Raw genomic sequence first — 57,671 nt, forward strand, 5'->3', positions numbered from 1 at the left:
CCCTGAGTAGTGGCGAGCGAAAGGGGACCAGGCCAGTGGCCTGTCATTAACAACTGGAACACTCTGGAAAGTGTGGCCATAGTGGGTGATAGCCCCGTACAGGTACAGTTGATGACAGGTCCTTGAGTAGGGCGGAACACGTGAAATTTTGCCTGAATATGGGGAGACCATTCTCCAAGCCTAAGTATTACCATGCGACCGATAGTGCACAAGTACCGTGAGGGAAAGGTGAAAAGTACCCCTATAAGGGGAGTGAAAGAGACCCTGAAACCGGATGCCTACAAACAGTCGGAGGGACATGAGTCCTGACGGCGTACCTTTTGTATAATGGGTCAACGACTTAATCTAGCGAGCGAGCTTAAGCCGATAGGTGTAGGCGCAGCGAAAGCGAGTGTTAATAGCGCGTATAGTTCGTTGGATTAGACCCGAAACCGAGTGATCTAGCCATGGGCAGGTTGAAGATGCAGTAACATGCATTGGAGGACCGAACCAGATAATGTTGAAAAATTACTGGATGACCTGTGGCTAGGGGTGAAAGGCCAATCAAACTCGGAAATAGCTGGTTCTCCGCGAAATCTATTTAGGTAGAGCGTCGAGTGAATACCCACGGGGGTAGAGCACTGGATGGGCTAGGGGGGCGCGAGCCTTACCAAACCTAACCAAACTCCGAATACCGTGAAGTACTACTCGGCAGACAGACTATGGGTGCTAAGGTCCATAGTCGAGAGGGAAACAGCCCTGACCACCAGCTAAGGTCCCTAAATCGTGGCTAAGTGGGAAAGGATGTGAGAAGGCCAAGACAACCAGGACGTTGGCTTAGAAGCAGCCATCGTTTAAAGAAAGCGTAATAGCTCACTGGTCTAGTTAAGCCGTCTTGCGCCGAAGATGTACCGGGGCTAAAGCCACGTACCGAAGCTGTGGACTTACATTTATGTAAGTGGTAGCGGAGCGTTCCGTAAGCCGCTGAAGCGGGCACCGTGAGGGTCCGTGGAGGTATCGGAAGTGCGAATGTTGACATGAGTAGCGATAAAGAGTGTGAGAAACACTCTCGCCGAAATCCCAAGGGTTCCTGCGCAAGGCTAATCCGCGCAGGGTGAGCCGGCCCCTAAGCCGAGAGCGAGAGCTGTAGGCGATGGGAACCAGGTTAATATTCCTGGGCCTGTGGATGAGTGACGGATGGCGTAAGTTGTATTTGCTTATCGGATTGTGAATGCAGCGAAGCTGTTCCAGGAAATAGCCTCCACATGTAGACCGTACCCTAAACCGACACAGGTGGGATGGTAGAGCATACCAAGGCGCTTGAGAGAACTGCGTTGAAGGAACTCGGCAAAATACTCCCGTAAGTTCGCGAGAAGGGAGACCTGTACTTGGGCAACCAGGTATGGGTGGCACAGAAATGGGGGTGGCGACTGTTTACTAAAAACATAGGGCTCTGCGAAGTCGAAAGACGACGTATAGGGTCTGACGCCTGCCCGGTGCCGGAAGGTTAAAAGGAGTAGTGAGAGCTGCGAATTGAAGCCCCGGTAAACGGCGGCCGTAACTATAACGGTCCTAAGGTAGCGAAATTCCTTGTCGGGTAAGTTCCGACCTGCACGAATGGCGTAACGACTGCCCCACTGTCTCCAACGCAGACTCAGCGAAATTGAATTCCCCGTGAAGATGCGGGGTTCCCGCGGTTAGACGGAAAGACCCCGTGCACCTTTACTACAGCTTCGCAGTGGCATCAGGATCTATATGTGTAGGATAGGCGGGAGGCTTTGAAGCGGGTACGCCAGTATTCGTGGAGCCAACCTTGAAATACCGCCCTTGTATATTTTGATGTCTAACCGCGGTCCGTTATCCGGATCCGGGACCCTGCGTGGTGGGTAGTTTGACTGGGGCGGTCGCCTCCCAAAGAGTAACGGAGGCGCGCGATGGTGAGCTCAAGACGGTCGGAAATCGTCTGATGAGTGCAATGGCAAAAGCTCGCCTGACTGTGACACCGACAGGTGGAACAGAGACGAAAGTCGGTCATAGTGATCCGGTGGTCCCGCATGGAAGGGCCATCGCTCAACGGATAAAAGGTACGCCGGGGATAACAGGCTGATACCCCCCAAGAGTCCACATCGACGGGGGTGTTTGGCACCTCGATGTCGGCTCATCACATCCTGGGGCTGGAGCAGGTCCCAAGGGTATGGCTGTTCGCCATTTAAAGTGGTACGTGAGCTGGGTTTAGAACGTCGTGAGACAGTTCGGTCCCTATCTGCCGTGGGTGTACGAGACTTGAGAGGAGCTGTCCCTAGTACGAGAGGACCGGGATGGACATACCTCTGGTGGACCTGTTGTTACGCCAGTAGCACAGCAGGGTAGCTATGTATGGACGGGATAACCGCTGAAGGCATCTAAGCGGGAAGCCCCCCTCAAAACTAGGTCTCGCTGAGAACCGTGGAAGACTACCACGTTGATAGGCTGGGTGTGGAAGCGTAGTAATACGTGTAGCTTACCAGTACTAATTGTTCGATAGGCTTCAATCCTTAATCGTCGCTTACAGTGACATTGATCTTTGAAGTATACATTCGCTGAACGAAATATAGATATCTGATGAAAATCAGAAACTCGTATCAAGCAAATACAACTTATAATCTTATTAAGTGGCACTTAGTGTCCTTCATTAACTTACCTTGTCTATCGATGGCTTGGTGGTTATGGCGGGGGAAGATCCACCCGATCCCATCCCGAACTCGGCAGTGAAAGCCCCCAGCGCCAATGGTACTTCGTCTTAAGACGCGGGAGAGTAGGTCGCTGCCAAGCCTTCCATAGACAAGATCACAATGATCAAATTACATAAACCCATTCAGTTAACGCTGAATGGGTTTAATCTTTAAAGATTATCGCGGGCCCTTCCCGAAGCAGCGTGAGCTGCGTGGGAAATCAATACCCTCCCCGCGATAATAAATATATTATCGCGGGGTGGAGCAGCCCGGTAGCTCGTCAGGCTCATAACCTGAAGGTCGTCAGTTCAAATCTGGCCCCCGCAACCAATATGTAAGAAGGTCGTCCTATAGGGCGGCCTTTTTACATTTTAGATTACTGAGATTAGGATTTGAATTGACGAATAAAGTCAGGGCAAACGCAGGGATAAGGAGGGCGGTAGAACGCCGCTTCGCGATAGCGAATAGACCAAGTACAAGGAGCATTGACGAAGTCAAGCGCACTAAAATCTGGCCCCCGCAACCAACGAAATAAGCCTCAGCAGGAATGTGGAGGCTTTTTTATCTTAATTCTTCTATATTATTGATGAAATCAGTAGCCTAGCGATAGACATGCTATTATTGATAAAGTTAACTGCAGCGGCGAAGTTGTCACTGAAGATATTAAGAAATGTTGCTAGCATAATTAAAATAGAGATTGTCCTAGCGTGCTCAGCAAGCTTGGTTTGTTTTGCGTGTAAATTCTCATTATTAAGATGTTTTGCGTAAATGGTATAAGCAGCAGGTAGTATTTCATATTGTACACCATTATCCATCTTTTGAACTAGTTTTTCAGACACATATGAATTTAAAAGTTTTTGAAAATATATCGCTGCTTCAGGCCGCTCTGGATGATAAAACCAGTCATCTTTATGGCTGAACATTTTTAAAATGCTACTTTTGTAAAAAAGTGAGCATACATCGTGTTTAGTAAATAATTTATCTGCTTCATATTTATCTGCTTCAATTAACTGGCCGAGCACCTTGTAGTAATCATTCTCTATTAATTTTCGGCGGCCGTGTAATGAAATATGAAGCTCTCTTAAAAAATGAGTTAATCTTGGAAGGAATAAAATAGTCGCGCGTAAAAATGCAATAGGAGTATCATATCTAAAACGCCAACTCTTATAGTAACGTACAATAGTTATTTTGTGTTCTAATGCTTCTTCAAAGTTGAGTGTTTGGTTCTCAGTTCTTTCATATGAGTTTAGATTTAGTATAGTGCCGCCAAGAACATCTTCCTGAAAATGACTAACAATAAAATTGTTATGTTCATCTTGTTTAATGATTATCTCATTGTAATTTCTGTCTTGGACTGATGGACCAGATAAAGGTATTGAAACAGGTGCAATTTTTTTTAAGCTCAAGAGAAAAGATTTCTCCTCTAGATATTTTCTTAATACACTGAAGATAAACATTAATTTCCCCCCCCTTTATTTGTATGGGCGAACATTATATTGATTCCGTCTCTTAGTAATATATTTGCTTAAAAATTAAGAATTAATTTCTTTGAATTTATTGTTAACGACGGATGCAGGCCCCCGCAACCAATATGAAACCTCGCAGCACTCCGCGGTTTTTTAAATGCCCTGCGCGCAGAGCGTCCTTCAATATACCGCTCACCAAATACCGCTTTAGCAGAAATGCGTAAGCAAGCTGTCAGGCGAAAAGAAACCAGCTATAAAGATAACAATTTAAAAGCTTCTAAAGCATTTATGCGAGATTGTTTTAGATCGACGATCGGTAAGGGATATGTTTTTCCCAGATTGATGTGGGCTTCTTGCAAGATATGTTCTGGGGCTTCCCAAGGCGCGAAGAGGTATTTATCAGGCAATGCTGAAATTTCAGGTATAAAGCGGCGAATATAGTGCCCCTTGGGGTCAAATTTCTGACCTTGCGTTACAGGATTAAAGATCCGGAAGTAGGGGGCGGCATCAGCACCACATCCGGCAATCCATTGCCAACTTGCTGCATTATTCGCCATATCTGCATCAAATAAGGTATCCCAAAACCATCTTTCGCCATGTTTCCAATGGAGGCGCAAATTCTTAACAAGGAAAGAGCCTACAATCATGCGAACACGATTATGCATATATCCCGTCTGCCAGAGCTCTCGCATGCCTGCATCGACCATGGGAATGCCAGTTTGACCTTTTTGCCAAGCTGTAAGCAATGTTAAATCACTATTCCATGGGAAAGTATCGAATTTGCTTTGCAGGTTCTGATATGTGATATCCGGATTGAAATATAACAGGCTATGAGAAAATTCCCGCCATCCTAACTCGCTACAGAAATGGTCCATATGATCCGTCATTTCACGGCCCATACAAGCGGACCAAATTTGATTGGGGGAGATTTCTCCAAAATGTAAGTAAGGCGAAAGGCGAGACACAGATTGTTGTGCTGGGAAGTTCCGACCTTCTTTATAATTTTCTATGCCATGCTCCAGGAAAGTCGTCAGGCATTTTTGGGCGCCAGCCTCGCCAATTTCCCAACTCTTGATGACCTCAGCGTCCCATGGGATTTGAGGTAACAGATCTAATTTTTTGATATTCGCATCCAGATTTGAGATATCACAGAGATTTAACTTCTCTGGGAGATTGTATGGTAATCTGGGAGCTGGCGCATTGAGGCACCCTTTTCGATAAAAAGGTGTGAAAACTGTATATGGCGTTCCATCTTTTTTCTGAACTTGCCATGGTTCCCATAATAGGGATCCATTAAAACTTTTAACTTCAATCCCGATTGAGAATAATTGTTCTTTGATTTGGATATCGCGTTTAATCCGCCAAGGCTCATAACATCGGTTCCAATAGATGGCTTCTATCTCATATTCCTGTGTAAGGTTTTGGAAAACCTCAATGGGGTTACCGTTCGCAATAAATAATTTTCCGTTTAAGGAATTAGAAAGAGAAGATAGGGAATGAAAAAGCCATAGCTTACTTGCTGCACCCATTTGGTTTTCACCGGCATTGAGATCGTCCAAGATATAAACGGGTAAAACATTTTGATGTTGGCTTGCATGATAAAGGGCTGGATTATCCTGAAGACGTAAATCTTGCCTGAACCAATGAATTGCAATTTTTTTCTTCATAGGTCGATCTTTCTAATTATTTAAACCGATGTGATGAATAAAGAAGAGGTGAGCAAATTCGTGACAACAGCTAAGGTGACAATTGTGCGATGCAGGTAATAGCGTCGTGTAATTATGTTATTGAGTATTAAGAAGAAATCTATAACTAATAAAAGCATAAATAAGAATGCAGAGATGATTAAAAATATCTTGAGCGTGCTTGTTAGAAGGGCAAACCAGAAGGTTAATGTGACTAAGTTACTCACGATCGCTAATGTTATGGGGCGATAGGCATCATCTGATAAATGTTGTCCCCAATGGACACCAGCCATAAATGATCCGATGAGTAAAGTATATGTGGTTAAAATTTGCTCGGTCGAAAGAGGATTCCAAGAGAAACTGCTCTCTAATACAATACTGTAAGTACATAAAATAAATGGAATTATACCTGCATACATTAATATGTAGCTAGATGTTTGAACATTTCTCATAAGGTTAACTGATCCGATCGTATGTCTTTATTTTTATACGTTTTATAGTTAACGATCAGATCAGTTATATCTTTGGGGAACCTAATTCTGGACAAGCAGTTTTGCATTATCCTTTTCAAGTTCAATAGGGGAGCGCCAGTCAGGATAATCTATGCAGCTATGGGTAAAGACATTTTGGCGTTTCATCTTAGTGCAAATATTCTCGTTATTCACTTGATTCCAAGACGTAGATGGATCAAAGAATCTGTATCCCTTGCGCCAATACACATTTAACAAATAGATGTCATGGCCACGTCGTATAATGGATGCACTTGGGTCAAATGCGATTAACTCAATCGCTCTTTCTCTATTCACATCATAGTAGTTACGCCAGATGCGATAGGTGCTGCTGACTCTGGACCATTCTTTCGCCATCTCGGTCCGGGATTTATTTTTCTGCCAGAACTCAACTGCGGCATCGTAATCAAAAAATTGTTTTTTGATATCTTCAAGAGAAGCAGCGTGTGACGCCCCGTTGTAGGATAAAATGCCGAAACCAATAGCAAAACAAATTGAAGCAAATCTAAATTGAATCATATCCTTCCCCTATAAATTATGAGGATATTATATAAGCAGAATAAGATGCGTCAAATATAGGTTCAAAAAATTCCCGTAATTAATAACTTGTCGATTTTTATGGGATAAAATAGGTTTTGTAATTATTTGAATGAAGTAAGGGGGGCAGGATGACACTAGGTATTATTGGTGTTGGACATTTAGCAAGTTATTTAATTGCTGGAATTCGGAAATCAGGGGACCAGCGACGTATCGTTTTATCACCGCGCAACAAAGATGTCGCAGCAAAATTAGCTGCAGAATTTAACTGCGAAATTATGACCGATAATCAATCGGTTGTGGATCAGGCCGATATTGTATTATTGGCGACACGCCCTGCACAGTCCCTTCTAGCACTACAAGATGTTTCCTTTAGAGACGGTCAAATCATGTTATCTGCAGTTGCTGGTGTTAGTGTGAACGAATTGAAACTATATGCTGAACCAGCGGAAGTTGTCCGTTGTTTACCTTTGGCGCCGGCAGAGGTATGTGCAGGTGCTACCCCAATATTTCCTGATAATGAGGCTGTGCAAGAATTATTGGACCCTGTTGTGACTGTAATTCCTGTTGCAGATGAAGAGCAATTTGAGCTAGGCAGCGTATTCGGTTGTATTGGTGGCTGGGTTTATACTTTATTTGGACAGTTACAAAATTGGTTAGAAAAACAAGGTATGCCAAATGAGCAAGCGCGTGCACTTGCGATTGAAACTTTTCATGGAGCCACGAGCCTTGCGAAAGACCAACCGGAGATGGATCTTTTGGAACAGGCTAAGCTCATTGCAACAGAGGGTACCTATACAAAATTCTTCCAAGATGCATTCGAAGATAAAGGTGGCATGGCAGCATTAATTGAAAGCAGCGACGCTTTATCGAAAAAATTAAAATCTTAAAGAGTTTAATGTAGCGGTGCAAATTCATGACGTCTGGTAGAGATTCTCTCCGCCAGATAATCTACAAATAAACGAATACGCGCTGTTTTTCGCATGTCTTTATGTAGAAGTAACCAAAGGGATCTGTTATGCGGAGTTACCTTTTGGTAAGGCGCACGGACTAATTGAGGATGGCGATCCCCCAGACAACAGGCAATTTTGGTGAGGCCAAGACCTGCAGCAGCCAGGTTTATTTGAGGCACTAACTCTGAAACTCGATGTCGTAGAGTTGCTTTCGGGTAATAAGATTGGGAAATCCAATCTGCTACTAAATCACCTTCAGGTTCTTTCCAACCAATAAAATGCAGACCTTCTCCACCATTATCATTTATTTGTTCTGCATAATCGGAACTACAATATACGGCCGCATTTAAGTCGGTTAACTTGCGTCCTGCAACGTCATCATGCACTTCTTGCGAGACACGCAAGCTAACATCAGCTTCACGTTTATTAAGATCAGAGATGTCATTTGTGAATTTTATATCCAGATCTATTTTGGGGAATTTGTGTGAAAAACTCACAATATCTTCCATGATTGATGTTAGGGAAAGCGCATGGGGCATGCTTAAACGTACTGTACCTGAAGGAAGAGAATCTTGCCCTAAGATACGTCTGGAAGCTGCAAATATTTCTTCCTCAACTTTCTCTGCATAGGGGAGCAATTCTTCTCCCATCTGTGTCAGAAGGAGGCCGTTTTGTGTACGATCAAATAGACGCGCATCCAATTTTTCTTCAAGAATGGACAAGCGCCTAGAGATTGTTGTGTGATTTGCATTAATGCTGTTGGCACCTCCGCGCAAAGATTTGCTACGGGTGAGAGCAAGGAAATATTTTAAATCATCCCAATCAAACAAATACTTATCCATTATATATCTCATATATGTTTCAAAAATGAACCGAAATGTTTCAAAAATACCATCTTACGGTCTAAAATATTCCATCTTATATCATGGTCAAGGTGAAAGTCTTTAGTGCTTTTACCAAGATAATGAATTGAAATAAGGATTTTCGAGATGGTTGAAATTGTAGTACAGCGAATTATTCGTGCACCGATCGCAGAAGTTTGGGCAAGTTGGGATGATTATGCCAATATTCACCTGTTTCATCCAGGTGTAAGATCTTCGTATTTACTAGGTGAGAAGCAGAAAACAGGTAAAGGGGCATTACGCCAATGTGATTTTACTGATGGTAAAACTTTCCTTAAAGAGCGCATTATTCATTATGAAGATCAAAGAAGAATCACGGTTGAGATTTATGATACCAACGCCCCAATCAAAAACCCTCAAGCGGATTTTGAATTCCAAGAGCTTGATAGTTTTAAAACCCGCGTTGTGATGACAATGCAGTTCACACCGAAGTTAGGTATAATCGGTAAACTTTTAACACCGATTATGAAGATGCAGTTTACTAAAGGTTTACAAGGGTTACTTGATGGCAATGCTTCTTATGTTGAAACAAAATTACTTAAGAAACATGCTGCATAACTTACGTTGTTGACGATAAAAAGCGGTTCAATACGTTTCTGGTAACTTGTTCGATTTGCTGATCTTTACGGGTGAGTCCCATAATCCATTCACAGGTGGCGGCGTTGAAAATTTCACCCGCCCCTTTTTTCCAATGGATCATTACGCCATTCCCTCGGATCGCTTTCTTCCGTAATTCTTCAGGTATGATCGCAAGATCATGATTTGAAATATAATATTCTTCACCCCAAATTTTGTGATCGGCTTCTGTCATAGTTGCGAAACCCATTCCGAGTATTTCTATATCCTGATGAGCACCGTCTTCACCTGTTGGATAAGGGAGGTCATCGCGAATTTCATATTCCAATCCATCAACTTCATACCCAAAAATCCGGGATTTCCCACCTAAAATATCGCCAAAGCCGATGTTGCAATTCTCAAAGGCCCAATGCTCTGGTCGATAGATTGTATAACCGCCTGATCCGCGACCAATGCAATTCCCTAAGCCTGTATATACTCCCTTTAGGGCATTGGCGCCAAAGGTTTCGGGACTTGGGCGGTTAACTGGTGATAAGTCCCAAAGGCCTGTCATTAAATGAGGCTGGTCTGTTGACATAATTGGATCTTCTTTTTGAGCTCGATGCTTATAACAAATCTGCTTTTTCCCTTCGTCCTCAAGACGGATTTGCCACAGAAAGTTTCCTGCGAAACGCGCAACTTTACCACCCTGGTCTACCCACTGATCAAGGTGATCTCGCATACGGTTACTCCAATATTCGTCATGACCGACAAAAGCCACGCATTTGTAATTTGTCAAAATTTCAGAAGACAAATCCAGATCATGTAATGTTGCTATATCTAACTCATATCCTTGTTCTTCTGCCCAGATGGCAAAATGCCGTTCATAACTTGCCCATCCGGCTGAGGCATATTTCTTTGAATAACCATAGGCATATGCCCATTCCATATATGGGTATCGTACCATTGCATCAGGGACTGAAGGGACTTCCAAAAGGGGACGAGGCGCGCCTTTGGGGAGTTTACAAAAACCTCTGGTCCATGGACGTTGAGTTGACAGACATGGTGAAAATTGATTTTTCTCCGGACCAGTAATGCCTTCATAAGCGTTGGAGCCGCCCCAACAATTATAGGATATCCAGGTGCCTGTCGCACAGAGTAATAAAAGTTTTGATTTTGGTGAGTTTTTTGATGCTTTGATGATGACTAAATGATGCTCTTCAACCGTTTCACCATCACGGTGGCCTTTTAATGTAAAAAGATAGCCACCACTTTTCCAGTTTTCCTCGATTTTTATTTCCAAACTGACAGGCCAATCACATCCATTTACGGAACAGTCTTGTGGTGTCTTATAGTGTTTTCCTGTTAAGCCTTCAGCCGTATAAACGATCTCATAAGTTGCGCCATCTCGGGCAATTTCTATATCCCAAAATTCAGCTGTTGTATTGCTATGTAGCTTAATAGTTTCACCAGGGAAGTAGCTTATTTTATCGGTATAAGCCCATATTTCTAATATGTTTTGATCGCGGGCTGGGCCAATATAATAGTTGTCATAAATATGACGTGCGCGACGTCGTGTACGTGGTGTGGTTTCCGGTGTTGTTGATGAAGCCAATCCTGTATACCTCGTGAAGCTTTTTTATATTTAACGAGACTATGGATGATTTTCTATTTAAAGGGAAATTCAAAATGCCTTTCCTTTATCAACAAGAAAATCAATCAAAACTCTAACTCGTTTCGCTTTTTGGCTGTTTTGTGGGAAGTAAACATATAATGCAGGGTAAGGACACCAGTTATTTTCAAGGATAGGAATAAGACGCCCATCATTTATATGCCGTCGTACCATAGGTTCAACGATACGTCCTAAGCCTAATCCCTTCAAAGAGGCATCCGTCATTGCATCTGTGTCATTGACGATCAAAGCGGTCGGCATTGAAAAAGTTTTCTGTTGTCCATTGTCTTCCATAATCAGCGGTGCAACTTGATTAGATGCAATAAACCGATATTGAATCAGTTTATGTTCTTTCAGGTCATCAAGACTTTGAGGTTTTCCATATCGCTTTATATATTCTGGGGACGCAAAGATAGCTTCCTTCATGGTGGATGTTAATTTTCTTGCGATCATACCGTCTTCAATACGGTCGCCGAAACGAATACCCAGATCAAAGTTTTCCTTTAAGATATTGATGCTCTCATCGGAAACGGAAATTTCCAACTGGATATCTGGATAGGCTTTACAGAATTCCGCATAAATTGGTTTTACAAAAAAATCGAAAACGAAGCGAGGGAGGGTAAGTTTAACAGGTCCTTTTGGGTGATTTGTTAGTTCTTTCACATTCCCAAACGCATCATCTAACGTATCTATGGCTTCAGATGTGCCTTCATATAATAGTTTTCCGGCTTCGGTAAGCTCGATACGCCTTGTACTGCGATTAAATAATGGTAGCCCCATTTCGGATTCTAATTTTTTTAACGCTTCACTCACAGAGGGCGGGGCAATTTCTAACTTTCGGGCAGCTCCACGTATACTGCCTTCTTGAACAATATGCTTAAAAATAGATAAGCGATTGAAAGTTGAACCGTGCATTACAAAAATATTGTTAGTTATTGCCTAATAATTATTTAGATAAACATAGACTATTGTTAGGTAAATTCAATTGATATTTTGTTATCAGATTTAATGAGATAACAAGATTGATAGGTGAAGTCATGGCAAAGACGGTCGTCATTTCAGGGCATCCTGATTTAGAACAATCCAATACTAACAAGGTGATTTTAGACGAATTGCGCAAGGAATTAGACGATTTAGTCATTCGTCGATTAGATATTTTATATCCGGATTATAAAATTGATGTGGAGGCAGAGCAAAAAGCCCTTTTGGAGGCTGATATCATTATACTTCAGTTTCCATTCTATTGGTATTCCATACCGGCATTGTTAAAGAAATGGATTGATGATGTTTTCTCTTATAATTTTGCTTATGGAGCTCAGGGTGATAAATTAAAAGGCAAACAGTTTATTTTGTCATTTACTGTGGGTGGGCCAGAAGAGTCTTATGATCCACTAGGATATAATCATTTCTCAATTGAACAATTTATGTATCCATTGCAACAAACCGCTTATCTAGCTGGGATGCAATATAATAAGCCGATTTTTACGCATCGTATGGTTTATATACCTGGTGTTTACAATAAGCTTGAAGATGTTCAGTTCCGTGCAAAAAAACATGCAGAGCAACTAATTTCAAGAGTTCACGAGTTAAACAATTCTATGGAAATTACGATCAAACAGTTCGTTGCTGATTGGTTTGAGATGTTTGATCAACTACCAACAGAAGACCATAAATTTATCTCGCATCTTTCTAATGATGTGAATTGGGAAATGCCGGAAGGGCAGTTTAAAGGCCATCAAGGTTTTCGTGATTGGTATGAAGGGGCGAAGAAAACCTTCAAGCCGGATTGCCTACATGATGTTGAACAAGTCGAAGTGCAAGAAAATGGCGACGGTTATAAGGCTTTGATCCGCGTGAGATTAAAAGCAGATACCTATGAAGATTCCCCATTTAAAGGTGAGGCAGTGAATATCTTAGTAAATGAAAATTGGTCTCTTAAATCCGATGAAAAAGGTCATATTCTGATCGACAATTACCAAGTAACACCAGTTACAGCATAAGTATAGGAGTAAGCAGATGTTTAATAGATTAATGTATATTACTTTGTTTGGTTTTCTCTTGTTTTCCTCAGCGCCTATGGCGTTTGCAGGTAATATGCAGGCGAAACAAGATGCTGTTGGAATTAATGATCCAGCCCTTTGGCCAAAACCCGCAAATCCTATTGCGACCGGATCCGAAACTAGTTCAGCCCTGAAGGTTGTGCAAAATTTTTTCGCAGCATATGGGGAAGGTGATTTGGACGCTTTACGGCAATATGTAGCGGAAGATATTGAGTGGTATATCCCCGGCCGGCACCCCGGTGCAGGCACTAAGCGCGGAGTTGAAGAGTTTACTTCTTTTTTTGCTTCCCTTGGAAAAGCTGGGTTTAAAGCAGAAGTGATGATTCTTGCCGCAAATGATACTTATGTTATTGATGCCCATAGGGGATGGAGTAATGTAGATGGTGAGAATATCGATTTGAATTGGATATTATTGTATCAAATTGAGGGCGGAAAGATTAAGCGCGTCCAGAATTTCTCCGGTGATTTATACGCGTCAGACGCTTTTTTTGAGGCATTGCTTACAAAATAAAAAAGAATGCGCCGGGTTGATATACTCGGCGCATGATAATTTATGATCCAAGCATACGGCTGATCGTGCGATCTTTATTGATAAATTGATGCTTTAACGCAGCTAGAATATGTAAGCCTAAACTGGCAAATAGGATCGGTACGGCACCTTCGTGGATGCTTTCGCCAATTTCATTTAACCATCCAATTTTCTCACCAGCAGAAATGATAACTTTACCAAAGACAGCGACATCATGACCGCCACCGATACTCATGATGATACCGGAAACCGGCATGGCGATAGTGGCACCCAGCAAAGTCCAATGTACGAGTTTTGCAATCTTTTCCTGCCAATGCGGCATGGGAGCTGTTGCCTTAATTTGACCTTCATGCATGCGCCAGAAAATACGCGTTAGGGCGATGATTATAATGATGACGCCTAGTGATTTATGAAGTTTGATTAATTCGAATTTATCTGCTCCACCAGCCATTTCATCCATATAGAGGCCGATCCCCATAATGGATAGGAAAAGTAAGCCTGTGGCCCAATGAAATAATATTGTTGGTCTTGATAATCTATCAGACATGTCTACATACCTCTTTAATTGCTCCTAAAACCTTGTAAAGAGCATATCCCAATCTGATATAAGGGGTACGTGATCTAACTTATTGTTTCAAAACATTAAGTGTATAAAAGTGTATCAAGATGTAACAGGTGGTTTAGGCCGCGTCTTTTTGCGCTTCTGGTGATGCTTCGTAAAAAGCGTCTAAAGTCAGACAGTTTTCATTTATACTATTGATGATGGGATAGTTGTTCATATCCACATGAAAGCGTTTGGCGTTGTATACTTGGGGGATTAGGCAAATATCTGCCAAGCTTGCTTGATTTCCAAAGCAAAATTTACCGTTAGAATTTTGTGTGAGCATGGCTTCAATAGTTTCAAAACCTTTATGTACCCAGTGTTTGTACCATTGGATTTTCTCGTCTTCCTCAACGTCAAATTCATGAGAGAGATACTGTAGGATACGTATATTATTTACAGGGTGAATATCACAGGCAACAATTTGTGCGACCGCCTGAATATTCGCACGTATCATTAAATCATCTGATAAAAACTGACTGGAGCCAAAATTGTGATCGATGTAATCAATAATTGCTAAGGATTGATTAAGTATTTGACCATCATCCAACTCAAGAGCTGGAACTAAACCTTGTGGGTTTTTTGATGTATAGGAAGATTTTTTATGTTCTCCGCCATCTTTAACGAGATTAACATATTTATACTCACAGGTGATGTTTTTAAGATTTAGAGCAATACGTACGCGATAAGCGGCAGAGGATCGCCAATAAGTATAAAGCTTCATAAACCTTTTCCCATAACCTCTTTGGAAGAAGCTTCAACTTTACTCATAAGTTGGAGAAGTGTTTCGTATTCTGTATCGCTTAAACCTGATAGGATTTCCTTTTCTCTCTTGCGTAAGAGCGGCAAAAGTTCATTCATCATCTTTTTACCTTTATTAGTCAGGCATAGGAGCACACGACGTCGATCCGTTGGATCAATATGCCGTTCTAGTAAATCCTTTTCCTGTAAGGAAGTAATCGCACGGGATACATCAACTTTACCGATGCTTGATCGTTCAACAATTTCTTTGGCGGAAAGTGGGCGGAAATCATGAAGGTTTGCCATGGTACGCCATTCATTCATGCTTAACCCAAACTCCTTGGCGTAAACATCTTTTATCGCTTGGCTCGCTGCCCAATAAAACATGCGCGCACGGTAAGGAAAAAAAGATTGTAAATCAAAGCTTGGTGTATCTGTCATTTTCGCCTCTTAAATGGTTACATCAGTAACCTATTAAATCTAACTTTGTTCTCTAGATTACAAAACCAGATTCTTTAACTTAAGAACATATCAATAAATAAATATATTTTTCAAGAATTAGTTTCAAATGAAACTTTTTCTTGAAATTTGTTTCAAATGAAACTAAGTATGGAATATTCAGATTTGAACATGAAGGAATGCAAGATGGCTATCCAGAAAATCCACCATGTGGCGTATCGTTGTATGGATGCGAAAGAAACTGTTGAATGGTATGGGAAATATTTGGATATGGATTTTGTATTGGCGATCGCAGAAAATGAAGTGCCGTCTACGAAAGCACCTGATCCTTATATGCATGTGTTTCTAGATGCAGGTGCCGGGAATATTCTGGCTTTTTTTGAATTACCCAATTCCCCAGAGATGGGACGGGATGAGAATACGCCAAGCTGGGTTCAACATATTGCTTTCCAGATAGAGACGATGGATGAATTACTCAGCATTAAGTCTAAGCTAGAAGCAGATGATATTCATGTTGTTGGGCCGACAAATCATACGATCTTTCAATCAATCTATTTCTTTGATCCTAATGGGCATCGTTTAGAACTGGCGGTGAATACCAACACGCCAGAAATGGATCGCAAGCTAGACGATGTTAAATGGGATATGCTGAATGAATGGGCTGAGACCAAACGCGCACCAGATCATGCCAAATGGATGCATGAACAAGAACTTTCCTAAATAAAACGCAAGTCACGAAGGCATAAATTCATGAAGTTAGCGACTTTAAAAAACGACACAAGAGATGGCGAATTAGTTGTCGTGTCAAAAGATCTATCCAAATATGTATCCGTAGGTGCCGTTGCAGCGACATTACAAGCGGCGCTGGATGACTGGGATGATCTTGCACCTAAATTACAAAATGTATCTGATGCTTTAAATGAAGGGCAATTGGATGCAGCGAAAGAATTTGATCAAACGGCGTGTGAATCCCCTTTGCCGCGTGCCTATCAATGGGCAGATGGTTCCGCATATGTAAACCATGTGGAATTGGTGCGTAAAGCCCGTAATGCTGAACTTCCTGAAAGTTTCTGGACGGATCCGTTAATGTATCAAGGTGGTTCAGATTCTTTTATTGGCCCACGTGATGATATTCCCCTTGGTTCTGAAAGTTGGGGAATAGATTTTGAAGGGGAAGTTGCTGTGATTACCGATGATTTAGTCATGGGAGCAACTGAAAAACAAGCCGCTGATGCCATTAAACTGATTATGTTGGTAAATGATGTAAGCTTGCGTGGTTTAATTCCGGGTGAATTAGCAAAAGGCTTTGGTTTCTTTCAATCAAAACCATCCAGTGCATTTTCGCCTGTCTGTGTGACACCTGATGAATTGGGAGATGCATGGAAAGACGGTAAGGTAAATCTGCCTTTATTGGTTGATTATAATGGTGAGGTATTTGGCTGTGCTGAAGCAGGTGAAGATATGACGTTCAACTTCCCTCAGATTGTGGCGCATGCGGCAAAAACACGCCCGCTTAGCGCTGGTGCAATTGTGGGGTCAGGTACCGTGTCGAATAAGCTGAATGATGGTCCGGGTAAGCCGGTTGCAGATGGCGGGAGAGGTTATTCCTGTATCGCAGAAATTCGTATGATTGAAACCATCTATGAGGGGGAGGCATCAACATCTTTCATGAAATTTGGAGATCAGGTTCGCATTGAGATGAAAGACAGGGATGGTCATAGTATCTTCGGTGCAATTGACCAAAAAGTCGTTGAATATAAATGAAGAAAGGCCGCCTGTTGAAGGCGGCTTTTTTAATAATTCGGCGTTAGATAGATATCACCAGGTGCCAACTGATTATCCGTCCCATCTATCACGTAATCTGGAACTTTTACCTTATTTGCATCGATAACACCGCAATTTTTTAAGGCTTTCCTTAGATCAATATCTGAGCCCAAGAAATCCCAGACGGTTCGAACACATTGGATTTCCTGACTGCCCACAGTCAGGATGCCCATCTGTAATCCGGTTAAGAAGTTCGGGCGACCTTCTTCAGATGAATATAGAAAACTTGTATGCAAACTATGCCCATGAGTGATTTGTTTTTCATGGATTGCAATGCGTTTGCTGCTTTCAACGATCACCCCGGAATATTTTACAGTTGCGGGCAGCATAAATTTTTCATCCATGCCCCGTTCAATGGTTTTCACCATCCATTTATCTTCTTGACGATAGATGCGAGATAGCGCACGCAGATAAAGTTGTTCTTTTGGATCAAGAACCGTGTAGCTAAAATAGAACCCTTCATGCCGGGAGAGCATATCTTTATCAGATTTCTCCAAATTCAACAGGTTATTGACCGTTTTGCTGTAGGGTGTTTCCTCTGTGCCAAATTGCGGTGGGCGAATGATAAGCAGTTGTTTGAATTCTTCTGCAGGCATCAAGATTTCGTGTTCATCTACCCCGAAGAAATCACATAATTTCCGCAACGTTGAAAGGGATGGCATCGCATGCCCATTCACATATTTATTGAATTGTTGTCGGTTCATTTTTAAACGACGACAAATTTCAGATGTGGATTGGCCGTAACTGGCGAGTAAACGTAAATTTTGGCAGAAGTCAGTATCAGTCATGCGTATTTTATACTATTTTATGCTATATATATGCAACTGGTATAAAATATTTATGTTGTTTATAATTTACTCCTTAAGGCTTCCCTCGTATCCTTTGATCACATTAAATGAACTTAAAGAGTTAAGAAAATGAGTGAAGCTGATTTTGAGTGGCTGGAAGGCCGTGATGATATTTCCCATGTAACTGTTGGTGTGGTTGATCTACAAGGTATTTTGCGTGGAAAGCGCCTACCAAAAGATCAGGCAAAGAAAGTACTGACAGGTGGATTAAAGCTTCCTCTATCCGGTGGTACGACCGATATTTGGGGTGAAGACCTTCATGAAAATGAATTGGCAATGGAAAATGGCGATGCAGATGGCATTTGCCAATATACAGGCCGTGGTGTTTTACCTGTAAACTGGAATTCAAGCCCGGGCGCCTTTGTACCTGTGCAAATGATGGGTGAAGATGGCAAACCTTTCTTAGGGTGTTCCCGTTATGCATTGATCCGTTTGATGGAACGTTTCCATGCGAAAGGTTGGCGCCCTGTTGTTGCGACAGAATTGGAATTTTTCCTATACGATCTGGAAGATGGGCGTCCAACTTCAATTTCTTCACCTGTAACGGGGAAAAAATATAGTAAGGCCGATTTGCTTTCTATTGAGCAATTGGATCATCTGGATGATTTTCTAAGTGACCTTCATAAAGAATGTGAGATACAGGGCATTAATGCGGATACGATGGTATCTGAAAATGCCGCGTCTCAGTATGAAGTTAATCTATTACATGTAGATGACCCTGTGCGTGCGGCAGATGATACAGTTTTATTCAAACGTTTGATCAAAGGTATTGCGCGTAAACACGGGATGGGCGCGACCTTTATGGCGAAACCATATGGGGATCAGGCAGGAAATAGTATGCATGTACATTTCAGCTTGATCGACGAAAATGATGTGAATCTGTTCGATAATGGTGGTGAAGAAGGAACCGAAATGTTGCGTCATGCAGCTGGCGGCTTATTGAAATATATGCGTGAAAGCATGTTGATGTTTGCACCACATTATAACTCATACAAGCGTTTACGCCCTTACTCCTTAGCGCCGACCGATGTGAATTGGGGCTATGAAAATCGTTCGGGTGCTGTGCGTATTCCGGCAAGTGATGCAAAGGCAAGACGTATTGAGCACCGCGTCGCTGGGGCTGATGCTAATCCTTATCTCGTATTAACTGCGATGTTGGCAGCTGCGCTGGAAGGGATTGAAAATAAAATTGATCCGGGCGCACCAATTGAAGGATTGGCATATGAAGGGCGAACCCATGAATCCTTGCCCGCAAGTTGGTATGAGGCGATTGAACTTTATGCGAACAGTGATTTCTGTAAGGAGATTTTTTCGGAAACACTGCATAAAACCTATTTAGGTGTGAAGAAATATGAATTTGGTGTTTTCACTTCCAAAATTACCGAATTTGAACATGAAACCTATTTGGATAATGTCTAATGCTATCTGATGTCCTGACCATTAAACATCCTCAACCCTATCCAGAAAGTTATTATGCAGCATCCCGGGTAGAAACACCTGATCGTCCAGTGTTATCTGATACGGTCGAGGTGGATGTATGCGTGGTCGGAGCAGGCTTTTCCGGTATGTCCACCGCCTTGTTCCTTGCGGAAAAAGGCTATCAGGTGGCTTTGCTTGAAGCTTGTCATGTGGGGTGGGGCGCAGCAGGTCGTAATGGTGGACATCTCATCAATGGTTTTAATGGGGGTGTTAGTTTTCTGGAGAAACATCTAGGTGTTAAAGACCGCGATGTTATCAAGGCCTATCATCTTGAAGGGGCAGAGATCATTAAGGATTGGGTCGGTAAGTATGATATCCAATGCGATCTGAAATTTGGCCATATGATCACAGCTTATACGGATAAGCAGGTTAAGGAGCTGGAAGAAGAGATCGACCAACTTCATGCATATGGCTTATCTGACATGCATATGGTGGATCGCGAAGTTGCTCAAAAAGAAACTGGATCTTCTGTTTATGCGGGTGGATATAAAGATCCATATTCCGGTCACCTACATCCGTTAAATTTGGTATTGGGCGAAGCGGCTGCCTTTGAAAAGCTTGGGGGGCAAATCTTTGAACAATCCCCAATGATTGGATATGCGTCGGCGTCTTATGGCGTATTGGTAAAAACAGCTAAGGGACAGGTTAAGGCAAAGAAATTAGTGCTTTGCGGTGAAGCATATATGGGGGATACAGAAAAACGTATCTCTAAACGTATGATGCCTGTATCTACACAAGTGATTGCCACGGAACCTTTATCTGAAACACAGCAAAAAGAAATTTTACCGAATGATTTGGCAGTCGCGGATTGCCGCTATATTTTGGATTATTTCCGACTTTCTGCGGATAAGCGTCTTATTTTTGGGGGCGGGTCTACTTATGGGGGATCAACTCCAGCACAGGCCGAACAAAAATTACGCGGTAATCTTGAGAAAGTTTATCCGCAATTAAAAGGCATTAAAGCGGATTATGTTTGGACCGGGAATATGGCCTTTTGCTATACTCGCCACCCTGACTTGGGAACTTTGGCAGATAATGTATATTACTTACACGGGTTCTGTGGGCATGGGGTTAACGTGACTCATATTTATGGTCGTACAATGGCGGAGGCGATTGACGAAAAATTTGATCGTTACAACATGTTCACCAAAGCGCCTCAAAGGCCCTTCCCGGGTGGACAACGTTTCCGCGTGCCTTATTCTATCGCAGGGTCATGGTGGTATGGTTTACGTGACAGGTTAGGTGTCTGACTGATTAATCAGTACCCCGTCCAGATAGTTGTTAAGCATGGAAATACCGTAAGCTTTTATATCTATTGGTCTATGTGGTTCATGATATTGATGAAGCATGCCAAAAAACATACAGTAGTAGCCTAAGCCTGCTTCTTCATATTTATCATTGTCTTTTAAAAGTTTCGCATCTGCCAAAGCTTTAAATGCTTGGATCATATCCTGTTGGAAACTGTATCTTTCTTCATTCAGGATATGTTGTAATTCAGATTCCGTATCCGTGGATTCCAGATTGTGAAATAATAGACGCGTTGTTTTCCCGCCCATTTCATTTTCCAAACAAATATTAACCAGATCGATAGAGAATTTTCGAATGCCTGTAAGGGTGCCAATATCACTTGTATCTCTTAAACGGGCACTCATCAATTCAATATCAGGATATAAATATGTATCCCATAAGGCGCGAATAACATCGTCCTTCCCCTTGAAATGCCAATAAAGCGCCCCACGTGTAACACCTGCGGCTTTGGCTATGTCGTTCAAAGAAGTACTATAAATACCTTGGGATGCAAAAAGGGTTGCGGCCGAATGCAGCAAATCCCGGTAGGTTTTTTCCGCTTCTTCTTTGGTTTTACGCGCCATTTGTGACCTCAAATTGAATTAATTTTTGCGATTAATACATGAGTCGGAGAAATAATACTAGACAAACATACATACATGGATGTATGTAAATGTCGAGTTTAAATTAGACAAGTCGCATTTTAAGGGAATGTCGCTTGTTTTGCCTTTGGATTAACGTCGGTTTTCGATGTTGGGCTAACTTATAGGTGGATGAAATGCACAAACTGAAATTAGTTTTGTGGGGGATGGTCGCATTATTGGTTGCGGCTTGTCAGGAAGAAGAAGTTAAAGATACACAAGTTGAAGATTTAGGGCGTCCTGCAAAAATTGCATTGGCACAACAATCTTTGCATTCAAGTATACAGGTGTTTCCCGGGGTGACGGCTGCAGCACGCAGTTCAACTCTTGCCTTTCGTGTGGAAGGACAGATTACAGATTTACCGGCGATTGCGGGTAAGTTTTTTAATAAGGGTGACTTGATTGCACGTCTTGATGATGCGCCTTATCAAAATGTGGTTGCAGATCGCAAAGCAACATATGAATTAGCGCGCTTGGATTTGGATCGCCAGCAAGCATTGTTTGATCGAAAACATATTGCTGAATCAAGATTAGATGAAGCCCGCTCAACATATGAAGCACGTAAAGCGTCACTAAAAGCCGCACAGGATGATTTAAGCTATACACGTCTTGTCGCACCATTTGATGGTATTGTGAGTGTGGTTGAAGTGGATAACTTCAATAACGTTCAGGCAAAAGAAGCGATCGTTCAATTCCATGGGGCAAAGGCCATTGATGTGGTTTTTGATATCCCGGAAAGTCTATTTGTGAAATTGCCAAGTGAAGATGCTGAAAATGGTCATGTAACTTTGGTATTTGATTCCATTCCAGACCGTGTCTTTGATGCTTATTACAAAGAACATGAAACTTCCCCTGATGCAGCAACACGTGCTTTTGAAGTAACTGTTTCAATGCCGTTGCCTGAAGATGTGTCTATTTTACCGGGGATGACCGTTTCTGTTAGCTTGGATCTTAGTAAATATATCGCAAATGACGCGGAAGGTGTTCTTGTGCCACTGGAGGCGGTTTTTGAACAAGAAGGCCAAACCTGGGTTTGGACATTGGATAGCGAAAGTCGCGCAGTACGTAGAATGGTTTCTTCCTCAAAGATCGAAGGAGAATATGTACGTATCGTGGATGGCCTTCAAGACGGTGATCCGGTGATTGCTGTTGGTGTTGATCATGTGGCGGAAGGTCAAAAAATTCGTCCTATGACTAAAGAGCGTGGCATTTAACGAGGCGGAGTTCCAGTCATGATGGGTTTAACAGAATTTGCGATCCGCAAAAAAGCGGTGAGCTGGATGGTAACCTTGCTGATTATCGGCGGAGGTATCCTATCCTTTTTAAGCTTGGGTCGATTAGAAGATCCTGAATTTACCATTAAAGAGGCGGTGATTGTTACCGAATATCCGGGGGCATCTGCCCTTGAAGTTGAAGAAGAAGTCACGCTGCCAATTGAAGAAGCCATTCAGCTTTTACCTTATGTAGATAATATTCGGTCTATTTCTGCAGCTGGGCTGTCGCAGGTTACTGTAGAGATGAAAGGCCATTATCGAAAGCAGCATCTCGGACAAATTTGGGATGAAATGCGTCGAAAAATTCGTGATATGGAAGGTGGCCTTCCTGTTGGTGTACAACAACCAATTATCAATGACGATTTTTCAGATGTATACGGTACTTTTCTTGCGGTAACTGGGAAGGGATATACTTATGAAGATCTCGCCGATTATGTAGATTTCTTACGCCGTGAACTCATTCTTGTAGATGGGGTTGGTAAAGTCTCAATTGGTGGGCGTTTACAAGAACAAATTGTGCTGGAAGTGCGCCGTTCAAAACTCGCAGCTTTGGAGTTGTCGCTCAGTGATTTACAGGCCGTATTAGATAACCAAAATGTGGTTTCGGATTCTGGACGTATTAAGATTTCCAGCGAATATATCCGCATTAGCCCAACCGGCACATATGATGAAGTGGAACAACTCAACAACCTATTACTTGGTTATACAAATGGTAAAATTATCTATCTAAGTGATGTTGCAGATGTGAAACGCAGTTATGTGGATCCTGCGACACATATGTATCGATTTAACGGGGAATCTGCCCTGACAATTGGTGTCTCTTTTGCACAAGGTGTCAATGTGGTGGAAGTCGGTCAGGCCGTTAAAGACAGAATGGCAGAGTTGGAATTTTCTCGTCCGATTGGTATGGAAATCGGTGTGATTTATGATCAACCATCTTTGGTAGATGAATCCGTTTCAGAATTTATTGTGAGCCTTGCGGAAGCTGTAGCAATTGTGATGGTGGTGCTACTATTTGCAATGGGAATACGATCTGGTCTGTTAATGAGCTTGATCTTGCTTCTAACCATTCTTGCAACTTTCTTCGGTATGAAGATGATGGGAGTTGATTTACATCGTATCTCTCTTGGTGCGCTCATTATTGCCTTAGGTATGTTAGTTGATAATGCTATTGTGATTACAGAAGGTATCTTAATCGGTATCAAACGAAAACTTACCAAAATAGAGGCCGCAAAACAGATTATCGGGCAAACCGTTTGGCCTTTACTAGGGGCCACTGTTATCGCTGTAACCGCCTTTGCGCCAATTGGTTTATCACCTGACGTATCTGGGGAATTCACAGGATCGCTTTTCTATGTATTGTTAATCTCCTTGATGATTTCCTGGGTTTTTGCAATCACCCTTACCCCTTTCTTTGCCAATTTATTATTCAAAGAAGCAAAGCTGGATGATGGTAACGATGCGGAGGAAATTGATCCGTATAAAAGTGTTTTCTATCGTGTATATCGTTCATTCTTGCATCTCTGTATTCGTTTTAGATATGTAACCATGTTGGCGATGTTTGGTGCGTTTGTAATGGGCGTTTACGGGTTTACAAATGTGAATCAAGCGTTTTTTCCGCCATCCAACCTACCATTGATTACAGTGGATTACTGGATGCCGGAAGGCACAGATATTCGCGCGACAGAAGCTGATATGAAGGATGCTGAAGCACGTATCTTGGCTCATGAAAATGTAGTGAAAGTTACGTCCACAATCGGTCAAGGGGCGGAACGATTTATGTTAACCTATTCAGGTGAACGTAATTATTCCAGCTATGGTCAGTTTATTATTGAGATTGACGATAAAGAAAATACCGTCGCGGTCAGATCATGGGTGGATGAAATGATCAGGACTGATTTCCCACAAGCATTTTCAAAATCTGATCGCTTCTTTATTGGCCCTGCGACAAAGGCGAAAATCGAAGCGCGTATTTCAGGTCCGGATGAAGAAAAACTGCGTATCTATGCAGATCGTGCTATCGAAATTTTTAAAAGCAATCCAAATGCGATCAATGTGCGTCATGACTGGCGTAATCGTACCAAGGTATTACGTCCTGTTTTTAATGAAGCTGAAGCACGTCGCCTAGGTATTTCCCGGGTTGATCTGGATAATGCGCTGGCGATGAATATGAATGGAACACAGGTAGGCACCTTACGTGATGGGTCTACCTTATTACCAATCATTATTCGTCCACCATTGGAAGAAAGATCAAGTATTGATCAGTTAGACAATATTCAGGTGTTTAGCCCGGTTTTAAATCGCTATGTCAGTATTCATCAGGTGGTATATGATATCAGTTATGAATGGGAAAACCCTCTGATTATGCGCCGGGATCGTAAACGTACTATTCAAATTTGGGCTGACCCTGATCCCAATGGGCCTGTGGATTCTTTTGCGCTTTTTGCACAATTAAGTGCAGAACTTGAACAAATGCAAATGGCACCGGGATATGAGTTAAACTGGGGTGGGGAATATGAAGCACAAGGTGATGCCAATAAAGCGGTATTCGAATTCGTACCTGTAGGCGTTGTCGTAATGATCGCCATCACCATGCTATTATTCAATTCTGTAAGACAAACATTGGTTGTCTGGTTCACGGTACCATTAGCCATTATTGGTGTCGCAAGTGGCTTGTTGATCTTCAATCAACCTTTTGCTTTCACAGCCTTACTAGGTTTCTTAAGCCTGTCAGGCATGTTGTTGAAAAACGGAATTGTTCTGGTCGAGGAAATCAAACGCCTCAATGAGGAAGAAGAATTGGATTTAGGGAATAGTATCCTTCAGGCATCTGTTAGTCGTTTACGTCCGGTTATGATGGCTGCGATGACGACAGTGCTCGGCCTGATCCCGTTATTACCTGATGTCTTCTTCGCACCACTCGCGGTGACCATCATGTTTGGACTAGGTTTTGGTACTATTCTAACTCTCGTAGTTGTGCCTGTCCTATTTGCTATTTTCTATCGGGTGAAACTCGATAAGAAAATGGAAACAGGAATTGCATAGAAGAAAACGCAATCCAATTTCTATGCATAAGGAAAAGGCCGAAGGATATCTCCTTCGGCCTTTTCTGTTTTTTCTCTTATATCGGTATTAGTTCCAATCCGGAACGCCTGTCATATCAGGTAATTCATGGGCGATACCTTTATGGCAATCGATACATGTTTTTTCACCTGTTGCCAGATACTTACTATGAGCGACCGCAGCACGTGGGCTTTGAGCCGTATAATCCATGGATTCCGCACTGTGACAGTTACGACATTCAAGGGAATTGTTTGCTTTCAAACGTACCCATTCATGTTCTGCTAACTCACGACGTTTCTCTTGAAACTTTTCACGTGTGTTAATTGTTCCGAAAATTTTCCCCCAAACTTCTTTAGAAGCTTGCATCTTACGGGCAATCTTGTCAGTCCAATTATGTGGCACGTGGCAGTCAGGGCAGGTGGCTCTGACGCCAGAACGGTTAGAGAAGTGAATTGTTGTTTGCAATTCTTCATACACATTATTGCGCATTTCGTGACAGCCAATACAAAATTCCTCTGTATTTGTGTATTCAAGAGTGGTGTTGAAGGCACCCCAGAAAATCACACCTGCCATGAAACCACCAAGGGTCAGAAAGCCAAGGCTTAAATGAACAGCCGGTTTGGACAATATGGTCCAGAATTTCTTCAGTAATGAAATCATGTCCTATTCCTCAAATTTGGCTTATTCTTCTGACGCAATAACGTCATCCACATCCACGAAGGTATTTTCAACAAGCGGTTTTGCTTCATTTTGTGAAACGTGACATTGCGTACAGAAATAACGACGTGGGGAAACGCTTGCCAGGAACTGATTGTCGCGGTTCATGAAATGGGTGATGCTAATCATTGGCGCTTGTGATGTCTCCGTCGCGCGACGACTGTGACAGCTCATACATTTATTTGCATTTAAATCCACCTGATATCCTGCAATTTTATGTGGGATAGTTGGCGGTTGCTCAGGATAGTTGCGGACACGCTTAATATCCGCATTTTCTTCCTTTAACATCAATGGTGCTTGGGGTTCTTCGTCAAGTGGTGTGCCGCCGCGCAAAGTTGCAATTTCTTCGGCATAGGCCACGCTGCTGATGAATAGAACTGATAAGGCTGCAAGGATAAATTTACGCATGACTTATGCCTCCTTCACGATACGAACAGCACATTTCTTAAAGTCTGTTTGTTTTGATAATGGATCTGTCGCGTCCAATGTCACTTTGTTGATCAACTGACTGGCATCAAACCAAGGCACAAAAACAAGTCCTTGTGGTGGTTTGTTCCGGCCACGTGTTTCTACGCGGGTGAGAATATCTCCACGACGGGATTCAACTTTAATTTGATCGCCACGGCGCACATTAAGTTTTTTGGCATCTGCCGGATGCATATAGCAAACCGCGTCAGGATAGGCTTTATAAAGTTCTGGTACGCGCTGGGTCATAGAACCTGAATGCCAGTGTTCCAAGACACGACCTGTGCAAAGCCAGAATGGATAATCATCATCCGGGCTTTCTGGTGCAGGTTCATAAGGAAGCGCCCAAATTTTGGCTTTACCATCTTTGTTACCGTAGAAGTCAAAACCAGATCCTTTTTTCGCATAAGGATCGGACCCTTCACGGAAGCGCCACTTGGTTTCTTGACCGTTAACAACAGGCCAACGCATGCCGCGCACTTTATGATAAGTATCAAAGTCAGCCAGATCATGGGCATGGCCACGACCAAATGTTGCATATTCTTCGAAGAGGCCTTTTTGAACATAGAAGCCGAAATGTTCGGATTCATCATTGTCATAACCTTCTTCGATATCGCTGATCGGGAATTTATCAACCTGACCATTAGCGAAAAGAATATCAAACAAAGTTTTGCCTTTGAATTCTGGATTCGCATCCAGAATTTCTGCAGGCCAAACTTCTTCAACCTTGAAACGTTTGGAAAACTCCATTGTTTGCCATAGATCGGATTTTGCTTCGCCTGGGGCTTTTACAAGTTGATGCCACATTTGAGTGCGCCGTTCCGCGTTACCATAAGCACCTTCTTTTTCAACCCACATTGCTGTTGGCAAAATCAAATCTGCGGCTTCAGCTGTTACTGTCGGATATGGATCAGATACAACGATGAAGTTGTCAGGATTACGATAGCCCGGATATCCTTCTTCATTCATGTTCGGCGCTGCTTGCATATTGTTGGTGACTTGTACCCAATATGCATTGATCTTTCCGTCTTTCAGGGCCCGGTTTTGGGCAACCGCATGTAAACCTGGTTTTGGCGGGATGACCTCAACAGGCACTTTCCAATATTTGGCTGCAATCTCACGATGTTTTGGATTCTTTACAACCATATCTGCCGGAAGACGATGGGAGAATGTACCCACTTCGCGGGCAGTACCACATGCGGATGGCTGGCCAGTTAAAGAAAACGGGCTGTTGCCAGGTGTTGCGATTTTACCGACCAACAGATGAATATTATAGATTAATTGGTTCATCCACACACCGCGGGTATGTTGGTTTGCCCCCATGGTCCAGAAAGATGTTATCTTAATGTCAGGATCTGCATACATTGCAGCAAGTTTTTCTAGTTGTTCTGTTGGAACGCCAGAAATCTCACTTGCTTTTTCAACTGAATATTCGCTTACAAATTCTTTGAAACGCTCAAAGTCGATAGATTTTGAACCACCAGCTTTATCTGCGTTCTTGGCTGCTTTTTGTAATGGATGTTCAGGACGTAAGCCGTATCCAATATCCGTATTACCTTCGATGAAGCGGGTATGTTTGTTTACAAAATCCCAGTTAACCTTATCATTTTGGATAATATAATTTGCGATATAGTTGGCAATTGCCAAATCAGATTGTGGTTCAAACACAATGCCGCTATCCGCCAAATCGAAACAACGATGCTCATAAGTTGATAAAACTGTACATGTTACATGCGGGGCACTTAAGCGGCGATCAGTTACGCGACTCCAAAGAATTGGATGCATTTCCGCCATATTTGATCCCCAAAGCACAAATGCGTCTGTGGCTTCAATATCATCATAACAGCCCATTGGTTCATCAATACCGAATGTCCGCATGAAGGCACCAACTGCAGATGCCATACAATGACGTGCATTTGGGTCGATATTGTTGGATCGGAAACCAGCTTTCATTAATTTGGAAGCGGCATAACCTTCCCAAACAGTCCATTGACCGGACCCGAACATGCCGATACCTGTCGGGCCTTTTTCCTTAAGGGCTTTCTTCCATTTTTCTTCCATAATGTCGAAAGCTTGATCCCAGGAAATAGGGGTGAATTCGCCATTCTTGTCATATTTACCATTCGACATGCGTAGTAAGGGCTGGGTCAAACGGTCTTTACCATACATGATTTTTGATAAGAAATAGCCTTTCACACAGTTCAGGCCTTTGTTGACTTCTGATTCTGCATCCCCATGGGATGCAACAACTTTACCGCCCTTAGTCGCGACCATAACGGAGCAACCTGTGCCACAGAAACGGCAAGCTGCCTTATCCCATTGTAAGTCGGTCTTGCTGGAATCTGTCACAAGATTGCTGGCTTCCGCAGGGAGTGATACGCCTGCCACCATTGCTGCAGCAGCTGCAGCTTTGGCTTTTAATGCATCCCGTCTTGTAAGTTTCATCTTTAGAATCCTTTATTACTTATTTAGACTTCGAAGTGTCATTGTTGTTATTTTGCAGCCGCTGCGATTTTATTCATAGTTTCTTGCGGCGACTGATCTATAGGGAGAATTTCTTCAGCTTCCGCCTCTGTCATGGTTTCATGATAGACAGAGGAAGCAGACATCACTCCTTCACTTGTTTCCACCCGAGTTGTTATATCTCTGAGGCTTCTTGTATTGGGGGCCTCAATTACAGCGATAATTTTGCCGATTGGATCTTCGGCAAAAATCTCTAAATAATTTATTTGTTCCAGACTGTTTTTTACTTTTTCTATATTTTCTGGACGAAAGAGAATGATCATGCTGGCCACGTGGCATTCATCCTGGATATGAGAATCATCATCAGGCATAAATTTAGACATGGGCGTGTACCTTTTTTAAAATTGCAGGTTCTGAATAAGAAAAACTGATCGCATCTACTGGGCACGGAGATGCACAGGCGCCACAATTTGTGCAACGATCAGAATTTATTTCTGGCTGAGGAGGCTTACCAATACGCATCTTCATTCGTATAGCCCCTTCCGGACAGCTATCTCGGCAAGCTTCACAGTGAATACCTTTTTCAGGAAGGCAGGTTTCCAAATTCAATGAGAGTATTGCTTGAATGGTTGGCGTCTGTGAAAGATCAAATACATCTTCATTGCATGACTTTGCGCATTCTTCGCAAAATTCACATTCACCAGAATTGAAATCCAATTTTGGAAAGCCACCATCCCCTTTGATAATGATATTTGTTGGGCAAGCGGTGATGCATGCATCACATCTTGTGCAGTTATCTTCAATGGATTGATGGCTCGTCCAAGGCAAAGGGATATCATTCGGAACAGGTTTAACTGATCCTCTCAGAAAGCCCCGCCGTTGCAAATTCACAGACATGATTCATGTGCCTATAAGGTCGGAGGGCCTGCAAAAATCTGGTAGATCCAGACGATAAAACCGTAGGCACCTACAAAGGCAACAGCCAAAGCCGGAATTAATATAGCAGTGGTAAACAGAAAGGTTTTTAATTCTGCTTGTTTAGAATTTACTTCTGTCATGGTTACGATCCCGATAGTCATTTTTAACTTATCTTTATTTTATGATTAGGACCCTAACGCATATTCAGGAAAGGTGATATGATCTATGTCAGTTATAGGATGAAGGTTTTGATGCTGACTAAGAAAATAAAATGAAGATCAAAATGAATTGGGCCGTTTTTTGTTCGTTGATTGGTCGGAAAGTGTATAACGAATCCGTTTTTCGTTGATAGATTAGCCGGAGTTCAGGGTCGCGTGGGAGTGGCCAGAGTTAAGGAAAACTGCGGGTTAACCGCCTATCAAGAAAGGGTTGCGATATGCCACTTGAAATGAATAAAAACGTCTTCATCACATGTGCTGTAACAGGTTCCGGTGGAACACAAGATAAGTCCCCACATGTGCCACGTTCCCCAAAAGAGATCGCAGAAAGCGCTATTGATGCAGCAAAAGCAGGTGCCGCTGTTGTGCATTGTCACGTGCGTGATCCAGAAACAGGTGCACCATCCCGTGATCCAAAATTATATCGTGAATTAACAGACCGTGTGCGTGAATCTGAAACGGACGTTGTGTTGAACCTGACTGCAGGTATGGGCGGGGATATCGTATTTGGTGATGTGGAAGCACCGTTTCCTGTGAATGAAAAAGCAACTGATATGATCGGTGCAACCGAACGCGTTCAGCATGTGGCGGAATGTTTGCCAGAAATCTGCACATTGGATTGTGGCACAATGAACTTTGCCGAAGCTGATTATGTGATGACAAATACACCGGGTACCTTGCGTGCAATGGGTCAAATGATGACCGATCTTGAAGTGAAGGTAGAGATTGAAGCATTTGACACGGGTCATCTTTGGTTTGCGAAACAGTTGGTGAAAGAGGGTATTTTGAAAAGCCCGGCAATGGTTCAGCTTTGCATGGGGGTTCCATGGGGCGCGCCAAATGATTTGAACACATTTATGGCCATGGTAAACAACGTACCATCTGATTGGGACTGGTCTGCATTTTCCCTTGGTCAACATCAGATGCCATATGTGGCTGCTGCTGTTCTTGCGGGTGGTAACGTACGTGTTGGCTTGGAAGATAATTTGTTCCTTGAAAAAGGTGTCCTTGCAACAAATGCACAACTTGTCGAAAAAGCAGGTACCATTATTGAAAATCTAGGTTCCAGTTTAATGACACCTGCTGAAGTACGTGATCAGCTAGGTTTAACAAAACGTGCACCAAAATCCTAAGTCCAAAATTTAAGACAGAAAGATAGAGATTAATGAAAGCCTGTATTGTTGGCGGTGGTGTTATTGGCGGGGGCTGGGTTGCCCGGTTCCTGCTCAATGGCTGGGATGTTGCGGTATTTGATCCAGACCCAGAAGCAGAACGCAAAATCAGTGAAGTTTTGGCTAATGCGCGTCGTAGCTTACCGTCCCTTTATGATCGCATGATGCCTGTAGAAGGAAAGCTAACTTTCCATTCTGATTTAGCTGAAGCTGTGTCTGGTGCTAAATGGGTGCAAGAATCTGTGCCAGAACGCTTGGACTTAAAAAATAAAGTCCATGGCAGTATTCTGGAACATCTTGATGCTGATGCCATTCTTGGTTCTTCCACATCTGGTTTCAAACCTTCTGAATTACAGGATGGAATGGATAAACCTGAACAGATTATTGTAACCCATCCGTTCAATCCCGTTTATTTATTACCGTTAGTCGAAGTTGTTCCGTCCGCCAAGACACCGGAAGCGATTAAATCAAAAGCTCAATCGATTTTGACTTCTATTGGCATGAAACCACTATTAGTGCGTAAAGAAATTGATGCGCATATTGCAGATCGTTTACTGGAAGCTGTTTGGCGTGAAGGGCTTTGGTTGATCAATGATGGTATTGCGACCACTGAAGAGATTGATGATTCTATCCGTTATGGCTTTGGTTTACGCTGGGCACAAATGGGATTGTTTGAGACATACCGTATTGCGGGTGGCGAAGCAGGTATGAAACATTTTATCGGTCAATTTGGCCCAGCTTTAGCTTGGCCTTGGACCAAGTTGATGGATGTGCCTGAATTGACAGATGAACTCGTTGATCAAATTGCGGATCAGTCAGATGAACAATCCGGGCATATGTCCATTCGTGAACTGGAACGTCTGCGGGATGATAACTTGGTTGGCATGATGCGCGCCTTGAAAAAATCCGGCAGTGGCGCCGGTGGGACCATCAATGAACATGAAGCCGCTATGGAATTACCAACAGCAGATGATCTGCCAATTACTGTATGTCGTAAGATCCCGCAAAGCTGGACAGATTATAATGGTCATATGAATGAGACACATTATCTGGAAGCAGCAAGTAAAGCGACAGATCAGTTTATGATTATGGTTGGGGCCGATGATGACTATATCGCATCCGGAAATAGTTATTTCACGGTTGAATCCCAAATACGATATCTAGATGAAATGAAAGAAGGTGATGATCTGACCATTAAGACACAAGTCTTATCAGGTGCAGGTAAGAAGATGCATCTATATCATTTCTTACAAAATGCTGCTGGTGACACGGTTTGTGGTGTTGAGACACTTTTATTGCATGTGGATTTAAACACTCGCAAAACCAGTCTGCCAGCTGAAGAGATTTCTGCGAAACTCGCAGAATTTGCGTCGGCCCATGTTTCCCTTCCAACTCCGCACGGTGTTGGGAAATCTATTGGCCAACGTTAAGACTCCTCAGGTTTTCCTGAAGACTCTTTTGACCTAACTAAAAAAGGCGATCCAGATTTTGGATCGCCTCTTCTTTATCCTATAATATAGAAAACTAAGCCACTTGGACCTTACGGATATAGGCATCCACTTGATCTTTTAAGGATGTACCGTAACGTTCAAGTTCAACAGATGCTTCCAATACCTTTCCGGCGGAACCGGATGTCGCCTTTGCTGCATCAATAACCACAGACATATTATCAGAAACATATCGTGTGGACTGCGCGGCATTTTGCACATTATGGGCGATTTCAGAAGTTGCTATGCTTTGTTGTTGCGCGCTATTAGCAACGTTTTCAGCTACGTCCGCTAGGTCTTCAATGGTTTTGGTGACATTTTCAATGATCGGAACAGTTACATTCACGCTCTCCTGAATGCCGTCTACATGGGTTGTAATTTCCTGTGTGGCATTGGCTGTTTGTGTCGCTAGGTTTTTTACTTCGTTGGCAACAACAGCAAAACCTTTACCTGCTTCACCAGCTCGCGCGGCCTCAATTGTTGCGTTCAACGCAAGCAGGTTTGTTTGATTGGCAATGTCGTTAATCAAACTGACCACTTCACCAATTTTCTCTGCCCCACTGCGTAGACCAGAGATTGAATTGATTGCAGATTCCGATGCATCACGTGCTTCGCCTGCTTTGCGGGATGTGCTGGAAATTTGTTCTGAAACTTCTGAAATGGTTGCTGTAAGTTCTTCGGTTGCAGAGGCAACTGTATTTACATTTTCACTAGCAGACTGGGATGATGTTGAGGCTTCAACAGATTGGTTAGAAGACTGCTCTGCCTGCTGGCTCATTTCATTGGCTGAGATACCAAGCTGATGAGAGGATTGTGCAATATTAGACAATAGGGAACCAACCTCTGCCTCAAATTCCTGTGTTGCATGACGCACTTCATCAGCGCGCGCCGCTTTTTGTTCGGCAGCTTCTGTTTGGGCACGTTGTAATTCTTCACGCTCCACAGCCTTATCTTTTAGGACATCTACAGAAACAGCAATCGTACCAATTTCGGTCTCGTTAATAAGCCCTTTGACATCAGTTTCTAAATTGCCGTCGGCGAGAGAGCGAATAGATTTTTCCAGATTATTGATCGGGCCGGTTACGAATTTACCCATAACCATACTGGTGGCGATGGCAGTCGCAACGCCAGCGACCGCAGCAGCTCCTAAGATCACTAGAGCCATTATTTCAATATTGATGATACTGTCATATAGGCGGTCTGCTATCTGGCCTTCTGCGCCAACCTGACGCCAGATTGCCAAGGCATCTTCTGCCTGATTATAAATATAAATTGAACAGGCTACGTAAAATACGCCAATCGAAACGGTTGCCAAAGCAACGAGACGGCCCATATTCTTAATAGATAACGTAAACATATCTAAAATGATGCCCCTTTTGTGGATTTTTTGAACCAAAACTCATAAGATTGATATCAATTCTAACGACTTGCTACAAAAAATAAACAATTGATTTTTATTTCGTTTTTCTTTGTCGCAAAAGGAATGGACATCAATAATATAGCGGATATTTTACAATCATAAGAAATTGCTGGTTAAAAAATTATTAAGGAATTTAGCAATGGAAATCGGGCAAGAACAATATTACTCCCTTCGTTTTCCGGATAATATCTTTGATCAAGGATTGTTAAAATCAACACATGAGGGGATGCTCAATGCGCTTCGTGATGTGGAGGAAAAAGGGGCCGGTGCTCTGACTGTTCTTGATGAGGAAGGATTTGCATTATTATTGGAAGAAGCACGTAAGCTTTCCTTTCGTACTTGTTTAAATACCGTTGGTGCTGGGGAGAAAGCAGTTACGCAAGATTTTAAAATATCTTTGAATTTTCCAGATGAAACACGTCTTGATGAATTTGCAGCTGCCTTTGAAAGACAGTTAAACGAAGCATTCGCTGAATTGTCCGAATGTCCGGTTCGTCTTCCTTATCACTTTAATGACCGGGCAATGTTAATCTATGAAGCAGGCTCAACAGGAATTTCGCCTCATAAGGATCATAAATGTTTTGAAGGTGTCGTCGCAATTTTGACTCTTACAGGAAGTGCCGATTTTTACATATGTGATGATCGTGATAAGCGGAATAGCATCTTATTGCCAGCTCGGTCTGGCGTGATGATTATGATGCGTGGGGCAAATTATTTGGGCATGGATCGCCCATTTCATTATGTCGAAAATATTACCGAAGAAAGATATGGATTTGGGTTACGGTTTAACGCAAAAGAAATAGACGCACCTAAGTCTTTATTCCTACAAAGATAGTATTATGAAGCAAATTCATTGTCGTTTTTATCTTCTACCTAATTATTCCTTACTGGCTCTGACATCGGCAGTGGAAGCGTTAAGGGTGGCGAATAGAAAAGCAAATTCAAATTTGTATTCTTGGGAATTGGTCTCAAATCATGGTGGGTTATTTGCCTCTTCAGGTGGGGTAGAACTTTTCACAATTGCAATAAATGAGATCGACAAAGATCAAAAACTGGATCGTTTTATCATCTGTGGTGGGGATGGATCTGAACATCTATCTGATGAAATCACATTGAACTTTTCCAGACATCAAACAAGGCAATCCTTTATGGCAGGGGCAATTTCTGATGGATCGTATTTAGCTGCAAAGGCAGGTGTTTTTGACGGCTATAGATCTACGATCCATTGGGAATGTCATGATGGATATGTGGAGCAAAACCCGGATTTAGAAGTAACGCGTCAAATCTATGAAATTGACAGAGAACGTTTCTCTTGTGCAGGCGGGTCTGCTGCTTTTGACTTGTTTCTTAAATTAGTAGAAATGGATCATGGGCGCCATCTAAGTCTTGAAATTGCAGAAAACTCAGTAGTAGCCGATATTCGGTCTGAAGGCAGCCGTCAACGTATGAACCCGTCTTATAAATTTGCGGCAGCCAATCCGCATGTTGGAAATGTGATTGATAAGATGGAGCGTCATTTGGAAAATCCACTATCGATCCAAGTTTTGGCAGATGAAGAAGGGATTTCCGTACGACAACTCGGACGAATTTTTCATCAATATGTTGGAGATAGTCCAATACAGTTTTATATGGAACTTCGTATTCGTCGTGCAGCAAAACTTTTAAGACAGACAACGATGTCTATTGATGAAATTTCTATTGCTTGTGGTTTTGCTTCAAGTTCTCATTTAGCAAAGAATTTCAAAAAAATCTGGAAAGTTTCACCGCGTGACTATCGTATAGAATGATGTCCGAAAGTTTTCTTTAGATGTCTGAAATGTTGTGGTGGTAGAGTCCTCATATCCTTAAGTTTTACATAGATTAATGAATGTGAAATATAAGGAAATAATAATTATGGCGATGCCAACAAGTTCCAAATATGTGATTATCGGTGCAGGTATTCACGGTCTTTCCACAGCCTGGCATTTGGCTGAAAAACTAAAAGCTTCTGGTAAAGGAAGCGGTGAGGATATCATCGTATTGGATAAAAGCGGTATTGCTGCTGGTGCGTCTGGTATTGCTTGTGGTGTTGTGCGTAACAACTATTTTCAACCAGCCATGCGTGAATTGATGGCGCATTCTGTAAATGTCTGGGAAGAAAACGCAGAAGCTTTTTCCTATAATGCTGTTGGTTATATGCAGATTAGCCCTGAATCCATGCATGAAGACTGTGCTGAAATTCATCGTCAGCAACAAGATATCGGTTACGAATCTGATTTCATCGAAGGTAAAGATGAATGTATGTCTTACATGAAGAATATCTTCAGCGACTGGCAGGCTAAGGGCATCACCAACATCTTGCATGAGAAAAAAGGTGGTTATGCAAATAATACGAAAGCGATTTACGGCCTGGCTGAAAAAGCTGAGGGTAATGGCGTTCGTATCATTACGGGTGTAACAGTAACCGGTTTTGATTCTGATAATGGATCTTCCGCAATTAAAGCTGTTGTCACAGATAAAGGCACAATCGAATGCGACGAAGTCATTATTGGTGCTGGTCCATGGGCAAAAACATTTTGGGATATGTTGGACTTGCCAAAGACTGTAAATATCAAAGCTAAAGACGGTACAATCCATAAAGATATTGATATGTGGCGTTACTGGGCATTGGAAGAAGGTGTATTGGGTGTTGAACCTGATTTCTTGATGGATAACGATGGTAAGATGCCGCCAGTTATCCATGTGGATACTGATGAGCCGTTGATCTCTGATGTGGATGGCTCTGTGATTACGGATAAAATGTGGGGTATCTATTATAAGCCTGATTTCCACTTCAATGGTGTGCAGGGCGGTGCGATGCCATATGAAGTGAAAACACCAGCCGATAAAATTGAAATCGATCCATATGGTCCGGATTCACCTGAATTTATTGTGGATGATAATTTCGCACATTTCTGGACATCCGCTTTGGCATTTTGTCAGAAACGTTTTGAGGGGCAAGTTGTTAAATATCGTAATGAACCATCAGGTGGTTTGGGATGTTTTACACCGGATAGCTTCCCTGTATTTGATAAATTTCGTGAGAACGTAACCTTCATCGCTGATTCCAATCATGGTTATAAAATGATCGGAGTTGGTGAATTGATCGCCCGCGAATTATTGGGTGAAAAAACTTCCTTGTTGGAGCCTTTCCGCCTTAGTCGTTATGAGGAAGGAAAGCTTCATCCAGTGAGTAATTCACCATTCCCGTGGAGTTAAGTTTACCCCGCCAAATCTTCGGATTTGGAACTGGCCCTGATTCAATCAGGGCCTCTTTATCCAGCCTTGGTAAGTTTACGGAATTTGCTTGTTTTAAGAGGACACAGTACAATTCGGTACCGTTTACAGAAATTGGATATAGAGACTTAACTAGATGCAAACACAACATTCAGGAAACGATCGCCCGATGAAGATCGCCTTTCTATTGTTGACTGATTTTTCCATGATGGCATTTGCCAGTTTGATGGAGCCTTTGCGTTCTGCCAATCGGACAATGAATAAAGAATGCTATGCTTGGAAATTTGTATCTGTGGATGGAAAGCCAGCAGCCTCAAGCAGTGGGGCAATGATCATGGCAGATAGTGGCATGTTGCAAAATGAAGATGCCGATGTGATCTGCCTCGTTGCGGGTATGAATGTATCCTATCATTGCACGGATGAATTGATGGGCTGGTTAAGACAACAAGCCGTAAGAGGCGCGATGATCGGCTCGCTTTCAACAGGTACATATGTATTGGCGAAAGCAGGTTTATTGGACGGTAAAAGATGTACAACCCATTGGGAAGGTCTTGATAGTTTCAAGGAAGTATTCCCGGATGTGGATTTTACCGGCAGTCTATATGAAGTCGATGGAAATCGCTTTACTTGCGCAGGCGGTAATGCGGCCTTTGATTTAGCTTTGTGCTGGATTGGGGAGCAGTATGGATCACGTATTAAGGCTGCTGTTTCAGATCAATTCCTACATGGGACCGGACGCGAAGCAGCAGAACCACAGAAAAATAGTGCTGTGGAGAGATACGGGATACATAACGAAAAGCTTTTGTCTGTTGTGAACCTGATGGAAGAGAATTTAGAAGAGCCTCTTTCAAGACAACAGCTAGCAGATCGTGTGGCGGTGACTATTAGACAATTGGAACGTTTGTTTTCCAAATATCTGGGCACGTCACCATCGCATTTTTACCTGAGGCTTCGTCTGGATCGGGCGCGCTATTTGTTAAGACAAACAGCGATGCCTATTTCGGAAATTGCCATTGCTTGTGGATTTGTGAATTTTTCACATTTCGCCAGAAGTTATCGAAACCAATTTGCCCATTCTCCCAGTGAAGAGCGGGTGCCTGAATAAGGAGTAACGTGTTGATCTCTGCTTTAGAAAAAAAGTCTGATAACCTGATAGCGACAATCTGGTCGCTTCAAGGTTACGGCTTGTCGTCCTAAACAATTCTGCTTCAAGCATCCCTTCTAGTGTTGGAAAGTTAATTTCTAATGGAGGCATCAATGGCGCGCAGAGGATCAACTCGTCCACAACGTAGAAGTCGTGGCGATCAACGCGAAACCCAATATCAAGAACCAGTAGCACCGTCAGGGGCGATAGGGGGGCGTTATAAGCCTCTGCTTGATCATGAAGTGGATAAGATTTTTGAGGCGGCTGTCTCCGTATTGGATCGAACAGGCATTGAGGTGACGGAAAGTCCGTGCCGAGATACGTTTGAAGCTGCCGGTTGTCGTGTGGATACAGGAAAGAACCGTGTTTTTATTCCACGTCATCTAATTGAAAATGCGCTTGGTACCATGGCGAATAACGTACTGTTGGCAGGGCGTGATCCAAAACATGATATTAATCTGGGCGGTGCTCGTGTTTACATGGGAACCGGCGGATCAGCGGTGAAGCTGTTGGATTTACGAGGCAATATGCGACAAACCATCACCAGCGATAATTACCATATTGGTCGTTTGGTGGATACCTTGGATAATATCCATTTCTATATGCGCCCCGTGGTCTGTCGGGATCTTGAAAATGAAGACTTGGATATCAACCAGTTCTATGCATGTTTAGCGGCCACCAAAAAACATGTAATGGCCAATGCTTACTTGCCAGAACGCGTGGCTGATCTTCGTAAACTTGGGAATATGATTGCAGGTGGCGCGGATGCGTTTAAGGAACGTCCGATTATATCTTTGACGGCTTGTTGGACCGTAAGTCCTTTACGTTATGCGATGGAAACTGTGGATGTTCTGGATCAAGCTATTGAATATGATATTCCTGTTGTGATTTCGTCAGCACCACAAGCGGGCGCAACATCACCTGCAGCTTTGGCAGGGACTTTAGTTCAAATTCTTGCAGAACAACTTTCAGGGATTGTTTATGTGAATCTAAAGAAACCGGGCTTTCCATTGATTATGGGTTGTGTGCCTGCACAGGCAGATTTACGTACGGGTGCTTTCACAGGCGGGTCTGGTGAATTCTCTTTGTTGAATGCAGCATGTGCTCAATTGTCCCAACATCTTGGTATTCCGATTTACAACTCATCAGGTATTTCAGATTCCAAAATTCCTGATGCACAAGCAGGTGCAGAAAAAAGCCTGACAGGTTTGGCAGCAGCGTTGGCCGGGTCTAACTATATTCATCATTCAGCAGGTTTCCTAGAAAGTCTGTTAACGGTCGCTTATGAGCAATATGTAATTGATAACGATATCAATGGCGCCATCATGCGTATGGTGCGCGGCATTGAGGTAACCGATGAAACCTTATCATTGGATGTAATCCATGATGTGTGTAACGGGCCCAATCACTTCTTGGGGCATCAGCAAACAATCCAATTGATGAACTCTGAATATCTCTATCCTGATCTGATGAATCGGGCGACGCGAGATGATTGGGAAGCTGCCGGTGAAGCCGATTTGAGAAAAACTGCTATCGAACATGCAAAAAACACATTGGAAAATCATTGGCCAACCGTGTTCAGTACAGAACTTGATACAGAGATCCGTAAAGAATTTAACATCTTGCTTCCTTTGGAAGAAATGCAACCAGAGAATTTCTGGGAAAGATTTATTAAACACTAACTATCTATGCGCAGGGAGGCGCGTAAAAAGTGGGAAAAGTTCCATGAAAATAAATTTCTAAAAAATCGAATTTAGATACAGTTTATTTCAATTGAATTGTTGTTATGACTGGAATTTAATCTCACAAGTTTTTCTGTTTAGACCTCTTGAAGGCAAGCAGATCGTTAATTTAGGAATGTAAAAATGCGATATTCAGGTTTTTCGGTCATACGAGAAGCATTACGCGGAAACAAAGGATGGAAGCCCGTTTGGCGTGATCCAGAGCCTCAATCCGAATATGACATCATTATTGTCGGTGGCGGCGGCCATGGTTTGGCGACAGCTTATTATCTGGCAAAGGAATTCGGCGAGAAGAAAATTGCTGTCCTGGAAAAAGGATGGCTTGGTTCCGGTAATATTGGTCGAAATACCACTATTGTACGTTCCAACTATATGTTGGAGGGCAATGAGCCTTTCTATGAATTTTCCATGAAACTGTGGGAAAATTTGGAACAGGATTTCAATTATAATGCCATGATGTCCCAACGTGGGATTCTGAATCTTTGTCATACGGATGGACAACGTGATTCCTTCCGCCGTCGTGGCAATGCAATGTTACTTATGGGAGCTGATGCGGAATTGCTTACGAATGAGCAAATTCGCGAAATGTGCCCTTTCCTGAATTTCGACGATGCGCGTTTCCCAATTAAAGGTGGCTTGCTTCAACGTCGTGCGGGTACCGCGCGCCATGATGGTGTGGCTTGGGGCTATGCGCGTGGGGCGGATATGCATGGTGTGGATTTGATACAAAATTGTGAAGTAACAGGTTTTGTGGTCGAAAATGGCGTTTGCAAAGGCGTGGAAACTTCCCGTGGTACCATAAAAGCAAAAAAGGTGGGGGTAGCTGTAGCTGGATCATCTGGTTGTGTGATGGAAAAAGCAGGTATGAGATTACCAATTGAAAGTCACGTATTACAGGCTTTTGTGTCTGAAGGGCTCAAACCAACGATCCCTGGTGTGATTACATTTGGTGCTGGACATTTTTACGTTAGCCAATCTGATAAAGGTGGTTTGGTCTTTGGGGGTGATATCGATGGTTATAACACCTATGCGCAACGCGGGAACCTTCCTGTCATTGAAGACGTTTGTGAGGGCGGTATTGCTTTAATGCCAATGATCGGTCGTGCAAAACTACTGAGAAGTTGGGGCGGGATAATGGATATGTCTATGGATGGATCACCTTTCATCGACAAGACTCATATTGAGGGGCTCTATTTGAATGCAGGTTGGTGTTATGGCGGCTTTAAAGCCACACCTGCATCCGGCTATTGCTTTGCCCATTTGTTGTCCAAAGATGAACCTCATAAGGTTGCAACAGCTTATCGTTTAGACCGTTTCAAAACGGGCCATATCATTGATGAAAAGGGCGTCGGCGCCCAACCGAATTTGCATTAAGGGAGGATTGAGACATGATTATTAACCATCCTCTTTTAGGGCCGCGCGATGCACAGGAATTCACCTATCTAGGTGATGCTAGCATGATCCATCGTCCCGACTGGCAAGCGGAAAACGCTATAGATCAATTCCATGACTATACCTATCTAAGGGACAATCCCGCGGGATCCCATCGTGAACTTTGGTTTCATGAACAAGGTGATCGCAGTTGGCTAGTTGTGACACGAAATACACTGACACATGAGATTGAAAAAGTTGAATTGGCAAGCGATGTTGCCAAAGCTGAAGGACGAAGCCGATGAACAAAGATTTTCGCATTAAAGGCGGTCTTGTAAATCGCGACAAGAAGCTGAACTTTCGTTTTGAAGGCAAAGCTTATGAAGGGTATGAAGGCGACACGCTGGCGTCTGCATTGCTCGCCAATGGTGAACGTGTTCTTGCACGTAGTTTTAAATATCATCGCCCTCGTGGTGTTTTTTCAGCAGGATCAGAAGAGCCAAATGCGCTGGTGACCTTACGTGAAGGTGCTTATCAAGAACCTAATGTAAGAGCCACAGTGACTGAACTGTATGATGGTTTGGTTGCAAAAGGGCAGAATTATCGTGGTTGCTTGAAGCATGATTTAATGGCAATCAACGACCTGATGTCACCTTTCCTATCTGCAGGCTTTTATTACAAAACCTTTATGTGGCCTGCGATTTTTTGGGAAAAATTGTATGAGCCAATTATTCGCAAAGCGGCAGGGCTGGGTGAGTTATCCATGCTGGAAGATCCTGACGCTTATGACAAAGGTTTCTTACATTGTGATCTGTTGGTAATCGGTTCCGGTCCAAGTGGTTTGATAGCGGCGCTGGCTGCAGGTCGTGCAGGTTTACGTGTGATCTTGGCGGATGAAGATTTCAGAATGGGTGGTCGTCTAAATGCGGAAACTCAGGAAGTAGACGGTAAGGCAGGGCATGTTTGGGCTGAAGAAGTTTTATCAGAATTAGAAGGTATGAAAAATGTACGCCTTCTTTCCCGCACAACTGTTTATGGCGCATTTGACCATGGTATCTTTGGTGCATTGGAACGTGTAAGCGATCACAAAAAGGAAGGTTCTGGTGATGTACGTCAAATCTTATGGCGTATTTATTCCAAGCGCAGCATCTTAGCTGCTGGTGCCATTGAACGGTCTATTGCCTTTGGTAATAACGATCGTCCGGGCATTATGATGGCGGGTGCAGCGCGTGTATATGCCAATCGTTACGGTGTTGCTTTAGGTCAAAATATTTCCGTCTTCACCAATAATGATGATGGGTGGCAAACAGCGCGTGATCTTCATGCCAAAGGCGTGAATGTCGCAGCTATTATTGATAGTCGATCCTCGACCAATCAAACCGCGCCTTCGGGTGTTGAAACTATTATGAATACTGCTGTGATGGATACGAAAGGTCGTCATGGCTTAAACTCTATCACGCTGACTAATGGTCGAACCATAAAAACAGACGGCCTGGCTGTATCTGGCGGTTGGTCGCCGGCCGTTCATCTGACTTGCCATCAACGTGGCCGTCCTAGCTGGAATGAAGATTTGGCGGCATTTGTGCCTGGTGGTGATTTACCCGTGGGTATGTCTGCGGTTGGTTCAGCTAACGGCACGATGACCTTAAGCGCATGTTTGAATGAAGGTTTAAATATCGCAAATAAGGTTATTGAAGAATTAGGCGTGAAGCCATCCAACTTATCTATGCCACAAGCAGAGGACGAAGTTTTTGCTACATCCGCTTTCTGGTATGTGAAAGAAAGTAAAAAACGGGCTTGGGTCGATTTACAAAATGATGTGACTGCCAAAGATGTGAAACTTTCTCATCAAGAAGGTTTCCGCGCCGTTGAACATCTAAAGCGTTATACCACATTAGGCATGGCTACGGACCAAGGCAAAACATCTAATATGCTTGGATTGGCGATTATGGCGGAAGCTTCCGGCAAAACTATTCCAGAGGTCGGAACAACCATGTTCCGTCCACCATATAGTCCTGTATCCTTATCAGCCTTGGCTGGGCGAAGCCGTGGTAAGGAGTTCCGTCCGACACGTTTGACACCTTCTCATCAATGGGCCGAAGAACAAGGAGCTGTATTTGTTGAGGCTGGTGCATGGTTGCGTGCACAATGGTATCCAAAAGATGGTGAAGTCCATTGGCGGGAATCCGTTAATCGCGAAGCAAAAGCGGTTCGTGAATCTGTCGGGCTTTGTGATGTATCCACATTAGGCAAGATTGATATCCAAGGAAGTGATGCTGCTGAATTTTTAAATCGTATTTATGCCAATGGCTTTGCAAAACTGCCTGTTGGTAAGACGCGCTACGGTATCATGCTTCGCGAAGATGGTATGGTGATGGATGATGGGACCACAGCGAGATTGGCTGAAAATCATTTCTTAATGACCACAACTACAGCCAATGCGGTTGGGGTTTTCCGTCATATGGAATTCTGTAAACAATGTTTATGGCCTGATTTAGATGTTCAACTGATTTCAGCAACAGAACAATATGCACAATTTGCAGTGGCTGGCCCTAATTCGCGAAAAGTCTTGGAAAAGATCGTTGATAAAGAATGTGATATTTCCAATGACGCTTTTCCATTTATGGCCTGTGGCGATATCACTGTATGCGGCGGTGTCAAGGCACGTTTATTCCGTATCTCTTTCTCTGGTGAATTGGCTTATGAAATCGCGGTACCAGCCAGATATGGTGATAGCCTTGTACGTGTGCTTATGGAAGCAGGTGAAGAATTCAATATTACGCCTTATGGAACAGAGGCTTTGAATGTTTTACGGATTGAAAAAGGTCATGCCACTGGCAATGAGCTTAATGGTCAATCCACTGCTTTAAACCTTGGTATGGATCGTATGGTATCCCGAAAAAAGGATTTCATTGGAAATGTTTTGTATCAACGTGAGAACCTGATGCGAGAAGATGCTTTAAAGCTTGTTGGTTTTAAATCTGTTTCGTCAAATCAGGAATTATTAGCGGGAAGTCATTTTATTGGTGTCGATAAAAATAATGTCCAGGAAAATGACCAAGGTTGGATGACCTCTGTGTGTTATTCACCTAATTTAGAGAGTTTTATTGGATTAGGGTATATCAAATCAGGGGATAGCCGTATGGGTGAACGCGTACGGGCTGTTGATCTGTTAAGTAAAACAGAAACGCTTGTTGAAATTGTTAGTCCTCATTTTGTAGATCCGGAAGGGAGCCGTCTTCGTGACTGAGTATACACTTAATGCACAAACACCTCTAAATGGCTTTTCTTTGGAAAAGGATGGGGTTTCATTTAAAGAAGTTTCGCTTGTAGGAATGATTTCTATCGCACCGTTAACTGGACAAGAAGAAGCATTACATAAAGCTTTAAAAGACAGCTTTGACCTAGGTTTACCTAAAGTGAATAAGAAAACACTTTCAAATTCTGCATCCATTTATTGTGTTGCGAAGGATCAATTCTTTCTTGAAGTAGGTGAGGATCAAATCTCGAAGCTCAACGATTTTATGAAAGATAACGCCTCATTGGCTGCGATGACGGACCAAACGGATAGTTGGGTAAATGTGGAAGCGTCTGGTCCAAATGTGATCGGGAAATTTGAACGTTTATCAATGCTGGATATTCATCCGGATCATTTCGAAGTTGGATCTGTGGCGCGTACGGTTATGGAACATGTCGGCGTAATATTTAGTCGCGAAGCTAACCAGTCCAATGGTAATTTGACTTATCGCGTGATGGCGGCACGATCATTTGCGAAATCGTTAGAGCATGCTTTATCAATTTAGCTGAGTAAATCAAAAAAAAACCTCTCAAAATTTGAGAGGTTTTTTTGTTAATTCTTATTGATTAAATAAGTCATAAAGTCTTTGCGATATAGCGGACGGCTATGCAAATATCCTTGCACAAAGTCACATCCTCTTTCTCTTAGAATATCTTCTTGTTCCTGTGTTTCAACACCTTCGGCAACAACTTCGAGTTTTAAACTTTTTGCCATATTTAAAATGGAATCAACCAAGGCCATATTTTCTTCATCGGTTTCCATATCCTGAATGAAGGCTTTATCGATCTTTAATTTAGTGATCGGGAATTTCTTTAAGTAACTTAGTGATGAATAACCTGTCCCAAAATCGTCGATGGATAAGCCAACACCTAATTCGCGAATTTCTTGAAGTTGTTGCAAAATTTCATCCGTGTCTACGATGAGCAAACGTTCAGTAATTTCCAAAGTTAATTTAGTAGCCGGTAATCCGGTATTGATAAGGATTTCTTTGACTAAAGTCGGGATATGTTGTCGTTGGAATTGGAAGCTGGACATATTTACAGCAACACCCGGTGCATTTGATCCGATTTCTTCTATCCATTTTACAGCCTGAAGACAGGCTTTACGCAAAATGAGCTCTCCCATGGGGACGATGAGCCCAATTTCCTCTGCAAGTGGAATGAAATCGTCAGGGGAAATAAAACCTAATTCAGGATGATTCCATCTAACTAGAGCTTCTGCGCATGCTGTTCTGCTATTACTCATATCTGTGATAGGTTGGTAATACACATGGAATTCGTCATTTTCCAATCCATGATGTAATGCTGATTCCAATTGATGTCTTTTTTCAGCCTGCTCTGATAACTCACGGGTATAATAATGAAATGCATTTCGGCCTTTGTCTTTTGCCATATACATTGCACTATCTGCATTACGTAATAGTTCCGTTGTGATCTTGGCGTCATCTGGATAAAGAGTGATCCCAATACTTGCAGAAATGAAGATTTCGTGTCCATCGATATTATATGGCGTAGATAAACTTTTGAGAATGCGTTTCACGATTCTTTCTAGATTATACATGTTGACGATATTTGGTAGGATTGCGGCAAATTCATCTCCACCCAAACGTGCAGCTGTATCCGTTTTACGTAATTCCCCCAATAGACGCTTTGTAACGCGTTGCAATAATAGATCACCGACAGCATGACCAAGAGTGTCATTTACATTTTTAAAACGGTCAAGATCAATGAAAAGTAAAGCAACTTGATGATCTTCGCGTTCTGCCCTATCAATTGCGCGCGTGAAGCGGTCCGCAAATAGATTGCGATTTGCCAAACCTGTCAGAGAATCGAAATTTGCTTGTCGAATAATATGCTCTTCATCTTGTTTGCGTTTGGTGATGTCACTGAACAAAGAGACATACCCTTCAAGATTTCCATCGCTATCATATAAGCTCGTAATCGTTAACCATTCGGGATAAACCTCCCCGCTTTTACGACGATTCCATATCTCCCCTCCCCAGAAACCTTTATCATTTAAATTGGCATACATATCTTCATAGAAGGTTTGATCTTGATGGCCGGAATTTAGGATTGAGGGGCTTAATCCAATCACATCATTTTGTTCATGCCCTGTGATATCTGTAAAAGCGTTGTTTACGGTTAATATTCTATTTTCTGCGTCCGTAACCATGACTGCTTCAGTCGCGGAGTTAAAAACAGTCGCAGCTAAGCGTAGTTGTTTTTCATTTTCTTTGCTGCTGGTTGTATCAAACAGGACACCGATATAATGCGTTAACTCGCCTGTTTCATTGAGGACTGGGGAAATACTGGCTGTTACGTAAACTCGTCTACCATCTTTGGTTTTGTTAATAAACTCGCCCAACCAGGAATCGCCCTTGTTTAAATTTCCCCACATTTCTTGATAAACGGAGGCCTCCGTTTCGTTACTTCTTAGTAAACGTGGATTTTTATTTTCTACTTCATCAAAATCATACCCAAAAACGCTTGTAAATGCAGGGTTAATATAGCGGATAGAGCGTTCCGCATCTGTGATGAGTACGGAAACTGGAGATTGATGTAAAGCAGCGGATAGAAGTTTTATTTGTTCCTTTAGTCTTGTCGATTTTTCGTATTCTCTTCTTACTCGATAGACCGAAAAGGCAATCAGGGTTGATATTGCACTCAAACCTAAAATAAGCGGAAGATTTCGCCCTAACCATGACCAGAATGTTCCATCATGGCATAGGGTAACGACCACTGCGAGAGGGAATTTTTCTAATAGTTGTATGACGATCGTTTCTTGTTCAAAGATACCTGAATACAAATTTGTAGATGATTGTTCAGCGCCATCTTTTAACAACTGATTTATTAATGATCCATTAAGCGCATCATTGTTCAGATCTGATGTTCCTAGAATAAATTTTGTCTTCTGATTAGGTATAAAACCGTAAACACCAACCTTATCTTCAGGTAAGAGTTTTAGGTCCTCAATGATATCTATGAAGTAACTTGTATTTAAGGCGGCGATCAATTCATATTTGCTATCTGCATCATCATTGAAAATAGGAAGCGTTAATGAAAGAGGTATTAGGGACCGTCTTTTGTTATCAACTGGGGGATCTCCGATAACAGGTAGGAAGCGGCTGAAAATTTGTTCGCCGATTTTCAAAGCGTCATTGGTGTCTATTGGTTGCCCCAGTTTTATTTGAGAGCGATCTATTTCTCTTGAGCGATTTTTTGCTGAGTCAAAAACTAACCGATCATCTTTGAATATCACAACTTGTCTTATATGAGGGGCAAACCCAAGAATACGTCTTGTGCTTGCCATTAATTCTTGTTCACCGATTAAACCTATTTCATAGAGATGCATTTCTTCGGAGACAGCCAGAAGACTGGCTTCTACGGACTCTATAGCGCGGGCGTAACTATTTTCAATGATACCTGCGTAGAGACTCGCATTTGATTTTCTTTCTTGAACGGTTTGTGAAAAACTCGACCATAAAGTGAATATCAACAAGAATGTGAAGCTGATGGCAATGATCCAGCTCCAAAAAATGAGAGATTTTCTTTTTTTATAATGATTTAAGTTGGTTACGATCATATCAATAATAAAATTATGGTAATTTGTTGCTTTTATTATAAAAATTATGAGGTGGGTGATAGCAGTAGAGATAAATTGAGACATTGATCTAGAGCAAAGCTGATTGAGGATCTCTATGTTAGCTCATCATCTGGATTGGCTGTGAGATTAAAAAAAATCCTAGCAGGAGAAAATAATGCAATCTTTCATAGCTTTATTAGGTGTCGTTTTGACTTTTGGGATTGCGACCATTGCGCAGGCAGAAACAAGAATAGATTTAATAAAAAAAACAAACATTTTAAGGGTTTGCATATGGCCTGAATATTTTGCCATTTCTTATAGAAATCCACGGACTTATGAGTTGGAAGGTGTCGATGTTGATATGGCCCGGGAATTAGCCAACGAATTGGATGTTGATTTGATTTTTGTGGATAGTTCATTCGCCAAACTTGCCAAAAACATGACCACGAATGTATGTGATATTTCTATGCATGGTGTTGGTGTGAGAGAAAGTCGTAAACAGTTTATGGACTTTTCCAATCCGCATCTCTCAAGCGGTATTTATGCGGTAGGTATGAGGAATAACAAACTCATTCAATCTTGGGAAGATATTGACCAAGTAGGGAATATAGTCGTTGTGCAGAAGGCAACCTATATGGAACCTGTCATGCGAGACTATCTTAAGAGAGCAGAGTTGAGCGTTGTCGAAAGTTTTAAGGCAAGAGAGCAGGAAGTAGAAGCTGGGCGAGCCGATGTGTTCATGACCGATTATCCTTACGGGCATAGAATGAGTTCACTGACAAACTGGGCGTTATTGATGGCACCTGAAGAAAAGCTTGCGGTCACCCCATACGCTTATGCTTTGCCAAAAGGCGAGCCTGATTGGATGGAATATGTGAATAATTTCATCGCAAGGATTAAGGCAGATGGCCGATTAAAAACCTCTGCAGCCAAATATGGTTTGTTACCAATTGTTGCCCCTTGATTTTAAAATATTCCAAACTCTAAAAATAGTGCCTTTTCTTTTCATATCTTTAAGTGAGAAAGTATTTAAAAACCGATCTTGCGTAACGGGTTATACTCGCATTAAAATCTCGCAAATTGGGTGATGTAAGGTAAAGAAATGTTATCGGTATTCCGTTTTTTGATATTGGCCTATGCAATAATAGGTGCTGCATCTTTGTCATGGGCGAAGAAAAATGAAGAAGGTGTGGCCGTCATTATTGGCAACAAATCTTATTCAGATCGAATTCCGGAAGTTTCGTATGCCCATCGTGACGCTGACGCGATGCGATATTACATTCTTAACGTCTTAGGATATGCAGAAGAAAACGTTATTGACTTAAGGGATGCAACTAAATCCCAATTAGAATCTGCATTTGGAAATTCAAATAGTCATAAAGGGCAAATTTGGCAGTATATTGATCCTGCAGGTACATCCGATGTGACAATTTATTATTCCGGACATGGCGTGCCTGGAAGTGATAAACGCGGTTATCTTTTACCATCAGATGCAAATCCTGATACTGCTGAAATTAACGGTTATCCCATTGACTTACTTTATGAAAACTTAGGTAAATTAAACACACGTAGCGTGACAATATTACTGGATGCCTGTTTCTCAGGGGATAGTGGCGGGGGGATGCTAATCCGTAACGCCTCACCAGTCTTCATGGAAAGCGAAGTGCCGGAAACAAGTGGTGAGAACATGACGGTCATTACAGCAGCAAGCGGCACGCAATTGGCCTCTTGGGATCAAAACGCACAACATGGTTTATTCACACATCATCTATTAGATGCATTATATGGTGACGCTGATGACAATACGGATGGTCAAATTACCGCACTTGAAGTGAAATCTTATCTGGATAAGAAAATGACGCGGGCAGCACGTCGTAATTACCGACGGGAACAAGATGCGAGTTTAAGCGGTGAAGTTTCAGCGGTATTGGGATTTCAGATTGATGGAGTATTTGCTTCGCGTCCCTCTCTTGATACGCAAGGAACTGCTGATAGCACTCCGATACCCATAGAAATTGATGTAGAAGAAGTTTCTAAGCATCTATTTGCAACTAAAAATGCCAATATTCGAAATTATCCATCCATACAAGGGGATAAAATTGGTCAGTTTAAAAAAGGTGAGCTGGTTGTTGTTACCGGTAAAGCAGGTGAGTGGTATCGGGTAGCGATCGCCAATAGTACTGATCTTGGATATGTTTATAGTAATTTACTGGGTGAAAAACATGCCCAAGTTTCGGATTTCGAAAGCATTCAAGAATGTGACGAATGCCCGGAAATGGTGAAGCTTCCAAAAGGAAGTTTTGTCATGGGATCTGACAATGGTGCAGAGGACGAAGCACCTGCCCATAAAGTGACAATTGATTATGATTTTGCTGTCAGTCGATCGGAAATCACAGTTGGTCAATTTTCTCAATTTGTCTCAGAAACTGATTATCATGCTGGAGCCACCTGTCATGTGTCTGAAAATGGCAAATGGAAAGAAGTATCTTTTTCATGGGTCTATCCAAATTTTGTACAAGATCGTGATCACCCTGTCGTATGTATGAACTGGAATGATGCGCAGGCTTATGTTGAATGGCTAAGCAAGAAAACGGGGCGAGATTATCGCCTCTTGTCCGAAGCAGAATGGGAATATGCGGCAAAGGGTGGCATGAAAGGGAAGTTCTGGTTCGATAACATAGCAATGTTGCAATGCACCTATATAAATGGTGCAGCAGATGAGACTGAGGAGGAAAACCGTCTTCAGGAATGTTCTGATGAATTTAAATATACAGCACCAGTATATTATATGCCTACAAATCCTTTCGGGCTTTTTGCCATGAATGGTAATGTTTGGGAATGGGTGCAGGATTGTAATACAGATAATTATCAAAATGCCCCGTCAAATGGTAAGGCGGATGAAAGCCATGGTTGTGATCAACGTGCTTTGCGCGGTGGCGGGTTTTTGAACAGCGGGGATGCTTTATCGAATATCAATCGCGGTAGTATTAATCCGGACCGTCGTGATTTTGATACAGGTTTTCGGATTGCACTTAGCTTAAATTAAGATTTGAGTTTAAGAGAGAACTAGTGAAACTAATTCTCTCTTAATAAATTTAGTGAAACTATAATTCGCTTATTTGATAACTGGATGTTGCAAGCCATTCTGGACTAATTTCAACACCCCAACCAGGTTCATCCGTAACGGTCGCATGACCATCAACTATTTGGTAAGGATCTTTTACAAAAAGCTCTTGTTGCCATGGATAATATTCAGGCCCTTCGATAGAGAATTCCAGATATTTACCTGCATTTGGTATAGCACGTAATAGATGCATGGTGAATAATGTAACCATGGATAGATTTGCACAATGTGGTGTACATTTATAGCCACGCTCGGCCCCCATCTTTGTCACTTCCATGGTTCTAATCATGCCGCCCATATATAAAATATCTGGCTGGATCACATTAACAGCCCCCATATCCATCATACGTTTCCAATGTTGAAAATCGCAATCCTGCTCACCGCCAGTCACGTCTAGAGAAATAACGTCAGTAACCTGTTTAGTTTCTTCCATAAGCCAATAGGGACATGGTTCTTCAAAATGTTCAACACCGTTTGCTTCTAACATATGGCCAACTTCAATGGCCCGTTTTGCGGAGAAACCGGAATTCCCATCAACAAGCAAGGAAACGTCATCGCCCAACGTTTTACGGACGGTTGGAACAACCTCTTCGGTTCGACCGGGCCATTCATCGACATCCCGTCCGCATTCAGCTCCTACTCTGAATTTGAAGGCATCAAAACCATATTTATCTTTAAGTGCTTTTAAACGATCCGCTTCATCCTGTGGTGTGATATCGCGGCGCATGGAAGAGGCATAACTTCTTAAAGATCCGGCAGTACCGCCTAATAATTCTGCGACTGGTTTTTCTGCGACTTTACCGCGCCAATCCCATACAGCCGTATCCAAGCCGGACATGGCACGTAACACATATGACCCTGGATATTTATGTTCATGTTCAGGAATTTTATCGATGACAGTCTCAATATCTTCGATTTCTGTACCCAATGCCCATGGGGCAATTTGGCGATGAAAAATCTGGCATGTAATATCGGAATTATACGTAGATACTTGCCCCCAACCTTGCTTACCATCTTCTGTTGTAAGGCGGACAAAGCCAACAAATTCATTTGTGAATGTTTCTAGTTTGGTAATTTTCATTTTAATCGGCCTTTAAAATTAAGTCTGCTGCACGATGGGCGAGCATTAAAACAGGTGCATTTGTGTTGCCTGAGGTTACATTTGGAAAGACAGAAGCATCCACCACGCGTAAGCCATCTACACCAAAAACTTTTAGATTTGAATCCGTGACGGAAGTTGAAATATCAGAACCCATTTTGCAGGTGGAAACAGGATGGAAGACTGTGCCGGAACGGTTGCGGAAATCTTCTAAGAGTGATGTATCATCCATTTTCCGGAAATCATCATTCATTGGTTCTTTTATCAACTTTGCCATTGCATCCGTATTCATAATACGTTGGCATAGTTTGGCCCCTGCAATAACATCCTGCATATCTTTATCTGTTGAAAGATAGTTAGGTTTGATTAACGGCATTTCACTAGGATCATTACTGGCAATATCAATGCGACCACGACTCGTTGGACGAGATGGTTGCATACCAATGATAAATCCGGGGAAAGGGTCAGGATTAATAACAGTTCGCTTTCCTGCAACCTGTGTCGTATAGGTGACCGGATTGAAATAAAGCTGTTGATCTGGATAGGTGAGAGAGGTATTGCTTTTAAAAAAGCCACCGCATTGATTCACACTTAATGATAAAGGACCTTTTCGCGTTAGCACATATTGCATGCCAGCTAAGAGCTTCCCCCACCATGGAGAAAGAACATTATTCAATGTTGGTTCTGTAGCTTTGAAATAGTAGTTAATGCCCAGATGATCTTGTAAATTCCCGCCAATATTTTCATTGTCCACAAGAACTGGAATATCATGTTGTTTTAATAATTTTGCAGGCCCTAATCCTGATCGTTGCAAGATAGCAGGAGAGGCTACCGTACCTGCAGAAAGAATAACTTCTTTTCGGGCGTTTATAATTTGGGGGCGGCCATTTTTACGATAAACCACGCCAGCAGCTCGTTTGCTTTCAAAATTGATATGATCAACTTCCGCATGAAGAATGATTTTAAGATTTGATCTATTTTTTACTGGATGCAGAAAAGCCGTCGCAGAAGAACTTCGGAAACCATTTTTCGTGGTGATCCGATATTCGCTAGCACCTTCATAATCATCACTATTATGATTTTTGGTTCTGGGAATATTAAGTTCTTTCGCAGCATCGAAAAAATGACGACACACTTTGTGAACTTGATCCGATACATCCGACACATGAATAGGGCCATTGCCAGTTTTGCTACCGTCTGGTTCAATATTGGTTTCAATTGCTTCAAAATGTGGTTTTACATTTTCCCAGTCCCAACCCGTGGCACCAGCTTCCTCCCAATCATTAAAGTCATTGGGCAGGCCGCGACAATAAACGAGCGCATTAATGGAGCTTGATCCACCCAACGTTTTTCCACGTGGCCAATAATCTGCACGTCCGTTTAAACCTTTGTCGGCTTGGGCAGAATACTTCCAGTTGAGTTTGTCATTGTAAAAAGCTTTGCCATATCCCACAGGCATTTTTACCCATGGGGAAGTGTCTTTACTACCTGCTTCCAACAGGGCAATAGTGTATTTGCCATTCTCACTTAATTTATTGGCAAGAATACAACCTGCAGAACCGGCACCAACAATGACATAATCAAATTCAGCCATGGAAATTTACCCATACCATAACATTCACGAAATCTTACCTTCTTGAATGCATGTCGACAGGGAAATTGAAAAGCAAAAAAATCTTTGAGATATACCTAAAATATTTTGTCGAAACTCTATATTGGGGTGATTTTATTTGCGCTTAATTGTCATTGTTACTGACCTTCAATTATGAATTTATGAAGCTTTTCAATGTCATTTTCCATTTCAAAGACTTTTTCTTCACCAGTCATAATATGATCTAGATATATGGGTAAAGCAGGCTGGCATCCGATAGCTTTTTTTACTGTCTCAGGGAATTTCGCAGGATGAGCTGTTCCCAATACGATTGTGGGGATGGTTGAATTTTTTTTGTTAACATTTGCTGCTTCGACACCAATGGCGGTATGCGGGTCAAGGACTTCACCAGTTTGATCGAAGGTTTCTTGAATTACTTCAATCGTACGTTCATCACTTACACGATATGCGTCAAATAAAGATTTTGCTGTGGCTAATATCTCTTCAGAAACCTCATAAAATCCATGTACTTTGAAGTCGTTCATAAGCTGTTTAACTTGCTTTCCATCACGATCGAAAAGTTCAAATAAGAGCCTTTCAAAATTACTAGAAATTTGTATATCCATGCTCGGCGTAAGTGACGGTTCCACATTTTGGGCTTCCATTTTACCCGTTTCAAAGAAGCGCGTGATAATGTCATTTCGATTTGATCCGATGATTAATTTATTGATCGGCAAGCCCATAGATCGGGCGATATGACCCGCATACACATTTCCAAAGTTACCTGTTGGCACAACAAAATTGAATTTAGTCTCAGATATACCCAGATTGAGGCCTGCATGAAAATAGTAGATGACTTGCGCCGCAATACGTGCCCAGTTTATTGAATTTACGGCAGTAACATAATCTTTTTCATTAAGCTCTTTGTCGTTGAGTAAAGCTTTCACCATTGCCTGACAGTCATCAAAACTGCCATTAATTGCTAGATTAGTGATGTTGTCTGCATGAACGGTAGTCATTTGTTTGCGTTGCACATCTGACACACGCCCTTTCGGATGTAACATATATAACTTGATGTTATCGCGGTCCTTAACTGCTTCGATTGCAGCAGATCCTGTGTCCCCAGATGTAGCGCCGATAATAACGGCTTGATTGCCTTTTTGCTTAAGGACATGATCCAAAATACGACCTAAAAATTGTAGGGCAAAATCTTTAAATGCGATGGTAGGGCCGTGAAAAAGCTCCATTAACCAAAGGTTATGATCTAACTGTTTCAGCGGTGCGATTGCATTATGGTGGAATGAACCATATGCATCATCCACAATCTCTTGGATTACGTGTTTTGGAATCTGATCACCCAATAGATACGGCAATAACTCCGATGCCAATTCTTTATAATTTTTCCCTTTTAAAGCTTGAAGATCTTTAAATGATAATTTGGGTAGATTTTGCGGCACATATAAACCGCCATCCTTTGCCATGGCAGATAAAAGAACTTCATCAAATTTAACATCGGAAACACCCCCGCGGGTACTTTCAAAAAGCATAATGCATCGCCTTTGTAGAATATCGGAAAATCTAGTTTCTTGATGCGAATACATCCTAGGCATGAAAAGAAATTTGGGGAGCCTCAAAAAAGTAATATCGCATTCAAATTTTAGGAATTTGCATTGTGTCCAAGTTCAAGCTGTATTGGCTTAAATGGGTTTTAGTCTGTCTATAAACTAAGACCAACAATGATACTGATAGTGGAATAGAACATATGTTGGATACAATCAAAGCAGAAGCCTCAAATGGGCGTGCGGGACGCAGAGGTGGACGTCGCGCCGGGCGTGGCGAAGGTAACAATGGCGGCCATAATAAGATTATTCAATCTCCGTGGCGTAATCTGATCAATACCTATGAGCCCATTAAGGTTGTTTCGGATGAAGCTATTGAACGAATCCACGATGCTTCTATAAAAATTCTTGAAGAAATTGGTATGAATTTCTTATTACCCGAAGCGCGCAGCATCTTGAAAGAGGCGGGTGCAGAAGTGGACGAAACGACAACTCGCGTTAGGATAAGTCGCGAGCTGGTGATGAAATACGTTAATAAAGCGCCATCTGAATTTACCTTACATGCACGTAATCCAAACCATAATCTTCGTATTGGTGGGAAAAATGTCAATTTTTCCACGGTTGCATCTGCGCCAAATGCTGGTGATGTTGAGGGGGGGCGTCGTTCTGGTAATTACGAAGATTTCATGAAGTTCGTAAAGCTAGGTCAGTATTTTAACACAATTCATTTCTTTGGCGGCTATCCGGTTGAACCAACTGATGTGCCGGCCTCTATCCGGCATTTAGATTGTTTACGTGATTTTACCTTGTTCAGCGATAAGGTTTACACTTGTTATTCCCTCGGTTTAGAGCGTAATCGCGATGCTTTGGAAATTGCGCGTATTGGTCGTGGGATATCTCATGATCAATTTGAGCAAGAACCAAGCCTGACGACAATCATTAATGCCAACTCCCCATTGATCTATGATGAACATATGTTGACGGGCATCATAGAGATGTCTCGTCGTAATCAAGTGGTTGTGTTGACCCCATTCACTTTGGCAGGTGCCATGTCCCCTGTCACAGTGGCGGGCGCCATCGCCCAACAAAATGCAGAAGCTTTAGCAGGTATTGCCTTTGCCCAGATGGTTCGTGAAGGCGCGCCTGTTGTTTATGGTGGTTTCACATCCAATGTGGATATGAAAACTGGATCTCCTGCATTTGGGACACCTGAATATACCCGCGCGGCCCAAATCAGTGGACAGCTTGCCCGCCACTATGGCGTACCATTC

General features: G+C 42.4%; 47 protein-coding genes, 1 tRNA gene and 2 rRNA genes (2 of these 50 running past the window's edge). 27 read left to right on the forward strand and 23 right to left on the reverse strand.

Annotated elements, in window-relative coordinates; translation table 11 throughout:
• From ACOQOA_RS00125 to ACOQOA_RS00135, 3 genes are all read left to right on the forward strand, one after another.
• Positions 1–2,513: ribosomal RNA gene (locus ACOQOA_RS00125) — 23S ribosomal RNA — on the forward strand; it begins 230 nt to the left of the window's first position.
• Between the two features lie 161 nt (positions 2,514–2,674).
• Positions 2,675–2,790, forward strand: a 5S ribosomal RNA gene (gene rrf / locus ACOQOA_RS00130).
• A 153-nt stretch (positions 2,791–2,943) separates the two neighbouring features.
• Positions 2,944–3,020: transfer RNA gene (locus tag ACOQOA_RS00135), tRNA-Met, on the forward strand.
• A gap of 245 nt (positions 3,021–3,265) precedes the next feature.
• Here the strand turns inward: ACOQOA_RS00135 and ACOQOA_RS00140 are convergent.
• The 4 genes from ACOQOA_RS00140 to ACOQOA_RS00155 form a co-directional block, all read right to left on the reverse strand.
• The gene (locus ACOQOA_RS00140) at positions 3,266–4,147 is read right to left on the reverse strand and encodes a hypothetical protein (protein ID WP_420546670.1); all 882 of its coding nucleotides are present in this window, start codon (positions 4,145–4,147) and stop codon (positions 3,266–3,268) included.
• A 260-nt stretch (positions 4,148–4,407) separates the two neighbouring features.
• Positions 4,408–5,823: a cryptochrome/photolyase family protein gene (locus ACOQOA_RS00145; protein WP_420546671.1), complete on the reverse strand. Its 1,416-nt coding sequence runs from the start codon at positions 5,821–5,823 to the stop codon at positions 4,408–4,410.
• 20 nt (positions 5,824–5,843) lie between these two features.
• Positions 5,844–6,293 (reverse strand): DUF3429 domain-containing protein, encoded by a 450-nt coding sequence (locus ACOQOA_RS00150; protein ID WP_420546672.1) that lies wholly within the window; start codon positions 6,291–6,293, stop codon positions 5,844–5,846.
• 81 nt (positions 6,294–6,374) lie between these two features.
• The gene (locus ACOQOA_RS00155) at positions 6,375–6,869 is read right to left on the reverse strand and encodes a hypothetical protein (protein WP_420546673.1); all 495 of its coding nucleotides are present in this window, start codon (positions 6,867–6,869) and stop codon (positions 6,375–6,377) included.
• Positions 6,870–7,018: 149 nt separating this feature from the next.
• Between ACOQOA_RS00155 and ACOQOA_RS00160 the strand changes: the two genes are divergently transcribed.
• Complete coding sequence (locus ACOQOA_RS00160; protein ID WP_420546674.1) at positions 7,019–7,777, forward strand: NAD(P)-binding domain-containing protein; 759 nt, start codon at positions 7,019–7,021, stop codon at positions 7,775–7,777.
• 5 nt (positions 7,778–7,782) lie between these two features.
• Here ACOQOA_RS00160 and ACOQOA_RS00165 read toward each other — a convergent pair whose 3' ends face one another.
• A complete protein-coding gene (locus ACOQOA_RS00165) occupies positions 7,783–8,682 on the reverse strand; it encodes a LysR family transcriptional regulator (RefSeq protein WP_420546675.1) in 900 nt (299 codons plus the stop codon).
• Positions 8,683–8,829: 147 nt separating this feature from the next.
• On the opposite strand from ACOQOA_RS00165, the gene ACOQOA_RS00170 reads away from it, so the two are divergent.
• Entirely contained in the window at positions 8,830–9,300 is a 471-nt protein-coding gene (locus ACOQOA_RS00170; RefSeq protein WP_420546676.1) for an SRPBCC family protein, read from the forward strand.
• Position 9,301: 1 nt separating this feature from the next.
• Here the strand turns inward: ACOQOA_RS00170 and ACOQOA_RS00175 are convergent, their stop codons facing one another.
• Together ACOQOA_RS00175 and ACOQOA_RS00180 are read right to left on the reverse strand one after the other, a co-directional pair.
• A complete protein-coding gene (locus ACOQOA_RS00175; protein WP_420546677.1) occupies positions 9,302–10,912 on the reverse strand; it encodes a N,N-dimethylformamidase beta subunit family domain-containing protein in 1,611 nt (536 codons plus the stop codon).
• Positions 10,913–10,981: 69 nt separating this feature from the next.
• Entirely contained in the window at positions 10,982–11,884 is a 903-nt protein-coding gene (locus ACOQOA_RS00180) for a LysR family transcriptional regulator (protein ID WP_420546678.1), read from the reverse strand.
• Between the two features lie 122 nt (positions 11,885–12,006).
• Here ACOQOA_RS00180 and ACOQOA_RS00185 point away from each other — a divergent pair, with 122 nt between their 5' ends.
• Together ACOQOA_RS00185 and ACOQOA_RS00190 are read left to right on the forward strand one after the other, a co-directional pair.
• Complete coding sequence (locus tag ACOQOA_RS00185; protein WP_420546679.1) at positions 12,007–12,969, forward strand: NAD(P)H-dependent oxidoreductase; 963 nt, start codon at positions 12,007–12,009, stop codon at positions 12,967–12,969.
• A gap of 16 nt (positions 12,970–12,985) precedes the next feature.
• Positions 12,986–13,540, forward strand: coding sequence for a nuclear transport factor 2 family protein (locus tag ACOQOA_RS00190; protein WP_420546680.1), 555 nt, complete (start codon positions 12,986–12,988; stop codon positions 13,538–13,540).
• 40 nt (positions 13,541–13,580) lie between these two features.
• On the opposite strand, the gene ACOQOA_RS00195 is transcribed toward ACOQOA_RS00190, so the two are convergent.
• From ACOQOA_RS00195 to ACOQOA_RS00205, 3 genes are all read right to left on the reverse strand, one after another.
• Positions 13,581–14,105 (reverse strand): cytochrome b, encoded by a 525-nt coding sequence (locus tag ACOQOA_RS00195; RefSeq protein ID WP_420546681.1) that lies wholly within the window; start codon positions 14,103–14,105, stop codon positions 13,581–13,583.
• 133 nt (positions 14,106–14,238) lie between these two features.
• The gene (gene maiA / locus ACOQOA_RS00200; RefSeq protein ID WP_420546682.1) at positions 14,239–14,883 is read right to left on the reverse strand and encodes a maleylacetoacetate isomerase; all 645 of its coding nucleotides are present in this window, start codon (positions 14,881–14,883) and stop codon (positions 14,239–14,241) included.
• On the reverse strand, positions 14,880–15,341 hold the full coding sequence (locus ACOQOA_RS00205; protein ID WP_420546683.1) for a MarR family winged helix-turn-helix transcriptional regulator: 462 nt from the start codon (positions 15,339–15,341) through the stop codon (positions 14,880–14,882). The genes maiA and ACOQOA_RS00205 overlap by 4 nt, the downstream gene beginning before the upstream one ends.
• Before the next feature lie 204 nt (positions 15,342–15,545).
• Here ACOQOA_RS00205 and ACOQOA_RS00210 point away from each other — a divergent pair, with 204 nt between their 5' ends.
• Positions 15,546–16,079, forward strand: a complete 534-nt coding sequence (locus ACOQOA_RS00210) for a VOC family protein (RefSeq protein WP_420546684.1) — start codon at positions 15,546–15,548, stop codon at positions 16,077–16,079.
• A gap of 30 nt (positions 16,080–16,109) precedes the next feature.
• Positions 16,110–17,123, forward strand: coding sequence for a fumarylacetoacetate hydrolase family protein (locus tag ACOQOA_RS00215; RefSeq protein ID WP_420546685.1), 1,014 nt, complete (start codon positions 16,110–16,112; stop codon positions 17,121–17,123).
• 29 nt (positions 17,124–17,152) lie between these two features.
• Here ACOQOA_RS00215 and ACOQOA_RS00220 read toward each other — a convergent pair whose 3' ends face one another.
• Positions 17,153–17,971, reverse strand: coding sequence for a helix-turn-helix domain-containing protein (locus ACOQOA_RS00220; RefSeq protein ID WP_420546686.1), 819 nt, complete (start codon positions 17,969–17,971; stop codon positions 17,153–17,155).
• Positions 17,972–18,100: 129 nt separating this feature from the next.
• Here ACOQOA_RS00220 and ACOQOA_RS00225 point away from each other — a divergent pair, with 129 nt between their 5' ends.
• Entirely contained in the window at positions 18,101–19,450 is a 1,350-nt protein-coding gene (locus ACOQOA_RS00225; RefSeq protein WP_420546687.1) for a glutamine synthetase family protein, read from the forward strand.
• Entirely contained in the window at positions 19,450–20,760 is a 1,311-nt protein-coding gene (locus ACOQOA_RS00230) for an NAD(P)/FAD-dependent oxidoreductase (protein WP_420546688.1), read from the forward strand. Before ACOQOA_RS00225 ends, ACOQOA_RS00230 begins: the two co-directional genes overlap by 1 nt.
• Here ACOQOA_RS00230 and ACOQOA_RS00235 read toward each other — a convergent pair.
• Positions 20,749–21,381, reverse strand: a complete 633-nt coding sequence (locus tag ACOQOA_RS00235; protein WP_420546689.1) for a TetR family transcriptional regulator — start codon at positions 21,379–21,381, stop codon at positions 20,749–20,751. The genes ACOQOA_RS00230 and ACOQOA_RS00235 overlap by 12 nt on opposite strands.
• A gap of 194 nt (positions 21,382–21,575) precedes the next feature.
• On the opposite strand from ACOQOA_RS00235, the gene ACOQOA_RS00240 reads away from it, so the two are divergent.
• Both ACOQOA_RS00240 and ACOQOA_RS00245 read left to right on the forward strand, forming a co-directional pair.
• The gene (locus ACOQOA_RS00240) at positions 21,576–22,652 is read left to right on the forward strand and encodes an efflux RND transporter periplasmic adaptor subunit (protein ID WP_420546690.1); all 1,077 of its coding nucleotides are present in this window, start codon (positions 21,576–21,578) and stop codon (positions 22,650–22,652) included.
• Between the two features lie 18 nt (positions 22,653–22,670).
• Complete coding sequence (locus tag ACOQOA_RS00245; protein WP_420546691.1) at positions 22,671–25,757, forward strand: efflux RND transporter permease subunit; 3,087 nt, start codon at positions 22,671–22,673, stop codon at positions 25,755–25,757.
• An 87-nt stretch (positions 25,758–25,844) separates the two neighbouring features.
• Here the strand turns inward: ACOQOA_RS00245 and ACOQOA_RS00250 are convergent, their stop codons facing one another.
• From ACOQOA_RS00250 to napE, 6 genes are read right to left on the reverse strand one after another with little or no spacing between them, the layout of a single operon-like run.
• Entirely contained in the window at positions 25,845–26,435 is a 591-nt protein-coding gene (locus tag ACOQOA_RS00250) for a NapC/NirT family cytochrome c (protein ID WP_420546692.1), read from the reverse strand.
• A 21-nt stretch (positions 26,436–26,456) separates the two neighbouring features.
• Positions 26,457–26,900 carry a nitrate reductase cytochrome c-type subunit gene (locus tag ACOQOA_RS00255; protein ID WP_420546693.1) on the reverse strand — a complete coding sequence of 148 codons (444 nt, stop codon included), beginning with the start codon at positions 26,898–26,900 and terminating at the stop codon, positions 26,457–26,459.
• A 3-nt stretch (positions 26,901–26,903) separates the two neighbouring features.
• Positions 26,904–29,402 carry a nitrate reductase catalytic subunit NapA gene (gene napA, locus ACOQOA_RS00260; protein WP_420546694.1) on the reverse strand — a complete coding sequence of 833 codons (2,499 nt, stop codon included), beginning with the start codon at positions 29,400–29,402 and terminating at the stop codon, positions 26,904–26,906.
• A gap of 47 nt (positions 29,403–29,449) precedes the next feature.
• On the reverse strand, positions 29,450–29,803 hold the full coding sequence (locus ACOQOA_RS00265; RefSeq protein WP_420546695.1) for a chaperone NapD: 354 nt from the start codon (positions 29,801–29,803) through the stop codon (positions 29,450–29,452).
• Positions 29,796–30,317 carry a ferredoxin-type protein NapF gene (gene napF / locus ACOQOA_RS00270; RefSeq protein ID WP_420546696.1) on the reverse strand — a complete coding sequence of 174 codons (522 nt, stop codon included), beginning with the start codon at positions 30,315–30,317 and terminating at the stop codon, positions 29,796–29,798. The genes ACOQOA_RS00265 and napF overlap by 8 nt, the downstream gene beginning before the upstream one ends.
• 11 nt (positions 30,318–30,328) lie before the next feature.
• Positions 30,329–30,478 carry a periplasmic nitrate reductase, NapE protein gene (napE, locus tag ACOQOA_RS00275; RefSeq protein WP_420546697.1) on the reverse strand — a complete coding sequence of 50 codons (150 nt, stop codon included), beginning with the start codon at positions 30,476–30,478 and terminating at the stop codon, positions 30,329–30,331.
• A 296-nt stretch (positions 30,479–30,774) separates the two neighbouring features.
• Between napE and ACOQOA_RS00280 the strand changes: the two genes are divergently transcribed.
• Both ACOQOA_RS00280 and ACOQOA_RS00285 read left to right on the forward strand, forming a co-directional pair.
• Positions 30,775–31,689, forward strand: a complete 915-nt coding sequence (locus tag ACOQOA_RS00280) for a 3-keto-5-aminohexanoate cleavage protein (RefSeq protein WP_420546698.1) — start codon at positions 30,775–30,777, stop codon at positions 31,687–31,689.
• 32 nt (positions 31,690–31,721) lie between these two features.
• The gene (locus ACOQOA_RS00285; RefSeq protein ID WP_420546699.1) at positions 31,722–33,158 is read left to right on the forward strand and encodes a carnitine 3-dehydrogenase; all 1,437 of its coding nucleotides are present in this window, start codon (positions 31,722–31,724) and stop codon (positions 33,156–33,158) included.
• Between the two features lie 94 nt (positions 33,159–33,252).
• On the opposite strand, the gene ACOQOA_RS00290 is transcribed toward ACOQOA_RS00285, so the two are convergent.
• Positions 33,253–34,572, reverse strand: a complete 1,320-nt coding sequence (locus tag ACOQOA_RS00290) for a methyl-accepting chemotaxis protein (protein WP_420546700.1) — start codon at positions 34,570–34,572, stop codon at positions 33,253–33,255.
• 202 nt (positions 34,573–34,774) lie between these two features.
• On the opposite strand from ACOQOA_RS00290, the gene ACOQOA_RS00295 reads away from it, so the two are divergent.
• The 9 genes from ACOQOA_RS00295 (at position 34,775) to ACOQOA_RS00335 (ending at position 45,950) form a co-directional block, all read left to right on the forward strand.
• A complete protein-coding gene (locus tag ACOQOA_RS00295; protein ID WP_420546701.1) occupies positions 34,775–35,470 on the forward strand; it encodes a hypothetical protein in 696 nt (231 codons plus the stop codon).
• A gap of 4 nt (positions 35,471–35,474) precedes the next feature.
• Positions 35,475–36,422: a GlxA family transcriptional regulator gene (locus tag ACOQOA_RS00300; RefSeq protein ID WP_420546702.1), complete on the forward strand. Its 948-nt coding sequence runs from the start codon at positions 35,475–35,477 to the stop codon at positions 36,420–36,422.
• Positions 36,423–36,528: 106 nt separating this feature from the next.
• Positions 36,529–37,872, forward strand: coding sequence for an NAD(P)/FAD-dependent oxidoreductase (locus tag ACOQOA_RS00305; RefSeq protein WP_420546703.1), 1,344 nt, complete (start codon positions 36,529–36,531; stop codon positions 37,870–37,872).
• Between the two features lie 154 nt (positions 37,873–38,026).
• Entirely contained in the window at positions 38,027–38,995 is a 969-nt protein-coding gene (locus tag ACOQOA_RS00310; protein ID WP_420546704.1) for a GlxA family transcriptional regulator, read from the forward strand.
• Between the two features lie 152 nt (positions 38,996–39,147).
• Positions 39,148–40,716 (forward strand): trimethylamine methyltransferase family protein, encoded by a 1,569-nt coding sequence (locus ACOQOA_RS00315; protein ID WP_420546705.1) that lies wholly within the window; start codon positions 39,148–39,150, stop codon positions 40,714–40,716.
• A gap of 183 nt (positions 40,717–40,899) precedes the next feature.
• Positions 40,900–42,150 (forward strand): sarcosine oxidase subunit beta family protein, encoded by a 1,251-nt coding sequence (locus tag ACOQOA_RS00320; protein ID WP_420546706.1) that lies wholly within the window; start codon positions 40,900–40,902, stop codon positions 42,148–42,150.
• A gap of 14 nt (positions 42,151–42,164) precedes the next feature.
• Positions 42,165–42,452: a sarcosine oxidase subunit delta gene (locus tag ACOQOA_RS00325; protein WP_420546707.1), complete on the forward strand. Its 288-nt coding sequence runs from the start codon at positions 42,165–42,167 to the stop codon at positions 42,450–42,452.
• Entirely contained in the window at positions 42,449–45,397 is a 2,949-nt protein-coding gene (locus ACOQOA_RS00330; RefSeq protein WP_420546708.1) for a sarcosine oxidase subunit alpha family protein, read from the forward strand. The genes ACOQOA_RS00325 and ACOQOA_RS00330 overlap by 4 nt, the downstream gene beginning before the upstream one ends.
• Positions 45,390–45,950: a sarcosine oxidase subunit gamma gene (locus tag ACOQOA_RS00335; protein ID WP_420546709.1), complete on the forward strand. Its 561-nt coding sequence runs from the start codon at positions 45,390–45,392 to the stop codon at positions 45,948–45,950. Before ACOQOA_RS00330 ends, ACOQOA_RS00335 begins: the two co-directional genes overlap by 8 nt.
• A 47-nt stretch (positions 45,951–45,997) precedes the next feature.
• Here the strand turns inward: ACOQOA_RS00335 and ACOQOA_RS00340 are convergent, their stop codons facing one another.
• Positions 45,998–48,943, reverse strand: a complete 2,946-nt coding sequence (locus ACOQOA_RS00340) for an EAL domain-containing protein (RefSeq protein WP_420546710.1) — start codon at positions 48,941–48,943, stop codon at positions 45,998–46,000.
• A gap of 259 nt (positions 48,944–49,202) precedes the next feature.
• Between ACOQOA_RS00340 and ACOQOA_RS00345 the strand changes: the two genes are divergently transcribed.
• The gene (locus ACOQOA_RS00345; RefSeq protein WP_420546711.1) at positions 49,203–49,991 is read left to right on the forward strand and encodes a substrate-binding periplasmic protein; all 789 of its coding nucleotides are present in this window, start codon (positions 49,203–49,205) and stop codon (positions 49,989–49,991) included.
• 138 nt (positions 49,992–50,129) lie between these two features.
• Positions 50,130–52,073, forward strand: a complete 1,944-nt coding sequence (locus ACOQOA_RS00350) for an SUMF1/EgtB/PvdO family nonheme iron enzyme (protein WP_420546712.1) — start codon at positions 50,130–50,132, stop codon at positions 52,071–52,073.
• 58 nt (positions 52,074–52,131) lie between these two features.
• On the opposite strand, the gene ACOQOA_RS00355 is transcribed toward ACOQOA_RS00350, so the two are convergent.
• The 3 genes from ACOQOA_RS00355 to thrC all read right to left on the reverse strand — a co-directional run bounded on the left by ACOQOA_RS00355 (position 52,132) and on the right by thrC (position 56,388).
• The gene (locus ACOQOA_RS00355; protein WP_420546713.1) at positions 52,132–53,232 is read right to left on the reverse strand and encodes a mandelate racemase/muconate lactonizing enzyme family protein; all 1,101 of its coding nucleotides are present in this window, start codon (positions 53,230–53,232) and stop codon (positions 52,132–52,134) included.
• A 1-nt stretch (position 53,233) separates the two neighbouring features.
• On the reverse strand, positions 53,234–54,844 hold the full coding sequence (locus tag ACOQOA_RS00360; RefSeq protein ID WP_420546714.1) for a GMC family oxidoreductase: 1,611 nt from the start codon (positions 54,842–54,844) through the stop codon (positions 53,234–53,236).
• A 155-nt stretch (positions 54,845–54,999) separates the two neighbouring features.
• Positions 55,000–56,388, reverse strand: a complete 1,389-nt coding sequence (gene thrC / locus ACOQOA_RS00365) for a threonine synthase (RefSeq protein ID WP_420546715.1) — start codon at positions 56,386–56,388, stop codon at positions 55,000–55,002.
• Between the two features lie 215 nt (positions 56,389–56,603).
• Here thrC and ACOQOA_RS00370 point away from each other — a divergent pair, with 215 nt between their 5' ends.
• Positions 56,604–57,671: the 5' portion of a trimethylamine methyltransferase family protein gene (locus ACOQOA_RS00370; RefSeq protein ID WP_420546716.1), read on the forward strand. It continues 516 nt past the right edge of the window; 1,068 of the gene's 1,584 nt are visible here — the first part of the coding sequence; it begins with the start codon at positions 56,604–56,606; the stop codon falls past the right edge of the window.

Origin of the sequence: Curvivirga sp., assembly GCF_965219885.1 — a bacterium.
In the GTDB taxonomy this organism is placed as follows: domain Bacteria; phylum Pseudomonadota; class Alphaproteobacteria; order UBA8366; family Aestuariispiraceae; genus Curvivirga.

Bases quoted from the DNA above. Each gene is read 5' to 3' on its own strand.
- ACOQOA_RS00155 (WP_420546673.1), bottom strand. From the start codon at position 6,869: ATGATTCAATTTAGATTTGCTTCAATTTGTTTTGCTATTGGTTTCGGC.
- ACOQOA_RS00180 (WP_420546678.1), bottom strand. From the start codon at position 11,884: ATGCACGGTTCAACTTTCAATCGCTTATCTATTTTTAAGCATATTGTT.
- napE (WP_420546697.1), bottom strand. From the start codon at position 30,478: ATGACAGAAGTAAATTCTAAACAAGCAGAATTAAAAACCTTTCTGTTT.
- ACOQOA_RS00330 (WP_420546708.1), top strand. From the start codon at position 42,449: ATGAACAAAGATTTTCGCATTAAAGGCGGTCTTGTAAATCGCGACAAG.
- ACOQOA_RS00205 (WP_420546683.1), bottom strand. From the start codon at position 15,341: ATGACAGATACACCAAGCTTTGATTTACAATCTTTTTTTCCTTACCGT.
- ACOQOA_RS00360 (WP_420546714.1), bottom strand. From the start codon at position 54,844: ATGGCTGAATTTGATTATGTCATTGTTGGTGCCGGTTCTGCAGGTTGT.
- ACOQOA_RS00345 (WP_420546711.1), top strand. From the start codon at position 49,203: ATGCAATCTTTCATAGCTTTATTAGGTGTCGTTTTGACTTTTGGGATT.
- ACOQOA_RS00265 (WP_420546695.1), bottom strand. From the start codon at position 29,803: ATGTCTAAATTTATGCCTGATGATGATTCTCATATCCAGGATGAATGC.
- maiA (WP_420546682.1), bottom strand. From the start codon at position 14,883: ATGAAGCTTTATACTTATTGGCGATCCTCTGCCGCTTATCGCGTACGT.
- ACOQOA_RS00280 (WP_420546698.1), top strand. From the start codon at position 30,775: ATGCCACTTGAAATGAATAAAAACGTCTTCATCACATGTGCTGTAACA.
- ACOQOA_RS00250 (WP_420546692.1), bottom strand. From the start codon at position 26,435: ATGATTTCATTACTGAAGAAATTCTGGACCATATTGTCCAAACCGGCT.
- ACOQOA_RS00240 (WP_420546690.1), top strand. From the start codon at position 21,576: ATGCACAAACTGAAATTAGTTTTGTGGGGGATGGTCGCATTATTGGTT.
- ACOQOA_RS00230 (WP_420546688.1), top strand. From the start codon at position 19,450: ATGCTATCTGATGTCCTGACCATTAAACATCCTCAACCCTATCCAGAA.
- ACOQOA_RS00220 (WP_420546686.1), bottom strand. From the start codon at position 17,971: ATGACTGATACTGACTTCTGCCAAAATTTACGTTTACTCGCCAGTTAC.
- ACOQOA_RS00320 (WP_420546706.1), top strand. From the start codon at position 40,900: ATGCGATATTCAGGTTTTTCGGTCATACGAGAAGCATTACGCGGAAAC.
- ACOQOA_RS00310 (WP_420546704.1), top strand. From the start codon at position 38,027: ATGCAAACACAACATTCAGGAAACGATCGCCCGATGAAGATCGCCTTT.
- ACOQOA_RS00160 (WP_420546674.1), top strand. From the start codon at position 7,019: ATGACACTAGGTATTATTGGTGTTGGACATTTAGCAAGTTATTTAATT.
- ACOQOA_RS00190 (WP_420546680.1), top strand. From the start codon at position 12,986: ATGTTTAATAGATTAATGTATATTACTTTGTTTGGTTTTCTCTTGTTT.
- ACOQOA_RS00355 (WP_420546713.1), bottom strand. From the start codon at position 53,232: ATGAAAATTACCAAACTAGAAACATTCACAAATGAATTTGTTGGCTTT.
- ACOQOA_RS00145 (WP_420546671.1), bottom strand. From the start codon at position 5,823: ATGAAGAAAAAAATTGCAATTCATTGGTTCAGGCAAGATTTACGTCTT.
- ACOQOA_RS00290 (WP_420546700.1), bottom strand. From the start codon at position 34,572: ATGTTTACGTTATCTATTAAGAATATGGGCCGTCTCGTTGCTTTGGCA.
- ACOQOA_RS00255 (WP_420546693.1), bottom strand. From the start codon at position 26,900: ATGCGTAAATTTATCCTTGCAGCCTTATCAGTTCTATTCATCAGCAGC.
- ACOQOA_RS00140 (WP_420546670.1), bottom strand. From the start codon at position 4,147: ATGTTTATCTTCAGTGTATTAAGAAAATATCTAGAGGAGAAATCTTTT.
- ACOQOA_RS00210 (WP_420546684.1), top strand. From the start codon at position 15,546: ATGGCTATCCAGAAAATCCACCATGTGGCGTATCGTTGTATGGATGCG.
- ACOQOA_RS00170 (WP_420546676.1), top strand. From the start codon at position 8,830: ATGGTTGAAATTGTAGTACAGCGAATTATTCGTGCACCGATCGCAGAA.
- ACOQOA_RS00305 (WP_420546703.1), top strand. From the start codon at position 36,529: ATGGCGATGCCAACAAGTTCCAAATATGTGATTATCGGTGCAGGTATT.
- ACOQOA_RS00300 (WP_420546702.1), top strand. From the start codon at position 35,475: ATGAAGCAAATTCATTGTCGTTTTTATCTTCTACCTAATTATTCCTTA.
- ACOQOA_RS00185 (WP_420546679.1), top strand. From the start codon at position 12,007: ATGGCAAAGACGGTCGTCATTTCAGGGCATCCTGATTTAGAACAATCC.
- ACOQOA_RS00295 (WP_420546701.1), top strand. From the start codon at position 34,775: ATGGAAATCGGGCAAGAACAATATTACTCCCTTCGTTTTCCGGATAAT.
- thrC (WP_420546715.1), bottom strand. From the start codon at position 56,388: ATGCTTTTTGAAAGTACCCGCGGGGGTGTTTCCGATGTTAAATTTGAT.
- ACOQOA_RS00195 (WP_420546681.1), bottom strand. From the start codon at position 14,105: ATGTCTGATAGATTATCAAGACCAACAATATTATTTCATTGGGCCACA.
- ACOQOA_RS00325 (WP_420546707.1), top strand. From the start codon at position 42,165: ATGATTATTAACCATCCTCTTTTAGGGCCGCGCGATGCACAGGAATTC.
- ACOQOA_RS00150 (WP_420546672.1), bottom strand. From the start codon at position 6,293: ATGAGAAATGTTCAAACATCTAGCTACATATTAATGTATGCAGGTATA.
- ACOQOA_RS00315 (WP_420546705.1), top strand. From the start codon at position 39,148: ATGGCGCGCAGAGGATCAACTCGTCCACAACGTAGAAGTCGTGGCGAT.
- napF (WP_420546696.1), bottom strand. From the start codon at position 30,317: ATGTCTGTGAATTTGCAACGGCGGGGCTTTCTGAGAGGATCAGTTAAA.
- napA (WP_420546694.1), bottom strand. From the start codon at position 29,402: ATGAAACTTACAAGACGGGATGCATTAAAAGCCAAAGCTGCAGCTGCT.
- ACOQOA_RS00285 (WP_420546699.1), top strand. From the start codon at position 31,722: ATGAAAGCCTGTATTGTTGGCGGTGGTGTTATTGGCGGGGGCTGGGTT.
- ACOQOA_RS00215 (WP_420546685.1), top strand. From the start codon at position 16,110: ATGAAGTTAGCGACTTTAAAAAACGACACAAGAGATGGCGAATTAGTT.
- ACOQOA_RS00245 (WP_420546691.1), top strand. From the start codon at position 22,671: ATGATGGGTTTAACAGAATTTGCGATCCGCAAAAAAGCGGTGAGCTGG.
- ACOQOA_RS00225 (WP_420546687.1), top strand. From the start codon at position 18,101: ATGAGTGAAGCTGATTTTGAGTGGCTGGAAGGCCGTGATGATATTTCC.
- ACOQOA_RS00235 (WP_420546689.1), bottom strand. From the start codon at position 21,381: ATGGCGCGTAAAACCAAAGAAGAAGCGGAAAAAACCTACCGGGATTTG.
- ACOQOA_RS00165 (WP_420546675.1), bottom strand. From the start codon at position 8,682: ATGGATAAGTATTTGTTTGATTGGGATGATTTAAAATATTTCCTTGCT.
- ACOQOA_RS00350 (WP_420546712.1), top strand. From the start codon at position 50,130: ATGTTATCGGTATTCCGTTTTTTGATATTGGCCTATGCAATAATAGGT.